Origin of the sequence: Pseudomonas sp. B7(2017) (assembly GCF_002112745.1) — a bacterium.
Taxonomy (GTDB): domain Bacteria; phylum Pseudomonadota; class Gammaproteobacteria; order Pseudomonadales; family Pseudomonadaceae; genus Aquipseudomonas; species Aquipseudomonas ekonensis.
The window spans coordinates 1-54677 of record NZ_NEIP01000014.1 but is presented as its reverse complement, the minus strand read 5'-3'; the positions used below and the strand labels follow the sequence as shown (position 1 = coordinate 54677).

The 54677-nt window shown below is 65.4% G+C and carries 57 protein-coding genes (1 of these 57 running past the window's edge); 25 read left to right on the top strand and 32 right to left on the bottom strand.

From position 1 onward, the window contains the following. Positions 1 to 655, top strand: the 3' end of a protein-coding gene (locus CAG29_RS21930) for a class II 3-deoxy-7-phosphoheptulonate synthase (protein WP_085640470.1). Its footprint begins 692 nt before the window's first position; the window shows 655 of its 1347 coding nt (coding positions 693-1347); its start codon lies off the left edge, out of view; the stop codon is at positions 653 to 655. Between the two features lie 63 nt (positions 656 to 718). Here CAG29_RS21930 and CAG29_RS21925 read toward each other — a convergent pair whose 3' ends face one another. Then, positions 719 to 1981, bottom strand: coding sequence for a winged helix-turn-helix domain-containing protein (locus tag CAG29_RS21925; RefSeq protein ID WP_085656860.1), 1263 nt, complete (start codon positions 1979 to 1981; stop codon positions 719 to 721). A gap of 73 nt (positions 1982 to 2054) precedes the next feature. Further along, positions 2055 to 2270, bottom strand: coding sequence for a DUF1127 domain-containing protein (locus CAG29_RS21920; RefSeq protein ID WP_085577974.1), 216 nt, complete (start codon positions 2268 to 2270; stop codon positions 2055 to 2057). A 96-nt stretch (positions 2271 to 2366) separates the two neighbouring features. Between CAG29_RS21920 and CAG29_RS21915 the strand changes: the two genes are divergently transcribed. Further along, entirely contained in the window at positions 2367 to 3221 is an 855-nt protein-coding gene (locus CAG29_RS21915; RefSeq protein WP_085577975.1) for a LysR substrate-binding domain-containing protein, read from the top strand. Here the strand turns inward: CAG29_RS21915 and CAG29_RS21910 are convergent. Next, positions 3211 to 3960 (bottom strand): sulfite exporter TauE/SafE family protein, encoded by a 750-nt coding sequence (locus tag CAG29_RS21910; protein WP_085577976.1) that lies wholly within the window; start codon positions 3958 to 3960, stop codon positions 3211 to 3213. The genes CAG29_RS21915 and CAG29_RS21910 overlap by 11 nt on opposite strands. A gap of 110 nt (positions 3961 to 4070) precedes the next feature. Between CAG29_RS21910 and CAG29_RS21905 the strand changes: the two genes are divergently transcribed. From CAG29_RS21905 to CAG29_RS21890, 4 genes are all read left to right on the top strand, one after another. Beyond that, on the top strand, positions 4071 to 5027 hold the full coding sequence (locus CAG29_RS21905) for a LysR family transcriptional regulator (RefSeq protein ID WP_085629825.1): 957 nt from the start codon (positions 4071 to 4073) through the stop codon (positions 5025 to 5027). 83 nt (positions 5028 to 5110) lie between these two features. After that, positions 5111 to 5572: a MarR family winged helix-turn-helix transcriptional regulator gene (locus CAG29_RS21900; protein ID WP_085577978.1), complete on the top strand. Its 462-nt coding sequence runs from the start codon at positions 5111 to 5113 to the stop codon at positions 5570 to 5572. Positions 5573 to 5904: 332 nt separating this feature from the next. Further along, positions 5905 to 6324, top strand: a complete 420-nt coding sequence (locus CAG29_RS21895) for an organic hydroperoxide resistance protein (RefSeq protein ID WP_085695135.1) — start codon at positions 5905 to 5907, stop codon at positions 6322 to 6324. A gap of 36 nt (positions 6325 to 6360) precedes the next feature. Beyond that, a complete protein-coding gene (locus tag CAG29_RS21890) occupies positions 6361 to 7371 on the top strand; it encodes an alpha/beta hydrolase (protein WP_085629821.1) in 1011 nt (336 codons plus the stop codon). An 84-nt stretch (positions 7372 to 7455) separates the two neighbouring features. Here CAG29_RS21890 and efp read toward each other — a convergent pair whose 3' ends face one another. Together efp and earP are read right to left on the bottom strand one after the other, a co-directional pair. Further along, positions 7456 to 8025, bottom strand: coding sequence for an elongation factor P (efp, locus tag CAG29_RS21885; RefSeq protein ID WP_085577981.1), 570 nt, complete (start codon positions 8023 to 8025; stop codon positions 7456 to 7458). 48 nt (positions 8026 to 8073) lie between these two features. Then, the gene (gene earP / locus CAG29_RS21880) at positions 8074 to 9216 is read right to left on the bottom strand and encodes an elongation factor P maturation arginine rhamnosyltransferase EarP (protein WP_085695134.1); all 1143 of its coding nucleotides are present in this window, start codon (positions 9214 to 9216) and stop codon (positions 8074 to 8076) included. A 124-nt stretch (positions 9217 to 9340) separates the two neighbouring features. On the opposite strand from earP, the gene CAG29_RS21875 reads away from it, so the two are divergent. Then, positions 9341 to 9748, top strand: coding sequence for a hypothetical protein (locus CAG29_RS21875; protein ID WP_085577983.1), 408 nt, complete (start codon positions 9341 to 9343; stop codon positions 9746 to 9748). Between the two features lie 2 nt (positions 9749 to 9750). Then, positions 9751 to 10233 carry a GreA/GreB family elongation factor gene (locus CAG29_RS21870; protein ID WP_085577984.1) on the top strand — a complete coding sequence of 161 codons (483 nt, stop codon included), beginning with the start codon at positions 9751 to 9753 and terminating at the stop codon, positions 10231 to 10233. 15 nt (positions 10234 to 10248) lie between these two features. Here CAG29_RS21870 and cysB read toward each other — a convergent pair whose 3' ends face one another. From cysB to CAG29_RS21845, 5 genes are all read right to left on the bottom strand, one after another. Then, a complete protein-coding gene (cysB, locus tag CAG29_RS21865; protein ID WP_085577985.1) occupies positions 10249 to 11223 on the bottom strand; it encodes an HTH-type transcriptional regulator CysB in 975 nt (324 codons plus the stop codon). 112 nt (positions 11224 to 11335) lie between these two features. Then, complete coding sequence (locus CAG29_RS21860; RefSeq protein WP_085695133.1) at positions 11336 to 11839, bottom strand: universal stress protein; 504 nt, start codon at positions 11837 to 11839, stop codon at positions 11336 to 11338. Between the two features lie 98 nt (positions 11840 to 11937). Then, positions 11938 to 12843, bottom strand: coding sequence for a 5'-nucleotidase (locus CAG29_RS21855; RefSeq protein ID WP_085695132.1), 906 nt, complete (start codon positions 12841 to 12843; stop codon positions 11938 to 11940). A 30-nt stretch (positions 12844 to 12873) separates the two neighbouring features. After that, a complete protein-coding gene (locus tag CAG29_RS21850; protein ID WP_085695131.1) occupies positions 12874 to 13833 on the bottom strand; it encodes a putative 2-dehydropantoate 2-reductase in 960 nt (319 codons plus the stop codon). Continuing rightward, positions 13830 to 14216: a co-chaperone YbbN gene (locus CAG29_RS21845; RefSeq protein WP_085577989.1), complete on the bottom strand. Its 387-nt coding sequence runs from the start codon at positions 14214 to 14216 to the stop codon at positions 13830 to 13832. The genes CAG29_RS21850 and CAG29_RS21845 overlap by 4 nt, the downstream gene beginning before the upstream one ends. On the opposite strand from CAG29_RS21845, the gene CAG29_RS21840 reads away from it, so the two are divergent. Then, positions 14215 to 14658 (top strand): PilZ domain-containing protein, encoded by a 444-nt coding sequence (locus CAG29_RS21840; protein WP_085577990.1) that lies wholly within the window; start codon positions 14215 to 14217, stop codon positions 14656 to 14658. The genes CAG29_RS21845 and CAG29_RS21840 overlap by 2 nt on opposite strands. Before the next feature lie 174 nt (positions 14659 to 14832). Continuing rightward, a complete protein-coding gene (locus CAG29_RS21835) occupies positions 14833 to 15909 on the top strand; it encodes a 3-deoxy-7-phosphoheptulonate synthase (protein ID WP_085577991.1) in 1077 nt (358 codons plus the stop codon). 63 nt (positions 15910 to 15972) lie between these two features. On the opposite strand, the gene CAG29_RS21830 is transcribed toward CAG29_RS21835, so the two are convergent. Then, positions 15973 to 16254, bottom strand: coding sequence for a GNAT family N-acetyltransferase (locus tag CAG29_RS21830; protein ID WP_085577992.1), 282 nt, complete (start codon positions 16252 to 16254; stop codon positions 15973 to 15975). A gap of 639 nt (positions 16255 to 16893) precedes the next feature. Between CAG29_RS21830 and oprI the strand changes: the two genes are divergently transcribed. Continuing rightward, on the top strand, positions 16894 to 17145 hold the full coding sequence (oprI, locus tag CAG29_RS21825) for an outer membrane lipoprotei OprI (RefSeq protein WP_011335311.1): 252 nt from the start codon (positions 16894 to 16896) through the stop codon (positions 17143 to 17145). A 123-nt stretch (positions 17146 to 17268) separates the two neighbouring features. Here the strand turns inward: oprI and CAG29_RS21820 are convergent, their stop codons facing one another. The 3 genes from CAG29_RS21820 to CAG29_RS21810 form a co-directional block, all read right to left on the bottom strand. Further along, the gene (locus CAG29_RS21820) at positions 17269 to 18240 is read right to left on the bottom strand and encodes a L,D-transpeptidase family protein (RefSeq protein WP_085577993.1); all 972 of its coding nucleotides are present in this window, start codon (positions 18238 to 18240) and stop codon (positions 17269 to 17271) included. Positions 18241 to 18415: 175 nt separating this feature from the next. Then, positions 18416 to 18709, bottom strand: coding sequence for a hypothetical protein (locus tag CAG29_RS21815; protein WP_085577994.1), 294 nt, complete (start codon positions 18707 to 18709; stop codon positions 18416 to 18418). A 57-nt stretch (positions 18710 to 18766) separates the two neighbouring features. After that, on the bottom strand, positions 18767 to 19372 hold the full coding sequence (locus CAG29_RS21810) for an arylesterase (protein WP_085629812.1): 606 nt from the start codon (positions 19370 to 19372) through the stop codon (positions 18767 to 18769). A gap of 10 nt (positions 19373 to 19382) precedes the next feature. Here CAG29_RS21810 and CAG29_RS21805 point away from each other — a divergent pair, with 10 nt between their 5' ends. Genes CAG29_RS21805 through greB form a run of 3 tightly spaced genes read left to right on the top strand, consistent with a single transcriptional unit; the run spans position 19383 to position 23102 of the window. Continuing rightward, positions 19383 to 20066, top strand: coding sequence for an ABC transporter ATP-binding protein (locus tag CAG29_RS21805; protein WP_085577996.1), 684 nt, complete (start codon positions 19383 to 19385; stop codon positions 20064 to 20066). After that, a complete protein-coding gene (locus tag CAG29_RS21800) occupies positions 20066 to 22570 on the top strand; it encodes an ABC transporter permease (protein WP_085629810.1) in 2505 nt (834 codons plus the stop codon). The genes CAG29_RS21805 and CAG29_RS21800 overlap by 1 nt, the downstream gene beginning before the upstream one ends. Before the next feature lie 34 nt (positions 22571 to 22604). Continuing rightward, entirely contained in the window at positions 22605 to 23102 is a 498-nt protein-coding gene (greB, locus tag CAG29_RS21795; RefSeq protein WP_085629808.1) for a transcription elongation factor GreB, read from the top strand. Positions 23103 to 23109: 7 nt separating this feature from the next. Here the strand turns inward: greB and CAG29_RS21790 are convergent, their stop codons facing one another. From CAG29_RS21790 to CAG29_RS21780, 3 genes are all read right to left on the bottom strand, one after another. Continuing rightward, complete coding sequence (locus tag CAG29_RS21790; protein ID WP_085629806.1) at positions 23110 to 23418, bottom strand: hypothetical protein; 309 nt, start codon at positions 23416 to 23418, stop codon at positions 23110 to 23112. Positions 23419 to 23664: 246 nt separating this feature from the next. Continuing rightward, positions 23665 to 24099 carry a DoxX family protein gene (locus tag CAG29_RS21785; RefSeq protein WP_085578000.1) on the bottom strand — a complete coding sequence of 145 codons (435 nt, stop codon included), beginning with the start codon at positions 24097 to 24099 and terminating at the stop codon, positions 23665 to 23667. A 111-nt stretch (positions 24100 to 24210) separates the two neighbouring features. Beyond that, on the bottom strand, positions 24211 to 25632 hold the full coding sequence (locus CAG29_RS21780; protein WP_085578001.1) for a transglycosylase SLT domain-containing protein: 1422 nt from the start codon (positions 25630 to 25632) through the stop codon (positions 24211 to 24213). Positions 25633 to 25866: 234 nt separating this feature from the next. Between CAG29_RS21780 and CAG29_RS21775 the strand changes: the two genes are divergently transcribed. The 3 genes from CAG29_RS21775 (at position 25867) to CAG29_RS21765 (ending at position 28855) form a co-directional block, all read left to right on the top strand. Beyond that, complete coding sequence (locus CAG29_RS21775) at positions 25867 to 26673, top strand: TatD family hydrolase (RefSeq protein WP_085629804.1); 807 nt, start codon at positions 25867 to 25869, stop codon at positions 26671 to 26673. Positions 26674 to 26861: 188 nt separating this feature from the next. Then, on the top strand, positions 26862 to 28343 hold the full coding sequence (locus CAG29_RS21770; protein ID WP_085578003.1) for a methyl-accepting chemotaxis protein: 1482 nt from the start codon (positions 26862 to 26864) through the stop codon (positions 28341 to 28343). Between the two features lie 146 nt (positions 28344 to 28489). Beyond that, positions 28490 to 28855 (top strand): terminase, encoded by a 366-nt coding sequence (locus CAG29_RS21765; protein ID WP_085578004.1) that lies wholly within the window; start codon positions 28490 to 28492, stop codon positions 28853 to 28855. 1 nt (position 28856) lies between these two features. On the opposite strand, the gene CAG29_RS21760 is transcribed toward CAG29_RS21765, so the two are convergent. From CAG29_RS21760 to CAG29_RS21750, 3 genes are all read right to left on the bottom strand, one after another. Further along, positions 28857 to 29651 carry an acyl-CoA thioesterase II gene (locus tag CAG29_RS21760; protein WP_085578005.1) on the bottom strand — a complete coding sequence of 265 codons (795 nt, stop codon included), beginning with the start codon at positions 29649 to 29651 and terminating at the stop codon, positions 28857 to 28859. 134 nt (positions 29652 to 29785) lie between these two features. Next, on the bottom strand, positions 29786 to 30544 hold the full coding sequence (locus tag CAG29_RS21755; protein ID WP_085695130.1) for a CHAD domain-containing protein: 759 nt from the start codon (positions 30542 to 30544) through the stop codon (positions 29786 to 29788). A 91-nt stretch (positions 30545 to 30635) separates the two neighbouring features. Further along, positions 30636 to 30914, bottom strand: a complete 279-nt coding sequence (locus CAG29_RS21750) for a hypothetical protein (protein ID WP_007950948.1) — start codon at positions 30912 to 30914, stop codon at positions 30636 to 30638. Positions 30915 to 31130: 216 nt separating this feature from the next. On the opposite strand from CAG29_RS21750, the gene CAG29_RS21745 reads away from it, so the two are divergent. Beyond that, a complete protein-coding gene (locus CAG29_RS21745; RefSeq protein ID WP_085578007.1) occupies positions 31131 to 32168 on the top strand; it encodes a patatin-like phospholipase family protein in 1038 nt (345 codons plus the stop codon). 224 nt (positions 32169 to 32392) lie between these two features. On the opposite strand, the gene CAG29_RS21740 is transcribed toward CAG29_RS21745, so the two are convergent. From CAG29_RS21740 to kdpF, 6 genes are all read right to left on the bottom strand, one after another. Next, on the bottom strand, positions 32393 to 33091 hold the full coding sequence (locus tag CAG29_RS21740) for a response regulator (protein ID WP_085578008.1): 699 nt from the start codon (positions 33089 to 33091) through the stop codon (positions 32393 to 32395). Between the two features lie 48 nt (positions 33092 to 33139). Beyond that, the gene (locus tag CAG29_RS21735) at positions 33140 to 35791 is read right to left on the bottom strand and encodes a sensor histidine kinase KdpD (RefSeq protein WP_085695129.1); all 2652 of its coding nucleotides are present in this window, start codon (positions 35789 to 35791) and stop codon (positions 33140 to 33142) included. A gap of 126 nt (positions 35792 to 35917) precedes the next feature. Further along, positions 35918 to 36463, bottom strand: a complete 546-nt coding sequence (gene kdpC, locus CAG29_RS21730) for a potassium-transporting ATPase subunit KdpC (RefSeq protein WP_085695128.1) — start codon at positions 36461 to 36463, stop codon at positions 35918 to 35920. A 137-nt stretch (positions 36464 to 36600) separates the two neighbouring features. Further along, positions 36601 to 38658 carry a potassium-transporting ATPase subunit KdpB gene (gene kdpB / locus CAG29_RS21725; protein WP_085695127.1) on the bottom strand — a complete coding sequence of 686 codons (2058 nt, stop codon included), beginning with the start codon at positions 38656 to 38658 and terminating at the stop codon, positions 36601 to 36603. A 10-nt stretch (positions 38659 to 38668) separates the two neighbouring features. Continuing rightward, a complete protein-coding gene (gene kdpA / locus CAG29_RS21720) occupies positions 38669 to 40363 on the bottom strand; it encodes a potassium-transporting ATPase subunit KdpA (RefSeq protein WP_085640488.1) in 1695 nt (564 codons plus the stop codon). 8 nt (positions 40364 to 40371) lie between these two features. After that, positions 40372 to 40461 (bottom strand): K(+)-transporting ATPase subunit F, encoded by a 90-nt coding sequence (kdpF, locus tag CAG29_RS21715; protein WP_007963673.1) that lies wholly within the window; start codon positions 40459 to 40461, stop codon positions 40372 to 40374. Between the two features lie 266 nt (positions 40462 to 40727). Between kdpF and CAG29_RS21710 the strand changes: the two genes are divergently transcribed. Next, positions 40728 to 40895 (top strand): DUF2897 family protein, encoded by a 168-nt coding sequence (locus CAG29_RS21710; RefSeq protein ID WP_085578013.1) that lies wholly within the window; start codon positions 40728 to 40730, stop codon positions 40893 to 40895. Between the two features lie 171 nt (positions 40896 to 41066). Next, positions 41067 to 41624, top strand: coding sequence for a TetR/AcrR family transcriptional regulator (locus CAG29_RS21705; RefSeq protein WP_085578014.1), 558 nt, complete (start codon positions 41067 to 41069; stop codon positions 41622 to 41624). On the opposite strand, the gene fabF is transcribed toward CAG29_RS21705, so the two are convergent. The 6 genes from fabF to CAG29_RS21675 all read right to left on the bottom strand — a co-directional run bounded on the left by fabF (position 41621) and on the right by CAG29_RS21675 (position 48469). Beyond that, a complete protein-coding gene (fabF, locus tag CAG29_RS21700) occupies positions 41621 to 42895 on the bottom strand; it encodes a beta-ketoacyl-ACP synthase II (protein WP_085695126.1) in 1275 nt (424 codons plus the stop codon). The genes CAG29_RS21705 and fabF overlap by 4 nt on opposite strands. A gap of 32 nt (positions 42896 to 42927) precedes the next feature. Further along, positions 42928 to 43722 carry an SDR family oxidoreductase gene (locus CAG29_RS21695; protein WP_085578016.1) on the bottom strand — a complete coding sequence of 265 codons (795 nt, stop codon included), beginning with the start codon at positions 43720 to 43722 and terminating at the stop codon, positions 42928 to 42930. 207 nt (positions 43723 to 43929) lie between these two features. Then, entirely contained in the window at positions 43930 to 44268 is a 339-nt protein-coding gene (locus CAG29_RS21690) for a helix-hairpin-helix domain-containing protein (protein WP_085640492.1), read from the bottom strand. Between the two features lie 111 nt (positions 44269 to 44379). Next, positions 44380 to 46377 (bottom strand): nucleoside-diphosphate sugar epimerase/dehydratase, encoded by a 1998-nt coding sequence (locus tag CAG29_RS21685; protein ID WP_170930055.1) that lies wholly within the window; start codon positions 46375 to 46377, stop codon positions 44380 to 44382. Positions 46378 to 46475: 98 nt separating this feature from the next. Then, positions 46476 to 47504: a glycosyltransferase family 4 protein gene (locus CAG29_RS21680; RefSeq protein ID WP_085695125.1), complete on the bottom strand. Its 1029-nt coding sequence runs from the start codon at positions 47502 to 47504 to the stop codon at positions 46476 to 46478. Then, positions 47501 to 48469: an SDR family oxidoreductase gene (locus CAG29_RS21675; protein WP_085578019.1), complete on the bottom strand. Its 969-nt coding sequence runs from the start codon at positions 48467 to 48469 to the stop codon at positions 47501 to 47503. The genes CAG29_RS21680 and CAG29_RS21675 overlap by 4 nt, the downstream gene beginning before the upstream one ends. A 424-nt stretch (positions 48470 to 48893) precedes the next feature. On the opposite strand from CAG29_RS21675, the gene CAG29_RS21670 reads away from it, so the two are divergent. The 5 genes from CAG29_RS21670 to CAG29_RS21650 are packed head-to-tail and all read left to right on the top strand — an operon-like array spanning position 48894 to position 54490. Then, positions 48894 to 49991 carry a DegT/DnrJ/EryC1/StrS aminotransferase family protein gene (locus CAG29_RS21670; protein WP_085578020.1) on the top strand — a complete coding sequence of 366 codons (1098 nt, stop codon included), beginning with the start codon at positions 48894 to 48896 and terminating at the stop codon, positions 49989 to 49991. Next, the gene (locus tag CAG29_RS21665; protein ID WP_085578021.1) at positions 49988 to 50929 is read left to right on the top strand and encodes a glycosyltransferase family 2 protein; all 942 of its coding nucleotides are present in this window, start codon (positions 49988 to 49990) and stop codon (positions 50927 to 50929) included. Before CAG29_RS21670 ends, CAG29_RS21665 begins: the two co-directional genes overlap by 4 nt. After that, positions 50926 to 51882 (top strand): WxcM-like domain-containing protein, encoded by a 957-nt coding sequence (locus CAG29_RS28920; protein ID WP_085578022.1) that lies wholly within the window; start codon positions 50926 to 50928, stop codon positions 51880 to 51882. Before CAG29_RS21665 ends, CAG29_RS28920 begins: the two co-directional genes overlap by 4 nt. After that, positions 51879 to 52289, top strand: coding sequence for a GtrA family protein (locus tag CAG29_RS21655; protein WP_256575487.1), 411 nt, complete (start codon positions 51879 to 51881; stop codon positions 52287 to 52289). Before CAG29_RS28920 ends, CAG29_RS21655 begins: the two co-directional genes overlap by 4 nt. Before the next feature lie 5 nt (positions 52290 to 52294). Continuing rightward, a complete protein-coding gene (locus CAG29_RS21650; RefSeq protein ID WP_085695124.1) occupies positions 52295 to 54490 on the top strand; it encodes a hypothetical protein in 2196 nt (731 codons plus the stop codon). The last annotated feature ends 187 nt before the right edge of the window (positions 54491 to 54677 follow it).

Here is a 54677-nt window from a genome sequence, read left to right as displayed (position 1 = left end):
CGCCCACGAGGCGCTGCTGCTGAACTACGAAGAAGCCTTCGTGCGCCGCGACAGCCTGACCAACGACTATTACGACTGCTCGGCGCACATGCTGTGGATCGGCGACCGCACCCGTCAGCTCGACGGTGCCCACGTCGAGTTCCTGCGCGGGGTGAACAACCCGATCGGGGTCAAGGTCGGCCCGAGCATGGATCCGAACGACCTGATCCGCCTGATCGACGTGCTCAACCCGGACAACGATCCGGGCCGCCTGAACCTGATCGCCCGCATGGGCGCGAACAAGGTCGGCGACCACCTGCCGGCGCTGATCCGCGCCGTCCAGCGTGAGGGCAAGCAGGTGCTGTGGAGCTCCGACCCGATGCACGGCAACACGATCAAGGCCAGCAGCGGCTACAAGACCCGCGACTTCGCGCAGATCCTCGGCGAGGTGAAACAGTTCTTCCAGGTGCACCAGGCCGAAGGCAGCTACGCCGGCGGCATCCACATCGAGATGACCGGGCAGAACGTGACCGAGTGCATCGGCGGTGCACGGCCGATCACCGAGGACGGGCTGTCGGACCGCTACCACACGCATTGCGATCCGCGGATGAATGCCGACCAGTCGCTGGAGCTGGCGTTCCTGATCGCCGAGACGCTGAAGCAGGTGCGCCGGTAAGGGCGAATCGCTCCGATCGCCAACAAGCTGGCCCCTACAGGGGTTCTGTGTCGCGCGCACACCTCATGTGGGAGCCGGTCTGCTGGCGATGGCGTCGGCTGAAGCACCTTCAACCTGTGCCAATGCCTGCCGCAACCTGCCGGCACTCTCCCGCCGGCAATTGAGCTGCACCCGCTCAAGCCCCAGCCAACCCGCCAGCGCCTTCAGGTTCAGCGCCAAGGCCTGCATCCCCGCCTCATCCAGACCGCTTTCCTCTTCGTGCACCGCATGCACCGCCAACTGCCCCTGCGCCCGCTCCGCCCGCAGGTCCACACGCGCCGCGATCCGCTCATCGTGCAGGAACGGCAACACGTAGTAGCCATAGACCCGCTTGTGCGGCGGCGTGTAGATCTCCAGCCGATAGCGGAAACCGAACAGGCGCTCGGTGCGGCTGCGTTCCCAGATCAACGAATCGAACGGCGACAGCAGCGCGGCGGCGGCGACCTTGCGCGGGATCCTGGGCTCGGGTAGGCAATAGGCGGTTTGCCGCCAGCCCTCGACTGCGCAGGTGAGCAGTTGTCCGGCCTCGACCAGTTCCGCCAGGCGCGGTCGGGCGTCCCCCGGATTCAGACGGAAGTAATCGCGCAAGTCCTTCTCCGTCGCGACCCCCAGCGCCTGGGCGGCGTGCAGCAGCAAGCCCCGTTGCGCCTCGGCTTCATCCGGCAGCGGCTGCTGCAGCACCGACCCCGGAATCACCCGCTCCGGCAAGTCATACAGGCGCTCGAAGCCACGCCGGCCGGCGACGGTGACTTCACCCGCCGCGAACAGCCACTCCAGCGCGTGCTTTTCGGCGCTCCAGTCCCACCAAGGGCCGGCCTTTTCCTGGCGGGTCGACAGGCTGCCCGCCCCCAGGGCGCCCTGCTCTTGAACCGAGGCCAACACCCGTCGGATCGTGTCCTGCTGCTCACGCCCGAAGCGCGCCAACTGCTGATAGATGTCCTCGCCGCGCCGGGCCCGCTGCATACGCCAGCCCATCAACGGGTACATCGACAGCGGCAGCAACGAGGCTTCATGCCCCCAGTATTCGAACAGCGTACGGCGACGCCCCGAACTCCAGGCGGCCTGGTCGAGCAAATCGGCGGAATAGGAACCGAGGCGGGAAAACAGCGGCAAGTAGTGCGAACGCACCACCGCGTTGACGGAATCGATCTGCAGCAGGCCCAGCCGTTCGATCAGCCGGTTGAGGTGCTGCGCCTTGACGGCCGGCGGCTGGCGCCCGTGGAATCCTTGGGCGGCCAGCGCCAAGCGTCGAGCCTGTTTGAGGGAAAAGGACAGTGTCGCGGGCATGAACGTCTCCTTGTCTGCTCGCAACCTACCTCACCTGAAAGTGGTTTGTGTAGCGTCCCCCGAGTCACCGTCATCATTTGTGCATCGGGTCGTCCCAGAACGGCCGCACCGCTTCATGCTCGACATCGGCACGGCTGACGCCGATGTCCTTCAGCGCTTCGTCGCTCAGGCCGGCGAGCAGCTCGCGCTCGCGGTGCAGCTCGTACCAGCGGCTGAACTTGTGCAGCAGATCGGAAACGAGATGGCCGGACACTTTTTCGTCAGTTACATATTCGCTTTGACCTTTCATCGTGTTGCCCTCCTTTAGGGATGGCTTCAGTCTCGCCCCGGGTCTACGATCAATCCAACGAATGTTTCTGATGGCATGCATCTCGGAGATTGATGAATGTCCGCCTACCCCAGTATCGATACCGATGTCCTGCGCACCTTCGTCGCGATTGCCGATCAGGGTGGCTTCACCCGCGCCGGCGAAATGGTCAACCGCACCCAGTCGGCGGTGAGCATGCAGATGAAGCGCCTGGAGGAAGACGTGCTGCAGCGCCAGCTGTTCGAGCGCGACGGCCGCCAGGTGCGCCTGACCGCCGAGGGCCAGGTACTGCTGGGCTACGCCCGGCGCATCCTCAAGCTGCACAGCGAAGTGTTCAACACCCTGCGCGAGCCGCACATGGTCGGCACCGTGCGCATCGGCACTCCGGATGACTACGTGATGCGTTTCCTGCCGGGGATCCTGTCGCGCTTCGCTCAGTTCTATCCGCTGATCCAGATCGAGGTGCACTGCGAATCGACCAAGCAGTTGCTGCAGCGCACCGACCTCGACCTGTCGATCGTCACCCGCGAGCCGGGCAGCGAGATCGGCCAGTTGCTGCGCAAGGAACGCTTCGTCTGGGCCGAAGCGCAGAACTTCAGCGCCCACGAACAGACACCCCTGCCGCTGGCGATGTTCAACAGCGACTGTTTCTGCCGCCTCTGGGCCTGCAACGCGCTGGACGCCATGGGCCGCGAATACCGCATCGCCTACAACAGCACCAGCCTGTCGGCGCTGATGGCGGTGGTGAGCGCGGGGCTGGCCATCACCGCGCAGCTGGAAAGCCTGATCACCCCGGACATGCGCATCCTCGGCGCCGACGAAGACCTGCCGCTGCTGCCGGAGGCCAGCATCATGCTGATCCGCAACCTCAACAACCCGTCGCCGATCACCGAGTGCCTGGCCGAGCACATCGTCGAAGGCTTCAAACTTTAAGGGCGAGCATCACCGCGCTCAGTACCAGGAAACCGCAGAACAGCCCGCGCAGCAGCTTTTCCGGCATCGCGTGGGCGATGCGCACGCCCCAGCTGATGCTCAACAACCCGCCCGCTGCCAGCGGCAGGCCGATCATCCAGTCCACTTCCCGGTGCACCGCGTAGGTCACCAGCGTGACCCCGGTGCTGGGCAGCGCCAACGCCAGTGACAAGCCCTGGGCGACCACCTGGGTGGTGCCGAACAGGCTGGTCAGCACCGGCGTCGCCACCACCGCCCCGCCCACGCCGAACAGGCCGCCCATGGTGCCGGAGGCCGCGCCGAGCACGCCCAGCCATGGCCATGAATAACGCATCTCAGATGTCGTCGCCGCCTTGCCGCCGAACATGCGCAGCACGTTGTAGGCCGACAGCGCCACCAGGAACGCCACAAAACCGATGCGCATGGTCTGCGCGTCGATCCGCACCGCCCAGACCGATCCGATCCAGGCAAAGCAGAATCCCATCACCGCCAGCGGCAGCGCGTGATGCAGTTCGATGCGGTTGCGCTGGTGATAGCGCCACAGCGCCAGCATCACGTTGGGCACCACCATCACCAGGGCCGTGCCTTGGGCCAATTGCTGATCGAGCCCGAACCAGGCGCCGAGCAAAGGAATGGCGATCAGGCCGCCACCGATCCCGAACACGCCGCCCAGTGTGCCGAGGGCGGCGCCAAACAGCAGGTACAGCAGAAACTCGATCACAGCAGTACTCCTCTTACGTCATGGGGGTCATCCTACGCAGTCGGTGCTAGCTCGGAAACGCACAGCAACGCACAATGGCTGTGCCAAATTCGCAAAGGCAACGACCTTTCATGAACCCCAATCAATTGACCGAACAGCTCGGCCTGTTCCTCGACGTGCTGGAAAGCGGCAGCTTTTCGGCAGCGTCCCGGCGTCATCCGCTGACACCTTCGGCCGTGGCGCGGCGCATCGACAGCCTGGAATCGGCGGTGGGCAGCCAACTGTTCATCCGTAGCACCCACGCCGTGCGCGCCACGCCGGCCGGGCTGGCGTTCGCCGAGCGGGCGCGGCGGATCGTCGCCGAACTGCGCCTGGCCCGGGCCGAGGCCGTGTCCCTGAGCAGCGCGCCGGAAGGCCTGATCCGGGTCGATGCCCCGGCGGCGTTCGGCCGCCGGCACCTGGCGCCGGTGATCGCCGATTTCCTGGTGCTGTACCCGGGCCTGGACGTTCAGTTGCACCTGATCGACAGTTTCGTCGACATGCACGGCTCGAACCTGGGCAAGGTCGATCTGGTGCTGCGCGCCGGGCAACTGGCCGACACCCGGCTGGTCGCCACGCCCCTGGCGAGCATGATGCGCATCGCCTGCGCCAGCCCCGACTACCTGAAACGCCGGGGCATGCCGGCCGACCCCGCGCAACTGAGCGACCATGACGGCCTGGACTGGGACGGCCTCGCCCCGCCCTTCGCCTGGCGCTTCGAACACGAGGGGAAAATGCAGCTGCACCGGCCGGGCCGGATCCGCATGAGCGCCAACAACGCCGAGGCACTGGTGTGCGGCGCCCTGGCCGGCCTCGGCATCGCCCACCTGCCGACCTGGCTGGCCAGCGAATACCTGCTGCGCGGCGAGCTGCTGCCGCTGTTCTGCGAACACGGTCTGCCCAAACCGGAACCCGCCGTCATCTACGCCTTGCGTCTGGCACAGCAGGCCAGCTCACGCAGCCGCCTGTTGCTGGAGTACCTCAAGACCCGCTTCAGCCCGGTGCCGCCCTGGGATCTGGCGCTGCAACGGGAGCTGGGCCGGCACTGACCGATGCCGCGCCCGGCCAGAATTGTGTGGCGCATTAAAGGTTCGGGCGCTAGATTCATCCGATCACCGATCAAGGCTTTGACATGAACACCGACCGCAACACCGACCTCTGCGAAGACCTGCTGCTGGACAACCAGGCCTGCTTCGCCCTGCATTCCACTTCGCTGATGATGACCAAGGTCTACAAGCCTTTGCTGCAAGCGCTCGGCCTGACCTACCCGCAATACCTGGCGATGATGGTGCTGTGGGAAAAGGACGGCTTGACCGTCGGGGAAATCAGCGCACGCCTGCTGACCGATCCGGGCTCGCTGACCCCGCTGCTCAAGCGCCTGGAAGGCGAAGGCCTGCTCAGCCGCACCCGCAGCCGGGAAGACGAACGGGTGGTGATCGTCGAACTGACCGAGCAGGGCCGCGCCCTCCACGAGCAGGCCCGCACCATTCCGCAGTGCATCCTCGGCGCCAGCGGCTTTTCGCTGGAGCGCCTGCAGCACCTGCAGGCCGAACTGCAGGCGCTGCGCAGCCACCTGCAAGACAGCCTGAGCTGAATCCCCCCTTCCCCCTGTAGGAGCGAGCCTGCTCGCGATAGCGGTTGGACATTCAGCCTTTGCGTGACTGAACCACCGCCATCGCGAGCAGGCTCGCTCCTACAGGGGCTGCGTGTCACCTGCCTGCGCAAAATATTTTTGCCTCCTGTCTAGCCATAAAAATCCTTTCACATCAAAAACTTACGCCACATAAGCGGTGTATTTCCGTTGCTCGCGTCAGCCTTTTCGAAAAATTTATCTTGCGCACTAAATATTAGAGCGATACATTCACCTCGTACTTACTTAACGCGCAAACAATTAGCGCGACAAACACACCTCAAGAGGCTCACACCATGCAAACTCTCTACACCGCAATCGCAACCTCCACCGGCGGCCGTGACGGTCGTGCGATCTCCAGCGACAACATCCTCGACGTCAGGCTGGCCACCCCGAAAGAACTCGGCGGTGCCGGCGGCGCGGCCACCAACCCTGAGCAACTGTTCGCCGCCGGCTACTCGGCGTGCTTCATCGGCGCCCTGAAATTCGTCGCCGGCCAGACCAAACGCAAGATCCCGGACAACGCCTCGATTACCGCCCATGTCGGCATCGGCCAGATCCCAGGCGGGTTCGGTCTGGACATCGACCTGCACATCAGCCTGCCGGGCCTGGAACAGGCCGACGCGCAAAGCCTGGTCGACGCGGCCCACCAGGTCTGCCCGTACTCCAACGCCACCCGCGGCAACGTCGACGTACGCCTGCACGTCACCGTGTAACCCTCGACACCCAAGGCCCGAACACAGGAAATGAACATGAACGCTTTGAGCAAAGTCTTGACCGGCACCCTTCTCGCCCTGTCCGTCCACAGCGCGTTCGCCGGTGATGTCGAACACAACACCCAGGCGTTCCTCGATGCGCTGAACGCCGGCAACGGCAAGCCGATGGAACAGATGACGCCGAAAGAGGCCCGCGCCGTGCTGGTGGGCGCCCAGGCCGGCGTCAAGCTGACGCTGCCGGCGGCCGATGTCAGCCAGAAGACCATCCAGGTCGACGGCCAGCCGCTGAGCCTGACCATCGTCCGCCCGGCCGGGGTCAAGGGTGAGCTGCCGGTGTTCATGTTCTTCCACGGCGGCGGCTGGGTATTGGGGGACTTCCCGACCCACGAACGCCTGGTGCGCGACCTGGTGGCCGGTTCGGGTGCGGCGGCGGTGTTCGTCAACTACACCCCTTCGCCGGAAGCGCATTACCCGGTGGCGATCAACCAGGCCTACGCCGCCACGAAATGGGTGGCCGAGCACGGGAAAGAGATCAACGTCGACGGCAAGCGCCTGGCCGTGGCCGGCAACAGCGTCGGCGGCAACATGGCGGCCGTGGTCGCGCTGATGGCCAAGGACAAGGGCACTCCGGCCATCCGCTTCCAGGCGCTGCTGTGGCCGGTGACCGACGCCAGCTTCGACACCGGTTCCTACAGCCAGTACGCCGAGGGGCACTTCCTCACCCGCAACATGATGAAGTGGTTCTGGGACAATTACACCACCGACGCCAAGCAGCGCAACGAGATCTACGCCTCGCCGCTGCGGGCCACTACCGCGCAACTCAAAGGCCTGCCGCCTGCGTTGGTGCAGACCGCCAGCGCCGACGTGCTGCGTGACGAAGGCGAGGCCTACGCCCGCAAACTGGACGAGGCCGGTGTGCCGGTGACGGCCGTGCGCTACAACGGCCTGATCCACGACTACGGTTTGCTCAACGTGGTCAGCCAGGTGCCGGCGGTGCGCTCGGCGATGCTTCAGGCTTCGCAGGAACTCAAGCAACACTTGAAGTGAAGCTGTAGGAACAGGCCCGCTCCCGCAGGGCACAAAAAAACCCGACTCGATGGTCGGGTTTTTTTGTGCGACACGACAGCAGAATTACTTCTTGCTGCGACCCTTGAAGGAGTTGTCGCGGGTGTCGATATCGATCCACTCGTCGATTTCGATGAAGTCAGCAACCTGGATCTCGGTGCCGTTCTTCAGTTTGGCAGGCTTCATCACCTTGCCCGAGGTGTCGCCGCGAGCGGCGTTCTCGGTGTAGACGACCTGACGGCTGATGGTGGTCGGCAATTCTACCGATACCAGACGGCCTTCGAAGAACACGGCTTCGCAGACGTCTTCCATGCCTTCTTCGATGTACGGCAGCACGCTTTCGATGTCTTCGGCGTTCAGCTCGTACATGGTGTAGTCGGTGGTGTCCATGAACGTGTAGGAGTCACCGCTGATGAAGGACAGGGTGGCTTCTTTGCGGTCCAGGATCACGTCGTCCAGTTTGTCGTCCGCACCGTAAACGGTTTCGGTCTTGTAACCGGTCAGCAGGTTCTTCAGCTTGGTCTTCATGATCGCGCTGTTACGGCCCGACTTGGTGAATTCAGTTTTCTGAACCAGCCAAGGATCGTTGTCGATACGGAGCACGGTACCGGGTTTGAGTTCTTTACCAGTTTTCATTGCGAATATCCGAATTTGGATGGGATGTACAAAAATCTAGGCCGCGTATCATAGCCAATTTCGGTAAAACTGTACCAGCGCCGTGGCAAGATCGGCCTGCAAGGCCTGTTCCAGAGACCAGGATTGGGCGTGCCGCTGCAGTTCCGTCCAGTGTTTGCGGGCCGCGAGCCAGTGCTGTCCGATGGGGAGTCCGGCGCTCCATGCCCGCCATAGACCGCTTGTCGCCTCGGCCGCAGCCGACGAAAGGCCTTGGGTGTAGAGCGCCAGGAACGCGTCGAGCTTGTCCAGGTGGATGTCTTCTTCCTGCTGGTAAATGTGCCACAGCATCGGCCGCCCCGCCCACTGCGCCCGGACGAACGAGTCCTCCCCGCGCACCGCATTGAAATCGCAGCACCAGAGCAAGCGGTCGTATTGGTCCTGACGCACGAACGGGATGACCTGCACGGTCAGCGACCCACGCACCTGCAAGGCGCCCGCCGTCAGCGCGTCCACCCCGAGCCAGCGGGCGACGTCGCCCAGGATCCGGCCCTCCGGCACCAGCAAGTGGGTCGGCCGGGCATCGGCGGCCAGCACATCGAGCCAACTGGCCAGGCCGGCGTTCTCATAGGCGAACAGTGAAATGAGCTCTGAGCCGGGCGCCGGATCAATCCCCAGTTCCTGCAGGAATGTTCGCTGCGCTGCGGGATCCTGCTGAAACGCCTGACGCCGCTCGATCAGCCCCTGCTCGCGCAACAGCCCGCCGGTGCCTGGCTGGAACCCCGGAAAGAAAAAGAACTTCTGCACCGACCGGTACTTCACCGACGGCAGTCCGTGGCACCCGACCACCCAGTCTTCGGCGCTGAGGTAGTCGAGGTTCATCCACAGCGGCGGTTGTTCCCGTTCGGCCATGGCATCCATGTACGGGCCAGGCAACTGACAGGCGAACGCGGCGATGACCACATCGGCCGCCTCCGCCCCGACCCACGCCTGCGGCCAGTGCAGCACCTCGACCCCCTGCTGCCGCTGCTGCGCGAGGCTTGGGTCGATTTCCGGGCAGAGACGCTCGAACGCCCGCAGGTCATCGACCCACAGGCGCACCGCCACGCCGTGCTCGGCCACCAGTTGCCGGGCCAGGCGCCAGGTCACGCCGATGTCGCCGTAGTTGTCGACCACGGTGCAAAAGATGTCCCAGCGGGTGTTCGTTGCCGCCATCAGAAGCTCCCGTTGGCAAAAGCGCCGATTGTCCGCGCAAACGCGCCCTCGGAGAAGAGCCGACGCCGACGAATCTTCGTGCGACAATCGGTGCTCGCCCGCTCTCGTCCGCCAGGAGGCTGTCATGCCCTACCGTCCCGCCCCGCGTCGCCCTTTGCCCGTTCAGCTTAGTGCGCTGCAATTGACCGGCAGCATCGCCCTCGGCCTGTGGCTGGGTTTTCTTGCCATCGCCCTGACCTGGTGGCTCGCCTCCCGGCTCTTCAGCCATCAGCTGGCCCCGGTGACCGAGGCGGTTCAGCAAATGGGCAAGCCGCCGGCCGTCGCCCAGCCGCAGCCGCAACCGGAGCCGCAGAACCGGATGTTCGAGCAGTACGAAGAGAACCTGCGCAAGAACGAACAGCAAGTGCGCCTGGATCAGGCCCGCAACAGCACCCGCAACCTGTCCAATCCCAAATGCCAGTTCTGGCTGCAGCAGGATCAGACGGCCCCGAGCGAAAAGAGCCGCGCCAACGTGCTGCAGTTCTGCGATTGACCATGAACAAACACACCGTCCACCAACTGATCCTCGACAAGCTGCGCAGCGACCTCGACATCGCCGAGCGCGCGGCGCAAACCGCTTACGAGGCCGCGACCCACGAAGAGAACATCGCCGAGAACAAGTACGACACCCTTGGGCTGGAGGCGTCGTACCTGGCCGCCGGGCAGGCCAGGCGCGTCGAGGAAATCCGCCAGTCGCTGGCGCTGTGCCAGAACCTGATCCTGCGCGCCTACGACGACAGCCGGGGCATCGAGGTGGGTGCGCTGCTCGGCCTTGAGGACGAACGCGGGCGCGAGCAATGGCTGTTCCTGGCGCCGGATGCGGCAGGCCTGAAGGTCGATGTGGTGGGTCAGCCAGTCACCGTCATCAGCCCGCGCTCGCCGCTGGGCAAAGGTCTGCTGGGCAGGTTCGAAGGCGATGAGGTGGAGGTGCTGGTGGCGGGCACCCGGCAACAGTTCGCTGTCACCGAGGTGCTCTAGAAGGGAGACGCTTACTTAATGGACGGGCAGTTCGACGCCGTCGAACAGCTCTTCCAGTTCCTGCTTGTTGTGGCACTGGATGGCCTTGGCCATCACTTCGCGGGTCAGGTGCGGCGCGAATTTTTCGATGAAGTCGCACATGAAGCCGCGCAGGAAGGTGCCGCGGCGGAAACCGATCTTGGTCACGCTGGACTCGAACAGTTCGCTGGCGTCGAGCACCACCAGGTCTTTGTCGAGCGTGGTGTCGACGGCCATTTTCGCCACGATGCCCACGCCCAAACCCAGGCGCACGTAGGTCTTGATCACGTCGGCGTCGGCGGCGGTGAACACCACTTTCGGCGTCAGGCCGCGGTGGCTGAAGGCTTCGTCGAGCTTGGAGCGGCCGGTGAAACCGAACACGTAGGTCACGATCGGGTATTCGGCCAGCGCCTCGAGGGTCAGCTTCGGCAGCTTGGTCAGCGGGTGGCCCTGGGGCACGACCACGCAACGGTTCCAGCGGTAGCACGGCATCATCACCAGATCGCCGAACAGCTCCAGCGCTTCGGTGGCGATGGCGAAGTCCACGGTGCCGTCGGCGGCCATTTCGGCGATCTGCATCGGCGAACCCTGGTGCATGTGCAGCGCCACGTCCGGGTATTGCTTGATGAAATTGCTGATCACCGGCGGCAGCGCATAACGGGCCTGGGTGTGGGTGGTGGCGATCGACAGGGTGCCTTTCTTCTCGTTGGAGAATTCCTGGGCGATCTGCTTGATGCTCTCGACCTTGCGCAGGATCTCGCCGGCGGTGGTGATGATGCGTTCGCCGGCCGGGGTGACGCGGGTCAGGTGCTTGCCGCTGCGGGCGAACACTTCGACGCCGAGTTCGTCTTCCAGCAGTCGGATCTGTTTACTGATGCCCGGTTGCGAGGTGTAGAGGCTTTGGGCGGTAGCGGAAACGTTGAGGTCGTGGTGCGCCACTTCCCAGATGTAGCGCAATTGTTGAAGCTTCATATGAATCCCTCAAAGCAGGTAGACGCCACGGGCATCAGCGACGATATATAACTATATGAATGGTTTGAAGAATAAATCTAGAACTATTTCATCAAAACGCCATTATTCCGCTTCAGCGATCCTCCCGACGCCGACGCTCCACCAGCGGCACCAGATAAACCGGCACCTTGGACAATTGCAGCACCCGGGCCGCCGTGCGCCCCAACGGCGTTTCCGCCCCCACCCCGTGGCTGTGACTTCCTACGATCAGCAAATCGACCGAGAGTTTCTGCACCTGTTCGAGAATCACCTGGGACGGATCCCCTTGCAGCACCCGCACGGCCCGGATCCGCTGCAGGTCTTGCGCCCCTTCGTCCCCAAGCTCTTCGCGGAAACTGTCGAGCACCCGCTGCTCGATGTTGGCGATGACCGTCTTCAGCCCTTGGCTGTGGAATTCGTTCAGCGCCTGCTCGTCGAGATAGCTCTGCAGCACCGATTCGGCGAACAGCCCCATGGGTTCCACCGCGTGCACCACATACAGGTCGGCGTCGAACGTCCGCGCCAGCGCCAAGGCGTGCTGCATCACTAACGGTGCGTACAGACCGAGGTCAGTGGCATACAGCATCGCACGAATCATGTGACCTCCCAGCGTGCCGACATGGCGGAGATTTGATTCAGCTTAGCAGTGCCTTGGCGACAGCGGCGGGCGGTGCAACGTCTTGTGCCACGCGGGCTTCAGAGCGAAGATTCGTTGCTCACGCCATGGGGCACGTGACCGGTGGCGACCACTTCCCGCGCCAGTTCGCAGTGCCCGGCCTGGTCGTCGAAGAACACGTCGGCGGCAAACGCTTCGAGGAACGCCGCCTTGGTCAGACCGCCGAGGAACAGCGACTCGTCCAGGCGGATGTCCCACTCGCGCAGGGTGCGGATCACCCGCTCGTGGGCCGGCGCCGAACGGGCCGTCACCAGCGCGGTGCGGATCGGGCAATCGTCCTCCGGGAACTCACGCTGCAGCACGTTGAGCGCCGCCAGAAACCCCTTGAACGGCCCTCCGCGCAGCGGCTCGCGCGCCGACTCGCGCTCCTTGGCCTGAAACGCCTCCAGCCCGCCGGACTGATAGATGCGCTCCGACTCGTCGGAAAACAGCACCGCGTCACCGTCGAAGGCGATGCGCAGTTCGTCGCTGGCCGCACGGCCGGCGCCGCCGGACAGGATGGTCGCCGCGGCGAACCCTGCGTCCAGCGCGGCCCGCACGTCCTCGGCGTGGGTGGAGAGAAACAGGTCGCAGCCGAACGCCTTCAGGTACGGATAAGGGCTGCGCCCGCCGACGAACGCGGCCCGGGAAATCGCCAGGCCGTAATGGCCGATCGAGTTGAACACCCGAAGGCCGGTGTCGGCGCTGTTGCGCGACACCAGGATCACCTCGACCCGCGCCCGCCCGAGACGGGCGTTGAGGCTCAGCAGCTTTTCGACCAGCGGGAAGGCATCGCCCGGCGCGAGGATCTCGTCCTCATGCTCGATCTGGTATTGCCGGTAGGCTTCGACGCCGCTCGACTCATAGACCTTGTGGCTTTCGCTCAGGTCGAACAGGGCGCGGGACGAAATCGCCAGCACCAGTTTGTCATCGATGTTCTTTGCCATGCCTTCCCTCGCCCTGCATGAAAAACGCTCTCACCTGTTGCGTCGGTCGATGAACCCCAAGGTTCGGTGCAACGCCTCGATCCGCGGCAGCCCGCACCCCGCCGCCTTGGCCGCCGCCAATGGCCGGGCGTAGATCGCCTCCAGTTCCAGCGGCCGCTTGTGCAGGAAATCATGATGCATGCTCGGCCAATAGTCCGGCATTTTCTCGGTCATCATGAACAGATAGTCGGCATAGCCCGGCGGCATGTCATGGCCGCAGGCCTTGGCGCCCTGCACCACTTCGGCCATCAGCGCCTGGATCAGCGCGCGGCTGTCGGCGTCGGCCATCAATGGGGTGGTGCTCGCCCCCAGCAGCACGGACAGACCGTTGTAGGGAATGTTCCAGACCAGCTTCTGCCAGCGTGCCTGCTGCAGGTCGGGCATCGCCTGGGAGTCGATGCCGGCGGCGCGGAACAGCCCGGCGCCCTCCTCGACGATCGCCATCCGCGCCGCGCCGTCCGGCGCCGGGCCGCTGTGGTAGCCGACGTTCACCGCCCCCAGCGCCTGATGGTTGATCTGCCCCGGCCCCTCGCGGTGGACGCAGATCAGGCACAGGCCGCCGAGCAGGTGCAGCGAATCGGGCAGCAACGCCCGCAGGCTGTCCTCGACGTCCAGGCCGTTCTGCAGCAACAGCACCTTGGCGCCGGGCTTCGCCGCCCGCACGATCGCCGGCGCCAGGTCGGCGGTGCCGGTGGTCTTGGCCCCGACCAGCAGCCAGTCGCACGGCGGCATGTCGTCGGCTTTTGCGTAGGCCTGCACCGGGTCGAGCGTCAGCGCGCCGTGCACCGCACTGTCCACCCGCAAGCCGCGCTCGGCCACGGCGCTGAACTCGCTGCGCAACAGAAAGTGCACATCGAACCCGGCCCTCGCCAGCATCAATCCGTAGAACCCGCCGATCGCGCCGGTACCGATGATCCCCACCGCCGGCCTGTTGTTCACTGTCCCCGTCATGGCAACTCCTCTGCAATTCGCTCCAGCGCCCCGGCCACGGCGGCATTCAGCTCGCCGGCGCTCAGGCGCGTGTGCACAGCACCAAAGAACTCGCCGTCGCGCACCACAAACAGCGCCGGCAAATGAAAGACCTGATAACGCTCGACGAGCCCGCCGTTGTCGCCGGCGTCGATCCAGCACAAGCGATCGACCGCAAGCTTCAGCGTCGGCAGCGTCTGGCGGGCATACCGGCACGAGGCACAGCCCGCGCTGGTGAAGATCACCAGGGAAACGCCGCTCATCGCCAGCAGCCGTTGGTCGGCGTCGAAATCGGTCAGTTGCGATTCGACCACTATACTGGGGGAAACAATGTCAAATGGCCGACACAGGGAGTCTGTGCTCATGGGACGTTTCATTCCTCATCCGGACGATGTGCCCGTTGAACTGACGTTGCTCACACCTGAATGCATTTCGCGGCAACGGCTGAACACTATCAGCCTCGGCGGCATCGCTTGCAATTACCATCGTGCATGGCGCCACGGCACGGCGCTGCAGGTGCGCATGCCGACCCTCAACGCCGACATCTGCTATCCGGGCTACGTCGCCTGGTGCCTGCGGCGCAAGAAGGGCTATCTGGTGGGCATCGCCTTCACGGACGAACAGACGCTGTTCAGCGCGCGGATGGGCGAGCAAGTGTGCCAGATCGAACGCTACTGCCGCCTCAACGAGGCCCACGACGACCTGCAGGACATCCAGGCGCTGGCGCTGCAATGGGTCGCGCAGCACGCCGACGAGTTCTCCCACGACACCGTCCGCAAGGCCTTTGCCCACCCCGTTCTGGATTGAACGGCTTCCGGGGCCCCGTCGCCCCGGCGCGAAAGCCCCCCTGAACAGTTACTTTCCCATTGTCGAGCAGGCGCCTAACGCGCTAAGGTTCCGCTCCCCGACGCGCTCAATTCCGCTGTGCTCCGCCGCGCGGGGATCGCTGGCGGACGGCACCCGTGACCTGACGAGTAAACGATGGCTGATTTACCGATCAACGACCTTAACGTCGCCTCCAACGAGACCCTGATCACTCCCGATCAGCTCAAGCGCGATATCCCCCTGAGCGACGCTGCCCTGCGCACCGTCACCAAGGGTCGCGAAGTCATCCGCAACATCCTGGACGGCACCGACCACCGCCTGTTCGTCGTGATCGGCCCGTGCTCGATCCATGACGTCAAGGCCGCCCACGAATACGCCGAGCGCCTGAAGGTGCTGGCGGCGGAAGTCTCCGACACGCTGTACCTGGTCATGCGCGTGTACTTCGAGAAGCCACGCACCACCGTCGGCTGGAAAGGCCTGATCAACGACCCTTACCTGGACGACTCGTTCAAGATCCAGGACGGCCTGCACATCGGTCGCCAACTGCTGCTGGACCTGGCCGAGAAAGGCCTGCCGACCGCCACCGAAGCCCTCGACCCGATCTCCCCGCAGTACCTGCAGGACCTGATCAGCTGGTCGGCCATCGGCGCGCGCACCACCGAATCCCAGACCCACCGCGAAATGGCTTCCGGCCTGTCCTCGGCCGTCGGCTTCAAGAACGGCACCGACGGCGGCCTGACCGTGGCGATCAACGCCTTGCAGTCGGTCTCCAGCCCGCACCGTTTCCTGGGCATCAACCAGGAAGGCGGCGTGTCGATCGTCACCACCAAGGGCAACGCCTACGGTCACGTGGTGCTGCGCGGCGGCAACGGCAAGCCGAACTACGATTCGGTCAGCGTCGCACTGTGCGAACAGGCGCTGACCAAGGCGAAGATCAAGCCGAACATCATGGTCGACTGCAGCCACGCCAACTCCAACAAGGATCCGGCGCTGCAACCGCTGGTGATGGAGAACGTCGCCAACCAGATCCTGGAAGGCAACCAGTCGATCATCGGCCTGATGGTCGAAAGCCACCTGAACTGGGGTTGCCAGGCGATTCCGAAAGACCTCGCCGACCTGCAGTACGGCGTGTCGATCACCGACGCCTGCATCGACTGGACCGCCACCGAAAACACCCTGCGCAGCATGCACGCCAAACTCAAGGACGTGCTGCCCAAGCGTCAGCGCACCTGACAGCTTTATCGCGGGCATAAAAAAACGCCGGGCTGAGCCCGGCGTTTTTTTTATGGATGACGTTCAGATCTTGGCGGTGCGCTTCTGATGGCGCTCCATGTAGCGCTCGACGTAGGAGCACGAAGGAATCACCGTGTAGCCCATTTCGTCGGCGTACTGCAGCGCCCGTTCGGTCAGTGCCGCCGCGATGCCTCGGCCACGCAAGGCGTTGGGCACGAAGGTGCGGTAGATGTCCAGGGTCTGTTTCCCCAGATCCATATAGGTCAGGTAGGCACGATGACCGTCCACATTGGTCTCGAACTGATGACCAGCCTGGTCATGGTGGATGGACAACGCCTCGCTCATCACTACTCCTCGCGGGTCTTTGAATATGACCCCTACCTTACCGATGTTTTCCCGGCGAAGGAACATCTACGCCACCCCGTGCCTGATGGACACCGAGAAGAGCCGCACCGATCTCGCGCAACCTGGCACGTGACGAATAGTAGGCACCAATGGGCCAAATGCTCAAGGCACACTCGTCAACATGCACGCCGGCGACGGCGGCTCCGGTGGACGCCGGGCGCGGTGCGGGCGACGCTTGCCCCCGCTCCGCACGCCTGAACATTGCCGGATGTTGAGACGTAAGACGAGCCCCGTCTTTTTAAGTCACCTCTACACGGCCAAAGATAGGCGAAGCACCGCACAAAATCGCAATGAAAGTGTGGACGAATCCATATAGACGGACATTGGCCAACGACGGCAAAACAGCATTGCCTAACGGGAACTTTTTCTCATTGACTCGCTCATCACGGGGCTTACAGCTGGACATTTTTTATACAGGCCAGTTAAAAGTTGCTCGAAAAAGAATCAGCGCCTACAATTTTTTTTGCTTCTTGCACTACGTCAGTTTACTTACTACAAGTAACGGGTAGTATGTACGCCGGCTATTTCCTCAATCGGAGGAGACAGCCACTTAATTGAAAGTCCTTGAAGGGGAACACGATGAACAACGTTCTGAAATTCTCTGCTCTGGCTCTGGCCGCAGTTCTGGCTACCGGTTGCAGCAGCGCATCGAAAGAAACCGAAGCACGTCTGACCGCTACTGAAGACGCAGCTGCTCGCGCCCAAGCTCGTGCAGACGAAGCTTACCGCAAAGCTGATGAAGCTCTGGCTGCTGCTCAAAAAGCACAACAGACTGCTGACGAAGCTAACGAGCGTGCTCTGCGCATGCTGGAAAAAGCTAGCCGCAAGTAATAGTCCTTCGGGATTGTTATCAAGCCGACCCATTTTTGGGTCGGCTTTTTTGTGCCCGCCGCTTTCTGCAGGCAACAAAAAACCCGCCGGCGCGTCACGCGCCGGCGGGTTTCGTCATCAAGCCTACTGCTGAAGGTCGATCGGGGCGCTGGAGACCATCGGCGCCGAGGTGTTCGGCACGGCAATCTCGACTGGCAGGCCGTCTTCGGCCGCCACCACGTCACGCACCACGTCCCAGTTCATGCGCAGGTTGTTGGTGATGTCCTCACGCTTGAGCATCGCGTTGATCACCGCCGTGTGCTTGTCGACCACCGACGGGTTGCCCTTGTCGTCCAGCGGCGTGTGCGCCTCGAGGTAGACCTTGCCGCCGCTGCGGCCGAACTTGTACGGGTCGTTGATGATCCGCACGGACGTGCCGACCGGCACCATGCCGGCCATTTCCAGCACGTTGTTGTTGAACATGCGGAAGCAGCCGTGGCTGGTGCGCATGCCGATGCCGAACTTCTTGTTCGAACCGTGGATCAGGTAGCCCGGTGTGCCGAGGGTGAACTTGAACGGGCCCAACGGGTTGTCGGGGCCTGCCGGCACCACGTTCGGCAGCGGATCGCCGTCGGCGGCGTGTTCGGCCTTGATCGAGGCCGGCGGCGTCCAGGTCGGGTTCGGCGTCTTGGCGGTGATGGTGGTATGGGCGATCGGCGATCCCCAGCCCTCGCGGCCGATGCCCAACGGGAAGGTGTACACCACGTTGCGGCCTTTCGGGTAGTAGTAGAGGCGGTACTCGGCCAGGTTGATGACGATGCCTTCGCGCGGGCCCGGCGGCAGGATGAAGCGGGTCGGCAGGATCACCTCGGTGCCGGCGCCCGGTAGCCAGGCGTCGATGCCCGGGTTGGCCGCGACCATTTCCGAGTAGCCCAGGTCGTAGGTGGTGCCCAGGTCGGCGAAGGTGTCCTCGTACTTGGCCTTGATCACCTGCACCTGGCCGATGATGTCCTCACCGGGCGGTGGCAGGGGAAATTCCAGTGCGGCAACGGGGCCAGCCGCGCACAGGGCGGCAAGAGACAGGCAGCGGGTGACGGCAGGAAGACGCGGCAACATCCGGAGAATCCTTCGCATGATCGACAAGGGTACAAGAGCGCGATTGTACACCGCGCCCGCGGAATACGGGGAGATGCTAGACCTGCGGCGGCCGGCGCGACCATGAAATCGCGTTCACGTGGACTTGCGCAGGTTTCGTCGCCGAGCGGGAGCCAGCGCCCTCGCCGCAGGCGACCTAGAGTTCGAAGCGCAGTTCGGGCCAGATCGGCGAGGTGCCGCGCTTCTGAGACTCCAGGATCGCCCGGCACAGGGAACACAGGCGCTGGTCCTGAAACACCCGGCGATCCACGCTCGACCAGCGCGGCTGCGCCGGCAACAGGCCGCCGCAGAGCGTCCGGTCCACCGAGCCGCCGAGTTCCAGCTGACGGGCCACCAGATGCACCCGCACTTCCTGGCAGGCGAACAGATCCAGCTGTTCGTCAGGCTCGATCAGTTGGTAGGCAAACAGGGACCAGGCAGGGCGCGGCATCGGGGGCTCCAATTAGGGGGGCGCCACATTAGCCGAAAGCCTGCCGCTAGAAAAGCCTCACAACAGCGGTTTCAGCGCCGGCCACACATTTTCCAGCAACCGCCCCTGGGCCCCGGCGGCCGGGTGCAGACCGTCGGCCTGCATCAGGTCAGGATGCCCGCCCACCCCGTCGAGGAAGAACGGCACCAGCGGGATGCTTTTTTCCGCGGCCAGGTTGCCGTACACCTTTGCGAAGGCATCGGTGTAGCGCTTGCCGTAATTGGGCGGCAGTTGCATGCCGAGCAACAGCACCTTCGCACCGCTCTGGCGGGCGCTGTCGATCATCGAAGCAAGATTTTGTTGCAATTGCGCCGGAGGCATTCCGCGCAGGCCGTCGTTGCCCCCGAGCTCAAGGATCACCAGATCCGGCTTGTGCTCCGAAAGCAGCGCCGGCAGGCGCGCCTGGCCACCTGCGCTGGTGTCGCCGCTGATGGAGGCGTTGATCACTTTATCGTCAAAACCCTCGTGCCTGAGGCGCTGCTCAAGCAACGACACCCACCCCGACCGGGTATCCAGCCCGAAAGCGGCGCTGATACTATCGCCGACGATCAGGACGGTGCCCGCCACGGCGTTCTGGGCCATGCACATCACGGCCAGGCCGGCACTCAAAAACCAAACACGCATCGGATTCTCCATGGGCGCAAGCATTCTCACCGCGAAGAACCTTAGCAAAGTGGTTTCCGGGGCGGAAGGCGAACTGACCATCCTGCACCCGCTCAGCCTGGAACTGGCCAAGGGCGACAGCCTGGCCATCGTCGGCGCGTCCGGCTCCGGCAAGTCCACCCTGCTCGGCCTGCTCGCCGGGCTCGACCTGCCCAGCAGCGGCGAAGTCACCCTCGCCGGCCAGGGCCTGAGCAACCTGGACGAAGACCAGCGCGCGCGCATCCGCGCCGAGCACGTGGGGTTCGTCTTTCAGTCGTTCCAACTGCTCGACAGCCTCAACGCCGTGGAGAACGTCATGCTGCCGCTGGAGCTTGACGGCCGCAAGGACGCCCGCAGCCGGGCCACCGAACTGCTGCAGCGGGTCGGCCTCGGCCAGCGCCTGACCCACTCGCCGCGCCAGCTCTCCGGCGGCGAACAACAGCGTGTGGCGATCGCCCGGGCCTTCGCCGCCGAGCCGGATGTGCTGTTCGCCGACGAACCCACCGGCAACCTCGACAGTCACACCGGCCAACGCATCAGCGACCTGCTGTTCGAACTGAATCAGGAGCGCGGCACCACCCTGGTGCTGGTGACCCACGACGAACGCCTGGCCCACCGCTGCCGGCGCCTGATCCGCCTTGAAGCCGGCGAACTGGTCGCCCCCCTGGAGCCTTGATGGCACACCTGCCGCTGCTGCGCCTGTTCAGCCTTGCCCTGCGTCAATTGCTGCGCGATGCCCGCGCAGGCGAACTGCGGGTACTGTTCTTCGCCTTGCTGGTGGCGGTGGCGGCCAGCACCGCCATCGGCTATTTCGGTGCGCGCCTCAACGGCGCGATGATGCTGCGCGCCACCGAGTTCCTCGGCGCGGACCTCGTGCTCGAAGGCAGCTCGCCGGCTCGCCCGGAACAGATCCGCAGCGGCGCCGAACTGCACCTGGACCACGCGCAAGCGGTGGAGTTCTCCAGCGTCATCGCCACCGACAACGGCATTCAACTGTCGAGCATCAAGGCCGTCGACCGCGCCTACCCCCTGCGGGGCGAACTGAAGAGCGCAGCCGCCCCTTTCGCTGCCGAAGAAGCGGGCGGCGAGCCGCTGCCCGGCGAGGCCTGGGTCGAGGCGCGCCTGCTGACGGCACTTGACCTGAAGATCGGCGACAGCATCGATGTCGGCCAAAAGACCCTGAAGCTGACCCGGGTGCTGACCTACGAGCCCGACCGCGCCGGCAATTTCTACAGCCTGACGCCGCGGGTGCTGATCAACCTCGAGGACCTGGCCGCCACCGGCGTGGTGCAGCCCGGCAGCCGGGTGAGCTACCGCGAACTGTGGCGCGGCCAGCCCCAGGCGCTGGAGACTTACCGGCAACTGATCAAACCCGGACTGGCCGCCAACCAGCGCATCCAGGACGCCCGCGACGGCAACCGGCAGATCGGCGGCGCGCTGGGCAAGGCCGAGCGCTACCTGAACATGGCCAGCCTGGTGGCGGTGCTGCTGGCGGGCGTCGCGGTGGCGCTGTCGGCGAACCGCTTCGCCAGCCGCCGCTTCGACGCCAGCGCCCTGCTGCGCTGCCTCGGCCTGTCGCGCCGGGAAACCCTGGTGCTGTTCAGCCTGCAGCTGCTGGTGCTTGGCCTGCTCGCCAGCCTCGGCGGCGCGTTGCTCGGCTGGCTGGCGCAGTTGGGCCTGTTCGCGTTGCTGCACGACCTGCTGCCGGCCGACGTGCCGGCGGGCACCTTACTGCCGGCCCTGGCCGGGATCGGCACCGGGCTGGTGGCGCTGGCCGGTTTCGCCTTGCCGCCGCTCGCCGCGCTGGGCCGCGTGCCGCCGCTGCGGGTGCTGCGCCGGGACATGCTGCCGATCCCGTCGAGCGCCTGGATGGTCTACGGTGCGGCGCTGGGTGCGCTCGGCCTGATCATGTGGCGCCTGAGCCTGGATCTGCTCCTGACCTTCGCCCTGCTGGGCGGGGGCGTGGTCGCCGCCTTGGTGCTGGGCGGCCTGCTGCTGTCGCTGCTGCAGAGCCTGCGTCGACTGCTGGCCCGCGCACCGCTGCCGTGGCGCCTGGGGCTGGGCCAGTTGCTGCGCCATCCGCTGGCGGCCGCCGGCCAGGCGCTGGCCTTCGGCCTGATCCTGCTGTCCATGGCGCTGATTGCCTTGCTGCGCGGCGAACTGCTCGACACCTGGCAGAACCAGTTGCCGAAGAACGCACCCAACTACTTCGCCCTGAACATCCTGCCGGCGGACAAGCAAGCCTTCGCCGATCACCTGATCAACGTATCGGCCCAAGCGGCGCCCCTGTATCCGGTGGTGCCGGGGCGGCTGATCAGCATCAACGGCGAACCGGTGCAGCAGATCGTCAGCAAGGACTCGGCCGGCGACCGCGCCGTCCAGCGCGACCTGAGCCTGACCTGGGCCGCCGACCTACCGGCGGGCAACCGGATCACCGCCGGCGCCTGGTGGAGCGGGCAGCCTGCGGACGGCGTCCCGGGTGTCTCGGTGGAGGGCAAGGTCGCCGAAAGCCTGAAGCTCAAGCTCGGCGACCTCATGGCGTTCAGCGTCGGCGGGGTCAACCGCGAGGCCAGGGTCACCAGCCTGCGGGAGATCAACTGGGACAACTTCCAGCCGAACTTCTTCATGATCTTCCAGCCCGGCACCCTGAAGGATCTGCCGGCGACCTACCTGACCAGCTTCTATCTGGCGCCCGGCCACGACCTGCAGATCGTCGAACTGTCGCGGGCCTTCCCGGCGGTGACCATCCTGCAGGTCGAAGCCCTGCTCGAACAGCTGCGCAGCATCCTCGCCCAGGTCACCCTGGCGGTGGAGTATGTGCTGTTGTTCGTGCTGGCCGCCGGGATGGCCGTGCTGTTTTCCGGTTTGCAGGCCACCCTGGACGAGCGCATCCGCCAGGGCGCGCTGCTGCGTGCGCTCGGTGCGCAGCGGCAGGTGCTGGTCAAGGCGCGGCGGATCGAGTTCGGCCTGCTCGGCGCGGTCAGCGGCCTGTTGGCGGCCATCGGTTCGGAGGTGGTGAGCCTGGTGCTGTACCGCTACGCCTTCGACCTGCCGTGGCACCCGCACCCCTGGCTGCTGGTGCTGCCGCTGATCGGCGCGGCGTTGATCGGCGCCGCCGGTGTGTTCGGCACGCGCAGGGCCCTCAACTCAAGCCCGCTGACAGTGCTGCGCGAGGGTTGATAGACTCCAGCCCTCTTCACCACAAGACATCGACATGAGCCGTTACCGCCCTCCCCGCACCGCCGGCACCGCCCTGATCACCCCCGAAGGCGAAGCGCGGATGCGCGCCGAATTCCATGAGCTGTGGCACGTGCGCCGCCCGCAGGTGACGCAGGCGGTGAGCGAAGCGGCAGCCCAGGGCGACCGCTCGGAAAACGCCGAGTACACCTACGGCAAAAAGATGCTGCGCGAAATCGACAGCCGGGTGCGGTTCCTGACAAAGCGCCTGGAGGCGCTGAAGGTCGTCAGCGAAAAGCCCAGCGACCCGAACAAGGTCTACTTCGGCGCCTGGGTCACCATCGAGGACGAAGACGGCAAGCAGTCGCGCTACCGCATCGTCGGGCCCGATGAACTGGACCTGAAGCTGGGCCTGATCAGCATCGACTCGCCCCTGGCCCGAGCCCTCGTCGGCAAGGCGCTGGACGCGGAAGTGCGGGTGCAGACGCCGACCGGCGAGCAGTTCGTGTACATCGTCGCCATCGAGTATCCCTGAAGGGGGCTCAACGTCGGGCGATCAGCCCTTGCCGTGCCACGCGGGTCAGGTGCCGGATCATCTCCGGCGCCTCGTCGCGGCCCGGCGCCTGAATCACCGCCAGATCGAAACTGTCGTCGGCAAAACGCGCCAGCGACTCGCCGTCTTCGACAAACTGGATGAGGAACGCGGCAGGGCCGCCGCTGCGGCGTGGCCAGCCATCGAGGTAGCGCAGCAGCGTCGGCTGATGCTTGCCGCCAAGCAGGATCTTTGGATTGCGCTGGGTGATGTGTGCCGTGATCGGCGCAGGACGTGCTGGAGGGCGAAGTGCATTCATGTGTCGTGTCTCTGCCTCAAAAGTCTGCATGGCAGGTGAGAGGCAACACCGAACCAGCGCTTTAGCGGTATTTCGAAGCCGGACCGGCTTCTGACGGCGACTGGATGAGTCACCTGGCGCCCCGCAAGTAGCTGTTTAAATCGGCGCATGAGCGGCATCCTAGAGAACGCGGCTGTCGAGTGTCAAGAATCGGCCGCAACAAAAAAGGCCCGCGCAATGCGGGCCTTTTGCCGTGTTCCAGAGCGGTCAACCGGCGATGGCGCGATCCACCGACAGTTTTCCGGCCCCTTCGATCAGGACCGCGATGCTGCCGCCGAGCAGAGCCAGGGCGAACTCGTAGCCGTTGTTGGCCATGAACAGGCCGTTGCCGATGTGCACGGTGAAGATCGCCACCAGCGACAGGAAGGTCAGGCCCAGCGCCGCCGGACGCACCAGCAGGCCGATGATCAGGGCCAGGCCGGCGAAGAACTCGGTGCCGCCGGCCAGCGTCGCCATCAGGTAGCCCGGCGTCAGGCCGATGCTTTCCATGTACTGTGCGGTGCCGGCCAGGCCGTAGCCGCCGAACAGGCCGAAGAGTTTCTGTGCGCCGTGGGCGGCGAAGATCACGCCGACGGCGATGCGCAGAACGGTCAGGCCGTAGCCGGCGCGGGTGAACAGTACTTTGTTGATCAGAGAGCTCATGTTTGCGTTCCTTAACTTCTTGGGGAAAGTGTGTGTGGTTGGCCGCTATATTAATCAGAAAAATTTATGTTAAAAGCGCAAAAATTCCGCCATAACAATCAATTTATTAGATCATTTGCGTGAGACGACTTTCTGTCCCCGGGGCTCCAGCGACTCGCGCTCCCGGTCGAACGCCAAGTAGTACTTGTTCACGCTATTAACATAGCTGACGGCCCCCATTCCCACCTGCTCCATGGCGATGCGCTCGACCTGGAAGAACCACTGGTTGGGGTTCAGGCCCCGTCGCCGCGCCTCGGCCCGCATGCCCTGCACGCGCTCGGGGCCGATGTTGTAGGCGGCCAGGGTGAACGCCATGCGCTCGCGCTCGTTGAGCTTGGGGCTGTTGAAGAACTTGCGGCGGATCATCGCCAGGTACTTGGCCCCGGCCTGCACATTCCCATCGAGATTCTGGATATTGCCCACGCCGACCCGCTGCGCGGCCGACGGTGTGATCTGCATCAGACCGGTGGGCCCGCCGCCGCCCCGCGCGCCGGGTTGCAGCGCCGACTCCTTGAACGCCAGCGCCGCCAGGTTCAGCCAGTCCATGTTCTGCGCTTCGGCGTGCTTCTGCAGGGTCGGGCGCAGGCTTTCCAGGCGCTGGCGATCGGCCTTGGCCAAGGGATAGTGGACTTGATAGAGACGGCGGTAGATGCGCAGGAACGCTGCGTCTTCGTTGGCCGGCTTCTTGTAGCCGGTCAGGAATCGGTCGATGCTCGCCCGCAGCATCGACGCGTCGCGGCGCACGAACCAGTATTCCTCACCCGGTTCGCTGATCATCAACTGCTTGTCGAAACGCAGCTTGGGCAGGATCTTGCCCCAGCGCTCGGCGATGGGCTGCTCGACGATGGTCAGGTGGAAGATGCCGCCCTGCACCATTTCCAGCACATCCTCGACCGCCAGGGTCGGGTCGACCCATTCGATCTTGATCGGCGCCAGCTTGTGCAGCGCCAGTTTCTGGTTGAGCCGGTCGACCGCCTCCCCCGCCGCGCTGCCGGTGGGCAGGGCCAGGGTCTTGCCGGCCAGTTGCTCGACCTTGGTGTAGCGCCGCTCGCCCTTGATGCCCACCAGCACCAGCGGCACGTTGCTGGCGATCGGCTCGCTGCTGGCGACCGCGTGGCCGGGCTGCAGGTCCAGCAGTTCCCCCGGTGCCACCAGGTCGCCCTCGCCCCGCTGCAACGCGCCGAGCAATTGATCCTTGGCCTTGGGAATGATCTTGAGGCTGATCTCCTGACCGTCACGGGCGTGGCCGTTGAGGTACTGCTCGAAGGCGCGCAGGCGGTGATACTCGACGCCGATGGCCTGGCCCTGCACTTCGCCGGAGCTGTTGCGGCTCTGGTTGACCAGCACCCGCAGCACGCGGCTGCCGCGGATCTCGGCCAGGTCGCGCACCTTGGCGGCCGGCACGGCCTGCAACGGGCCGGGCAGGCGCGCGGCAGCCGTCATCGGCAGCAGCAACGATCCGCACAGCAGGAGCAACACCGAGGGACGAACCATCCACTCTCCGGAAAGAACAGGGCGCCTTCACCCGGAAACGAGCAAAGAACACCGACGAAAACAGAGCGCCTGAAGCGCTGGCAAAGTGCGAAAGACTGGCACAGCGATGGCATTGCTGCCAGCCCAACCTGTCCCGCGGCCTCAACAGACAGCCATAACGTGTTGTAGTTCTTGGCTTTTCTTATAAATCTACGGCTCTGATATGCTTTCCGGCCTTCGGCCCGAGGAAGCACCATGCAACTCATCGACATCGGCGTCAACCTGACCAACCCCAGTTTCGCCGACAAACACCAGGCCGTGCTCGACCGCGCCTACGCCGCCGGCGTCTGCCAACTGGTGCTGACCGGCACCAGCGTCGAGGGCAGCGAACAGGCGCTGGAACTGTGCCGGCAACTGGACGAGAGCGGACAACGGCTGTTCGCCACCGCCGGCATCCACCCGCACTCGGCGAGCGACTGGAACGCCGACAGCGCCAGACGCCTGCAAGCCCTGCTGAAGGAGCCGGGCGTGGTGGCCGTAGGCGAATGCGGGCTGGACTTCAACCGCGACTTTTCCCCGCGCCCGCAGCAGGAAAAGGTGCTCGAAGAGCATCTGGCCCTGGCCGCCGAGCTGCAATTGCCGGTGTTCCTCCACGAGCGGGACGCCAGCCAACGCCTGCTGGACATCCTGCGCGACTTCCGCGACCGCTTGCCCGCCGCCGTGGTGCATTGCTTCACCGGGGAGCAGAAGGCGCTGTTTGGCTACCTCGACCTGGATCTGCACATCGGCATCACCGGCTGGATCTGCGACGAACGCCGCGGCACCCACCTGCACCCGCTGGTGAAGGAGATCAAGCGCGGTCGCCTGATGCTCGAAAGCGATGCGCCGTACCTGCTGCCGCGCAGCCTGCGGCCCAAGCCCAAGAACGGGCGCAACGAACCGGCCTACCTCACCGAAGTGCTGCGCGAAGTCGCCCTGCACCGCGGCGAAACCGAGGCTGACCTGGCGGCCCACACCACCGCCTGCGCCCGGGCGTTCTACGGCCTGCCCACCCTGCCCTGACACCCCTGTAGGCGCCAGCCTGCCCCGGCGATCGCCCTTGACCCTGCCCCGCCGCCATCGCCAGCAGGCGGGTGCCTACAGCGCTCGAACAGCATCAGGCCTTGATGCACATCAAGATTCCGCGCCCACGATACCGGCACAATGCTGGCACCTTGCCAAAACTGTTTCCGCTATCAGAGAAGACCTCCATGGGTGCCTGGCTTAGCAATATCTCGCTGAAATACAAATTCTGGGCGGTCAACGCGGTCGCCTTCGTCACCACCCTGCTGCTGGTGCTGTACGCCGTGCAGTTGGAACAGCAGTCCCGCAGCCATGCTGCCCAGGCCTCCGCGCAGGCTCAGGCGCAATTGCTCAAGGCCTGGCCGGCCGGGCAAGCGCTGCCCAAGACCGATCAGGTGCTGACGTTCAAACGCGGCGAAGCCCCTCGCCTCAACGATCAACCGTTACTGGAGATCAGCGACGGCAACGGCTGGGTCGAGATCAACCATCTGCCGCTGTTCGGCGAAAACCCGCTGATGGGCGCCGAAGTGTTCGGCCGCCCCGATGGCCAGCAGGTCGCGGTCATCGCCTACGGCCCGAGCATGAGCCAGGTGTTCAGCGAGCGGTTCGCCAACTATGCGGTGGCGGTGTTCATCCTGATGCTGGCGATGCTCGGCGCTTCGCAACTGCTGATCCGCTTCCTGCTGAGCCAACTCAACACGCTGAAGGACGTGATGCTGCACGTCGAAAAGACCGGCGACTTGAGCGCCCGGGTGCCGCTGGCGTGCAAGGATGAGGTCGGCCAAATGGCCAACGCCTTCAACGCCATGCAGGCCGGCTACCAGCGGGTGGTGACCACGGTCGCCAACACCGCGCGGCAACTGGACGTCGGCGCGGCGCGCCTGGCGTCGAGCATGAACGAGGTGCGCCACGGCATGCTCGGCCAGCAGAGCGAAACCGACCAGGCCGCCACGGCCATCAATGAGATGACCGCCACCGTCCACCACATCGCCCAGCACGCCGGCGCCACCCGCGATCTGTCGCAGACCGCCGACGGCCTGGCCGGCAGCGGCCAGCAGGTGGTGAGCCGGGTGCAGCAGTCGATCGCCGGGCTGTCCAGCGGCGTGCAGCAGACCGCGGAAATGATCCAGCGCCTGGCCGAGGACAGCCAGAAGATCAACGGCGTGGTCAGCGTGATCCACAGCATCGCCGAACAGACCAACCTGCTGGCCCTCAACGCCGCCATCGAAGCGGCCCGGGCCGGCGAGATGGGGCGCGGGTTCGCGGTGGTCGCCGACGAGGTGCGCAACCTGGCCAAGCGCGTGCAGACCTCCACCGACGAGATCACCACCATGGTCTCGGCGCTGCAGGCCGGCACCCGCGATGCGGTGGACTTCATGCAGGAGAGTTCGTACAAGGCCGACGACTGCGTGCAGCAGGCCCAGGAAGCCGGCGAAGCGCTGGCGGAAATCACCGGCGCCGTGGCGCAGATGCGCGAGAGCAACACGCAGATCGCAGTGGCGGCGGAACAGCAGAGCCAGGTGGCCGAAGAGATGAACCGTGCGGTGGTGAGCATCCGCGACGTGACCGAAGACACCGTGCAGCAGACCGTGGATTCGGCGACCACCAGCAACGAGCTGGCGACCCTGGCCGGCGAACTCAGCAAGGCCATCGGGCAACTGAAGCTGTAGGGGAATCATCGCGAAGGCGTCAGTCCGGGCGACATCGAATCCGGCCATGACGCCTATCGCTTCAATAGCCAACCTTGATTCGCCGCCCTCCCGGCCCGGGCCTATCCTTCAGCCATGCACCGAACATGGCACAAGGAGCCGCAGACATGGGCAAACGTCACCCCAACCTTCCCGCCTGGCAATGGCGCGCGTACCCGCACAACCATCAGCACCCGACCAACCTGGTGCTGCACCTGATCGCCGTGCCGCTGTTCATCGTCGCGTTTCTGCTCATCGTGTCGGGGGTGTTCAGCCTGAGCCTGGCGAGCGTCGCCATCGGCGTGATCGGCATCGTGGCGGCGCTGGCCCTGCAGCGCCACGGCCACAGCCTGGAGGCGCAAGCGTCCGAGCCGTTCAGTGACCGCAAGGATGCCGTATCGCGCCTGTTGGTCGAGCAGTTCCTGACCTTCCCGCGCTTCTTCCTCAGCGGCGGCTGGTGGCGCGCCTGGCGTGAGCGCCACCGCCGGCATTGAGTCAGGCGAAGATCGTCACCGTCTGGCGGCTCATCGCAATCAATTCCCCTTCGGCGCTCCACAGCTTGGCCGCCACATGGCCGTAACCGTCGGCGGCGTACTCGATCTGGGCCAGGTACTTGCACCAGTCCAGCGTGGTCAAATCCCGCAGCGGCTGCACGAACTCCACCGTCCAGGTCAGGGTGCTGCCCGGCGCCGGCTTGCTCAGGAACGGCAGCAGCGCAGGCGGCCAGGCATCGACCAGCGCCAGCAGGTGCGATTCGTTGACCGGCTCTTCAGGGACATCGCCGCGCAAGCGCACCCAGCCGCCCATGTCGCGGGACTTGTTGCCGGTGAACGGCATGCCGCCCACGCTCCAGCGCATCGCCAGATGGCGCATGAACTCCGGCGTGACGCCTTTGATGTAGGGCAGTTCCTGGCAGTCGTCCCAGTGCTTCATCTGCGGCGCCGGCTGAGCGTCGACCGCCACTTCCGACGTGCGCGAGCCGCCGAAGCTGCCCTGCATCAGGGTCACCACCTGGCCGTTCTGCGTCGCGCGGCCCAGCACTTGGCTGACCGCCTTGCCCTCGCGCAGCACCTCGACCTCGAAGCTCACCGGCACTTCAGGCTCCACCGGACCGACAAAGGTGATCGCCAACGAGCGCACGGGACGCTCCACCGGCACCTCGGCGCGCATCACTTCATATTGCAGCGCCGCCACCAGGCCGCCGAAGCTGGCCCGGCCCTGCCCCCATTCGGCCGGAACCGACAGCTCCGGTTGACGGCGGACAGCATCGAGCAGATCGCAAAAGCGCATGGGAACCTCAGGTACGAAAGAGTCAAAGCCGGGATCTTAACCAGCCAAGCAGAGCGCCGCAGCGTCTATTCCGGTCAAATCGACTGACAGAAAGGCCGTACGGGGCTGCAGGGCTGGCTCCTGCAGGGGAACGTTCAGGGCTTGAAGCAGGCTTCGCTGAGCTTGTGGAGGACACGGTCGGCCTTAACCTCGGCCTCGGCCATGGTCGCCTGCCAGGTCGGGACGCAGGGCAGCAGATCCGCTTCCTGCTCGGCCCTGGCCAGCCATTGCCAGCAATCGTGCCAGTCGCCCAAAGCGCCCTGCGCGGATTTCAGATGCTTCATCGCCGATGCGGGCAGGCGATCCAGCTCGGGGTAGGCCTCGATGCCGTAGCGCACGCGCTTGATCAACAGGCGCAGGCGATGGCGGTCGTGGGCCGGGTCGTGCAGCGCCTCGTCAAGGTTCTTCCACTGCTTGCGCAGGCGCTTGCCGATGCGCGTGTCCAGGCCCTTGAGCAAGCCTTGACGCTGGGAGGCGCGCAGGAAACGGGGAAAGGCGTCGAGGATCATCAGCAGCGACGCCAGCTCCGCACTCGCCGCCAGCGCCGGATACGCTTCGGCCATCTGCGCCAGGCGCCGATGGGCCGCCTCCGGCCGGCCATGCTTGAGCAAATAGGCCGCCAACACCTCGCGGTCACGCCATGGCGTGGTCAACTGCCCGACGGCGGCGGCCGCCCCTTCCAGTTGCTCGACACCCGGCAGCCCGCGCAACGGCCTCAACAGGCTGCGCAAGCGGCGCACGGTGGTGCGCAGGTCGTGCAGCGCCTCCGGGTCGGTACGCGCCGCCAGGCGTGCCTGACAAGCCAGCAGCCGCACTTCCAGACCCAGGACATGGGCCACCAACCGGTCAATCATGGGGATCACTCCGTAAACAGCGCCAAGTGGGAAGCCTCAAGCGACAAGCCGTACAAGCTTGCCGCTTGAAGCTTAGCGCTGATGGCCGCTTCTATCGCCCCGCACGGGACTCGCGAATGTAGAAACGCGCCTTCTCGGCTTTCTTCGTGCAGCCCTCGAACCCTTCGAACTGCTGCTGGGTCTTGGCGGCGGTCAGCAGCGACAGGGCCTTGGAATAGCTCACCGTCCCGGCGAACCCTTCGGCCTTGGCCAGGTCCAGCTCGTGCCACGCCGCGTCGAGCTGGCTGCCGCAGCTGTCGCGGTAGGCCGTCTTGCCCGCGCAGCCGGCCAACGCCAGCGCCATCAGGGGTACACAGATCCAGGCTTTCATCACTCACACCTCAGAGATAGGTCAACAGTCGTGCAGGTAAGACGGTTCGACGGCGCAAAAGTGCCTTGGGCCACCGGTGAAGGGCAATACTTTAAAGATAGCCGCGAAGGGTCATCCGGCATCGAAAAAACGACACCCCCGCGCCCCGCGCGACCCGACCGATTGAAGCCCGCCCCCGGATGGGTGCATTGTGCAGGCGTGAGGGGAGGAAGTCCGATGAAAAAGCGTGTCGCACTGGTGCTGGGCTCCGGGGGCGCCCGGGGGTATGCCCATATCGGCGTCATCGAGGAAATCGAACGGCGCGGCTACGAGATCGCCTGCGTCGCCGGGTGTTCGATGGGGGCGGTGGTCGGCGGGATCTACGCGTCCGGCAAGCTGGACGAGTACCGCAACTGGATCGAGAGCCTGGACTACCTGGACGTGCTGCGGCTGGTGGACGTCAGTTTCCGCCTCGGCGCGATCCGCGGCGAAAAGGTCTTCGGCCAGATCCGCAAGATCGTCGGCGAAATCAACATCGAAGACCTGCGCATCCCCTACACGGCGGTGGCCGCCGACCTCACCAACCAGCAGGAGATCTGGTTCCAGGAAGGCTGCCTGCATCAGGCGATGCGCGCCTCGGCGGCGATCCCGAGCCTGTTCACCCCGGTGATGCAGGGCAACCGGATGCTGGTGGACGGCGGCATCCTCAACCCGTTGCCGATCGTGCCGGTGGTGTCCAGCCACTGCGACCTGATTATCGCCGTCAACCTCAACGCCACCAACCAACGCCACTACAAGCTTCCGGTGATCCAGCGTCCCGCCGCGTTCCGCACCCGCTTCGACAGCCTGATCAGCTCGCTGGGCTCGAAGATGCCGTTCCGGCGCAAGCAGGCCGAACAGCTGTTGCTGTTGGAGCAGGAAGCGCTGCGGGCCGAGGCGGCGGAGATCAACCCGTGGGTCGAAGGCGCCGAACCCGAGACCCAGCAACCGGCCGCCGCCCCCGAGCGCGACGGCGCGCCGAAGTCGGCCACCGGCTCGTTCATCATCGATAACGTGGGGCCGGCGTCGTTGCTGGATCTGATCAACCAGAGCTTCGAAGTGATGCAGACCTCGTTGGCCCAGTACAAGATCGCCGGGTATCCGCCGGACGTGCTGATCAACGTGCCGAAGCGGGTGTGCCGGTTCTTCGAGTTCTACAAGGCGCCGGAACTGATCGCGCTGGGGCAGGAGATCGCGCGGGATACGCTGGACCGGTACGAAAGCGAGCTGCCTTGAGGGACACATGGCCTGACAGGGCCTCACCGCGGGCAAGCCTGCTCCCACAGGGGCTGCGGTCGCTCACCACCACTGCGCTTCGGTCGAAGCCTGTGAGAACAACAGTACTTGCCCTGGCTCTGGCGCCCGGGTTGACGCCATCGCCAGCAGGCTGGCTCCCACAAGGGACTGGCGCCACAAACGAATCCTCTGTGGGAGCCAGAGCCGGCCCATTCGGCACAGGCCTACAGGCTGGTCTCGCCCAACAACCGATACCCCACCCCCGCCTCGGTGACGATGAACCGCGGCCGGGTCGGGTCGTCCGCCAGTTTCTGGCGCAGGTGCCCGACCACGATGCGCAGGTAGTGGCTGTCTTCGGTGTGGGTCGGGCCCCAGATGTCCTTGAGCAACTGCTGCTGGGTGATCACCCGTCCCGGATGCCGCGCCAGTTGCGCCAGCACCGCGTACTCCTTGCGGGTCAGGGCCACTTCGGCGCCGTCGAGCGTGACCCGGCGGTACGCCAGGTCCACGGTCAGCGGGCCGAAGTTCAGCGCGGCCTGCTGCGCCTCCCCCGCCGGCGCCTGACGCAGCAGCGCCCGCACCCGGGCGAGGAACTCCTGGATGCCGAACGGCTTGGTCACGTAATCGTTGGCGCCGCCGTCCAGGGCCTGCACCTTCTGCCCTTCGCTGGCGCGCACCGACAGCACCAGCACCGGCGCCGTGGCCCATTCGCGGAACTCGCGCAGCACTTGCTGGCCGTCCATGTCCGGCAGGCCGAGGTCGAGCACCAAGAGGTCGGGCTTGTTCAGCGCCGCCTGCGCGAGGCCTTCGGTGCCGGTGCCGGCCTCCAGCACCTTGTAGCCCTGTGAAGCGAGGCTGATGCGCAGGAACTTGCGGATCTGCGGTTCGTCGTCGATGACCAAAATGGTCGCGGTCTGGCTCATGGATTCACGTCAACACAAAAGTTGGGCAAGAGAGTAGCGCAGCGGGGATCAGCCTTCACCGTCCATCCCCGGCTGCGTCTGCAACGGCAGGTGCAGCGTGATGCAGGTGCCGCGGCCGTCGATGCCGTCGCCCACGCTGATCCGGCCGCCGTGGGCGCCGACCATGCCCTGACAGATCGCCAGCCCCAGGCCCGTGCCCTGCCCGCCCCGGTCACCGCGCGCAGCGGTGTAGAACATGTCGAAAATCTTCGCCCGCTCCTCGACGGGAATGCCCGGCCCTTCGTCGCTGACCGAGAAGAACAGTTCGTCGCCGTCCGCTCCGGCACGCAGTTGCAGGCGGCCATGGGACGGCGAGAACCGTGCGGCGTTCTCCAGCACGTTCACCAGCGCCTGCTCGATCAGCGCCGCGTGCACGAACAGCAGCGGCAGTTCGGCCGGCACCTCGGTGCTCACCTGCAACGACGACAGCACCGCCCGCAAGCGATTGAGCGCGCTGCCGACAATGTCCGCCGGCGCCACCCAGTCCCGCGCCAGCTTCAGTGCGCCGTGGCCGAGACGGGTCATGTCCAGCAGGTTCTGGATGTAGCGATCCAGGCGCTCGGCCTCGTCGCGGGTGCCCTCCAGCAGTTCCCGGCGGTCCTCCAGCGGGATCGCCTCGCCCAGGGCCAGCAGGCTGTCGATGCTGCCGCGCATTGAGGTCAACGGCGTGCGCAGGTCGTGGGACACCGAGGCGAGCAAGGCGCTGCGCAGCTGTTCGGTCTCGCCGTGCAGCCGCGCCGCCTCCAGGTCGTCGGCCAGTTGCGCCCGCGCCAACGCCTGGGCCAGCGGCTGGCTCAACGCGGTGAGCAAACGGCGGCGCTGGCCGCTCAAGGTCTGGCCCTCTTTGGCGCACACGCCCAGCAACGCCAGCGGCCCCTCTTCCGCCGACAGCGGCCACCACCACCAGCGTCCGAACGGCAGCGTGCCGGTGCCCATGCCCGCCGGTTGGTCGTGCTGCCAGGCCCAATCGGCGGCGGCGCGTTCGGCCTCGGAGAACTGCAGCGGCCCGCCGGTCTCGACCTTCCAGCCGCCCTGGCCGTCGCGGTTGAGCAGGCACACCTGCAGGTCGCTCCAGCCGTTGAGGTGCTGGGCGGCGGCGCTGACCACGGCCTGGCGGTCGGTGGCGGCGGTGAGCCGGCGCGACAGGTCGAGCAGTTCGGTGGTCTCTTCCTGGGTGTCGCGCAGGGCCTGCAACTGCCGGCGCTGACGGGCCGCGAGATTGCCGGTGAGCGCCGCCATCAGCAGGAAGAACAGCAAGGTCAGCACGTCTTCCTCCCGCTGGATGGCGAAGGAGAAGTTCGGCGGAATGAACAGAAAGTCATAGGTCAGGAACGACAGCGCCGCACAGGCCAGCGCCGGTCCCAGGCTGCTGCGCACCGCCACCAGCAGCACCGCCGCTAGGAACACCAGGGAGATGTTCGGCAACGGCAACACGCTGGACACCGCCCATGCCAGCGCACTGGCCGACACCGTCGCCACCAGGGCCAGCGCGTAGTCGAACCACACCAGCGCCGCGGCGCTCCGCAGGCGCGGTTGATGCGGCTGGTGCTCGCTGTCCAGCACGTTGATCTCCAGGCCCTGGGCCTGACGCAGCAGACGCGCCGCCAGACCGCCGCCGAACAGGCGACGGCGCAGACGCGGCCGGGACTGGCCGACCAGCACCAGGCTCGCCCGACGTTCGGCGGCGTGCTGGATCAGGGTCTTGGCCACCTCGCCGGCCCGCAGCAGCACCACTTCGCCGCCCAGGCGCTCGGCCAGTTGCTGGGCGCTTTGCAGGCGCAGGCGCGATTGCTCGTCGCGCACCCGGCCGTTGTCGACATGCACCAGGCTCCACGGCAGATGCCGGCGCTGGGCGACTCGGCTGGCGTGGCGCACCAGCCGTTCGGCCTGGGCATCGCCGTCCACGCCCACCAGCAGGCGCCCGCGCACCGCCGGCGCCGACTGGCCGAGCTGGCGGTAGCCCTGGGCCAGGTCGTTGTCCACCTGCGCGGCGGCGGTCTGCATCGCCAGTTCGCGCAGCGCGGTGAGGTTGGTCTGGGTGAAGAACGCATCGATGGCCGCCCGGGCCTGCTCCGGCACGTAGACCTTGCCTTCGCGCAGGCGCTCCAGCAATTCCCGCGGCGGCAGGTCGATCAGCAGCAGTTCGTAGGCTTCCTGCAGCACCCAGTCGGGCAAGGTTTCGCGCACCTGCACGCCGGTGATGCCGCGCACTTGGTCGTTGAGGCTTTCCAGGTGCTGGACGTTGACCGTGGTGAACACGTCGATGCCGGCGGCGAGCAGTTCCTGGATGTCCTGCCAGCGCTTGGCGTGACGGCTGCCGGGGGCGTTGGTGTGGGCCAGTTCGTCCACCAGCACCAGCTTGGGCTTGGCCGCGAGCAGGCCGTCCAGGTCCATTTCTTCGAGGGTGACGCCGCGGTACTCCGAACGCACCAGCGGCTGCTGCGGCAGGCCGCCGAGCAGCGCTTCGGTCTCCGCCCGGCCGTGGGTCTCGACGACGCCGGCGATGACCTTCACGCCTTGGCGCAATTGGGTGTGGGCGGCCTGGAGCATGGCGTAGGTCTTGCCCACGCCCGGCGCGGCGCCGAGGAACACCTTCAGCCGGCCGCGGCCGTCCCGGGGCAGGTTGGCTAACAGCGCATCGGCGCGGCCGGAATCACTCATGCTTGATGTTCTCTTCCTGATGTTTGTGTATCGCAGCGACTGCCGTCATCGCCAGCAGGCTGGCTCCCACAACGAAATGCGCGTTCCTGTGGGGGCCCGCCTGCTGGCGATTGGCGGTGCAACGGCTCAGAGCTTTTCCAGCGCCAGGTTCAGCTCCAACACGTTGACCACCGGCGGCCCCACCAGCGGCTGTTCGATGTGCGCGTCGAGCAGTTGCTGCAGGGTCGCCACCGGCAGGTTGCGCGCCTGTGCGACACGCGCCAGTTGATAGGCAATCGCCGCCGGTGGCAAGTGCGGATCTAGGCCGCTGCCGGAGGTGGTGAGCAGCGCCAGGGGCACCGGCCCCTGACCTGGCACCTGCAACTTGCCGGCATCGTCGATCACACGGGTGGCCAGGGCGGGGTTGCTCGGCGCCAGGTTGCTCGCGCTGCTCGACACGGTGGCGAACGCACCGGCCGAGGGGCGTGGGTGGAACCAGGCATCGCCGACGAAATCCTGGGCGATCAGGGACGAGCCGCGCACCTTGCCTTCGGCATTGCGCACCAGGCTGCCGTTGGCCTGTTCCGGGAAGGCGACCTGGGCGATGCCGGTGACCGCCAAGGGATAGGCGACGCCGGTGACCAGGGTCATCAGCACCAGCAGGCTCAGGGCGGGACGTATCAGTGTGGACATTTCAGAATCCTCGAATTCAAGCAGCGGATGCCGCGTTAGGTCAGGTGCGTCCAGGCGAGTCCATCGCCAGCAGGCTGGCTCCCACAAGGCAATGCCTTTCAAGGGCGGGAGCCGGGTGCCTGGCGCACCTTGCAGAATCAAACCAGGTGCAACGCCGTCAGCAGCATGTCGATGGCCTTGATCCCCACGAACGGCACCAGGATCCCGCCCAGGCCGTAGATCAGCAGGTTGCGCCGCAGCAGCGCCGCCGCGCTCGCCGCCTGCACCCGCACGCCGCGCAGGGCCAGCGGGATCAGCACGACGATGATCAGGGCGTTGAACACGATGGCCGACAGGATCGCGCTCTGCGGGCTGCTCAGGTGCATGATGTTCAGCACGCCCAGTTGCGGGTAGATCGCGGCGAACAGCGCCGGCAGGATCGCGAAATACTTGGCCACGTCGTTGGCGATGGAAAAGGTCGTCAGCGCGCCGCGGGTCACCAGCAGTTCCTTGCCGATCTGCACCACGTCCAGGAGCTTGGTCGGGTCGCTGTCGAGGTCGACCATGTTGGCCGCCTCGCGCGCGGCCTGGGTGCCGTCGTTCATCGCCATGCCGACGTCGGCCTGGGCCAGCGCCGGGGCGTCGTTGGCGCCGTCGCCGCACATCGCGACCAGGCGGCCGTCGTTCTGCTCGTGGCGGATGCGCGCCAGTTTCTTCTCCGGCGTGGCTTCGGCCAGCACGTCATCGACGCCCGCTTCGGCGGCTATCGCGGCGGCGGTCAGCGGGTTGTCGCCGGTCACCATCACCGTGCGGATCCCCAGCTTGCGCAGTTCGGCGAAACGCTCGCGGATCCCCGGCTTGACCACGTCCTTGAGGTGGATCACACCCAGCAGCTTGCCGTCGGCGCAGACCAGCAACGGCGTGCCGCCGCTCTGGGCGATCTTGTCGATCTCCCGGGACAGGGCCGGGGCCAGGTCGCCGCGCTGCTGGCCGAGGAAGGCGAGCAGCGAATCCACCGCGCCCTTGCGGTAGGCGCGGCCCTGATAGTCCACGCCGGAGAGCCGGGTCTCGGCGCTGAACGGCACGGCGGTCAGGGTGTCCATCGACGGCTCCGGCTGCGGGTTGGCGCCGCGCAGGTACTCGACGATGGATTTGCCTTCGGCGGTGTCGTCGGCCAGCGAGGCGAACAGCGCGCCCTCGGCCAGTTCACGGGCGCTCACGCCCGGCGCGGCATGCACCGCGCTGCAGCGGCGGTTGCCGAAGGTGATGGTGCCGGTCTTGTCCAGCATCAGCACGTGCACGTCGCCCGCCGCCTCCACCGCACGCCCGGACTTGGCGATCACGTTCAGGCGCACCAGGCGGTCCATCCCGGCGATGCCGATGGGCGACAGCAGGCCGCCGATGGTGGTCGGGATCAGCGTCACCAGAAGCGCCACCAGAAACACCAGCGGCAGGCTGCCGTTGGCGAAGTGAGCGAACGGCTGCAGAGTCACCACCACCAGCAGGAAGATCAGGGTCAGACCGATCAGCAGGATGTCCAGCGCCACTTCGTTCGGGGTCTTCTGGCGCTTGGCGCCTTCGACCAGCGCGATCATGCGGTCGAGGGTCGACTCGCCAGGGTTGGCGGTGATCTTCACCAGCAGCCAGTCGGACACCAGACGGGTGTTGCCGGTGACGGCGGAACGGTCGCCGCCGGACTCGCGGATCACCGGTGCCGATTCACCGGTGATGGCCGCTTCGTTCACCGCCGCGATGCCTTCGATGACTTCGCCGTCGCCGGGGATCATTTCCCCGGCCTCGACGCGCACCACGTCACCTTTGCGCAGGCTCGCGGCCGGCACCACCTGGAAGCTGCCGTTGGCCAGCTTGCGCCGGGCGCTCAGGCCTTCGCTGCCGGCCTTGAGGCTGTCGGCCCGGGCCTTGCCGCGCCCTTCGGCCAAGGCTTCGGCGAAGTTGGCGAAGAGCACCGTGAACCACAGCCACAGGGCGATCTGCGCGGCGACGAAGGACGGCACGACGCTGTCCGGGATGAAGCACAGCACGGTGGTCAGGACGGCGGTCAGTTCCACCACCAACATCACCGGCGAGCGCTGCAGCTGGCGCGGGTCGAGCTTGACGAAGGCTTGCACCAGCGCCGGACGCCACAAGGCGCTGATCGCGGTTTTCGCATGTTCCGGCGCCTTGGCGGCGACGGGTTTGATTGCAGGCATATTCATGATGGATTCCTTAGAAGCCCATGCTCAGGTGTTCAGCGATAGGGCCCAGCGCCAGGGTCGGCAGGAAGGTCAGGCCGCCCACCAGCAAAATGGTCACGGTCAGCAGGGTCACGAACAGCGGGCCGTGGGTCGGGAAGCTGTTCTGGCCGATCGGCGCGGTCTTCTTCATCGCCAGGCTGCCGGCCAGGGCCATGACCGGGAGGATGTAGCCGAAGCGGCCGATCAGCATGCCCAGGCCCAGCATCAGGTTGTGGAACGGGGTGTTGGCGCTCAGGCCGCCGAACGCCGAGCCGTTGTTGGCGCTGGCCGAGGTGTAGGCGTACAGCAACTGGCTGAAACCGTGGGGGCCGGGGTTGCTGATGGTCGCGGCAGGGCCTGGCAGGCTCGCGGCGATCGCGCCGAGCACCAGCACGCCCACCGGCATCACCAGCAGCGTGACCACCAGCAGTTGCACCTCCCGCGCCTGAAGTTTCTTGCCCAGGTATTCCGGCGTGCGCCCGATCATCAGGCCGGCGAGGAACACCGCGATCAGCACGTTGAGCAGCATGCCGTAGAGCCCGGCGCCGACGCCGCCGAAGATCACTTCGCCGACCATCATGTTGACCAGCGCCACCATGCCGCTGAGCGGGTTGAGGCTGTCGTGCATGCCGTTCACCGAACCGTTCGAGGCGGCGGTGGTGGTCACCGACCACAGCACGGTGGCGGTGGTGCCGAAGCGCGCTTCCTTGCCTTCCAGCGGTGCGGTCTGCTCGACGGCCGGGCTGCTCAGCGCCGGGTTCGGCTGGTACTCGGCCCACAGCGACGTGGCGCCGCCGATGATGAACAGCGCCAGCATGCAGCCGATGATCGCGCGGCTCTGACGCAGGTCCTTCACGTAATGCCCGAAGGTGAACACCAGCGCCACCGGGATCAGGATGATCGACGCCACTTCGAACAGGTTGCTCCACGCCGTCGGGTTCTCGAACGGATGCGCCGAGTTGACGCCGAAGAAGCCGCCGCCGTTGGTGCCCAGTTGCTTGATCGCGATCTGGCTGGCCGCAGGGCCGAGCGGGATCACCTGATCGACGCCCTGCACCGTCACGGCGTTCACGTATTGGGCGAAGGTCTGCGGCACGCCCTGCCACACCAGGTACAGCGCCAGCAGCAGGCACAGCGGCAGCAGGCCGTAGAGAGTGGCGCGGGTCATGTCGGCCCAGAAGTTGCCCAGGGTCTTGGCGGATTTGCGACCGATGCCGCGGCACAGCGCAACCAGCACGGCCAGGCCGGTGGCGGCGCTGACGAAATTCTGCACGGTGAGGCCGGCCATCTGGCTCAGGTAGCTGAGGGTCGCCTCACCGCTGTAGGACTGCCAGTTGGTGTTGGTCATGAAACTGACCGCGGTGTTGAACGCCTGGGTCCATTCCTGGCCCGGCAGGTTCTGCGGGTTGAGCGGCAGGTGATCCTGGAACACCAGGATCGCGAACAGCAGCAGGAACCCGGCGAGGTTGAACGCCAGCAACGCCAGCGTGTACTTCTGCCAGCTCTGCTCGCTCTGCGGATCGACCCCGGCGAGGCGGTAGCAGCCGCGCTCCAGCGGGCCGAGCACCGGCGTCAGCCAGGTGCGTTGGCCTTCCATCACCTTGTAGTAGAAGCGCCCCAGCAACGGCGCCGGCAGCAGGACCACCGCGAAGAACGCGAGGATCAGCCCATAGTCATAACTGTGCATAGCCGCTCCTAGTTCCGATCCGCGCGCAGCAGCGCAACCAACAGATAAATGAACAGCCCTGCCGCCAGCAGCAGGGACACCCCGTCCAGAACGCTCATGGAAGATCTCCGTTTTACGGCGTATTGCCGCGTGTGGAGGCATTGTCGGAAAGGCGGCCGTAAAGGAACGAGACCGAGGGGCTCGCGAGGGCATAAAGAAAGCGTAAAGAGTGGGTTTACGCGGCGATTACGGCGCAGGTCCCTGAACCGCTGAGGGCGTAACCGGCCTAGAATGGAACCAGTGCGAAATCCCTTCGCTCAAACAGGGTATGCAGCGGCGTACGGCGAAACCCTCGCCCGCCGGCCTGCCCTTGAGGAGTGCCGTTATGCCTTGGTATGCCTGGTTGATCCTGGTCGTGGCCATCGGCTCGATCGTTGGCGGCTTGATGATGCTGCGCGACACCGCCAACAAGGTCGAGCTGACCGAAGAGCAACGCAGACGCGTCGCTGAACGCAATGCGGAAATGGACGCCAAGGAGGCACAAGACCGCTGAATGGGAAACCCGCCGATGCCGGCGGGTTTTTCTTTGCGTCGCTGGCCGGCCGGCCGGCAGGGGCACGGCTGAGATCACGCCGGACTCAACCGCACGCTTTTTAGAAGTAGAAGTACAGTCACCATGCAATTTTCATTGGTTAAGATGGGGACCTAGTTGCGGAGAGTTTAAATGCGTTATTCGCAGGATCACAAAGCCCAGACCCACCAGCGCATCATCAAGGAGGCCTCCGAACGGTTCCGCAAGGACGGCATCGGCGCGACCGGCCTGCAGCCCTTGATGAAAGCCCTGGGCCTGACCCACGGCGGCTTCTATTCGCACTTCAAGTCCAAGGATGAACTGGTGGAAAAGGCCTTGCGGGCGGCCGGCGACCAAGTGGCCGGCCTGTGCGCCGACATCTTCGCCCAGGCCAATCCGCTGGATCTGTTCATCGACACCTACCTCTCCGAATGGCACCAGACCAGCCCGCACGAAGGCTGCCCGTTGCTGACCATCTCCTCGGAACTGGGGCTGCGCGGCCAGCCCAGCCCCACCAGCGACGAGGTGCTCAAGGCCCGCCTCGACCAGATCGAAGGCACCCTCGACGGCGACGACGCGGCCGAGCGCAGCATCGTCATCATGGCGACCCTGGCGGGCGCGCTGCTGCTGTCGCGCAGCGTCGCGGACGGCGATTTCGCCCAGCGCATCCTTGACGTCACCCGCGACCACCTCAAGCGTTCGAAAGACTAGCCCGCCCAGCGCTTGAACAGCACGCTGGCGTTCACCCCCCCGAACCCGAAACCGTTGGACAGCGCATATTCGATCGGCATCGACCGCGCCTGGCCGTGGACGATGTCCACGCCTTCGCTGGCCGGGTCGGGATCGTCGAAGTTGAGGGTGGGCGGGACGACCTGGTCGCGGATCGCCAGCACCGTGAAGATCGCTTCGAGCCCGCCGGCCGCGCCCAACAGATGCCCGGTGGCGGATTTGGTCGAGGTCACGGCGATGCTGCGTCCGGCACCGAACAACGACTTGATGGCCGCCAACTCACCCAGATCCCCGACCGGCGTGGAGGTTGCGTGGGCATTGAGGTGCTGCACCTGGTCCGGCGTCACGCCCGCCTGGGCCAATGCCAACCCCATCGCGCGCTGCGCCCCGTTGCCGTCCTCGGGACCGGCGGTCAGGTGGTAGGCATCGGCGCTGGTGCCGTATCCGACCAGTTCGGCCAAGGGCCGGGCGCCCCGCGCCAGCGCATGCTCCAGGGACTCGATCACCAACAGGCCCGCCCCCTCGCCCATGACGAAGCCGTCCCGTCCGCTGTCGAACGGGCGCGAGGCGCGTTCGGGCGTGTCGTTGTAGGCGCTGGACAAAGCGCGGGCCGCCGCGAAGCCGGCCAGGCTGACCCGGTCGATGGCCGCCTCGGCGCCGCCGCACACCGCGATGTCGGCTTCGCCCGCACGGATCATCCGCGCCGCGTCGCCGATCGCCTGCACCCCGGCCGCGCATGCCGTCACCGGCGCGCCCAGCGGCCCCTTGAGGCCGTGGGCGATCGAGACATGGCCGGCGGCAAGGTTGACCAGGAACGAAGGGATGGTGAACGGCGACAGACGGCGCGGGCCACGGCTGTCGGTGGTGCGCACGGCATCGGCGATGGCGCCGAAGCCGCCCACGCCGGAACCGATGACGGTCGCCGTGCGTTCCTTGGCCCGGGCTTCGGCAGGTTGCCAGCCCGCCTGCTCCAACGCCTGGCGGGCCGCCTCCATGGCGAACAGGATGAAGCGGTCCATCTTCTTCTGTTCCTTGGGCGGCGTCGCACGGTCAGGGTCGAAGCCGGCTTCGGCATCCTCCTCCACCGTCGGCACCACCCCGCCGACACGGGTCGGCAGATCCGCGACCACCGCTTCCGGCAACGGACGCAACCCCGAGCGGCCAGCCAACAGACGCTGCCAGGCCGCTTCGACGCCGCTGCCCAGCGGAGACACCAGGCCCATTCCCGTGACCACTATCCGACGCTGATCCATATCAGGTTTCCTCTTGCCGATTCAGAAAGGTCTTACTTGTAGCGCCCGGCCGCCGAACGGTGGGAAAGGTTGGGCGCCATCACCAGACGCGCGGCGACGAAGGCCTGCCACTCACCGGCGTCCGGCAGGGACGGAATGGTCACCAGTTCACCTTGCTCAAGCCCCGCCAGAGACGCATCCACCATCTCGCCGGCCTCCATGATCATTTCATCCGGAATGCCGCTGGCGTCGATCCCGGAGCGCTCCCAGATTTCGGTGCGGGTGACGCCGGGCAGCACCGCCTGCACCTTGACGCCGGTGCCGTCGAGCTCCGCGTTCAGCGATTGGGTCAGGCTCAGCACGTAAGCCTTGCTGGCGCTGTAGGTGGCGTTGAAACGCTCGGGAAACAGCGCCACCACGGAGGCGATGTTGACGATCGTGCCACGGCCGGCGTTGAGGAACGCCGCAGCGGCGGCGCAGGCCAGCCGGGTGACGGCGGTGATGTTCAGCTGGATCAGCCGTTCCAACTGCTCGGGATCGGCGTCGGCCAGCGAACCGTTGGCGCCGACGCCCGCGTTGTTGACCAGCAGGCTGATGCCGGCGTCGCTGCGCAGACGCTGCTCGACCTTCTGCACATCGGCCTTCTGCGTCAGGTCGGCCTTCAGCACTTCGACCTGGACGCCATGGGCGCCGCGCAACCTGACGGCGGCGCTTTCCAGCCGCTCCTGGTCACGGGCCACCAGCAACAGATCGAACCCCCGCGCCGCCAACCGCTCGGCGTATACCGCACCGATGCCGGAAGACGCGCCAGTGACGAGGGCCGTACCTTGAGACTTTGGAGAATTCATGACCGTACTCCTGCTGAACCTTGGGGGAATGAACGCCTCCGGAGACCGGACGGCTTCGGATGGCGAAAATATTATAGGCATAATCAAAGAGCAATATGATAGCCGTAATTTCAATCCGTCCGACGAACACCCGCCCGTGTCATCCGCCCGGTGCCGGAATGCAAAAAGGCCGGTCAATGACCGGCCTCTTGGCGATGAGCGTTCAGCTTAGTTCACTTCCAGCCTGTCGCGGTTGCGATCCAGGATCGCCTTGCCGATGCCCTTCACTTCCAGCAGTTCATCCACTGACGCGAACGGCCCGTTTGTTTCCCTGTACGCAACAATGGCCTTGGCCTTCGCTTCGCCCACTCCTGCCAGTTCCTTTTGCAGGGTGGCGGCATCGGCGTCGTTGAGGTCGACCTTGGCGGAGGTGGCAGGCGCCTGTGCCGCCACGGCCGCGGAAGGTGGCTTCTGTGCTTCGGGCCCCGCCGAAGGCGCAGCGATCGCGGCGATCGAGGCGCTGGTGAGCAGGGCAAAAACCAGGGAAGAGAAAAAACCGGTACGCATAAGTGACGCTCCATCATCGTTTGGGAAAGCAGCTTCTCCGAAGCTGCTCACCAAAACTTAGACAATGGAGCGGGCCTGTCAAAAACCCGTGCGTTACAGGATATGAAACAATCAGGGCTCGAGCCGGCGCTGCTGATAGATCCAGTCGACGATCTCACCGTCCGGCGAATACCCGCTGACCGTTTCGCGCAGCAGTTGCCGCACCCGCGAGTAGTCGTCCTGCTCGACCGCCGCCAGCAGGTCGCTCAGGCGGTTCTTCAGCACATCCCAGGCCAGGTGGTCCTCGTTGGCCGTCATGATCATCGGGTGCGGCGTGGCCGCGACGTTGTCCCCGATCAGCAGCTCCTCGTACAGCTTCTCGCCAGGGCGCAGCCCGGTGAACTCGATGGAGATGTCGCCCTGGGGATTGCGCTCGGAGCGGATGCTCAAGCCGGACAGGTGGATCATCTTTTCCGCCAGCTCGACGATGCGGACCGGCTCGCCCATGTCCAGCACGAACACGTCGCCGCCCTGCCCCATGGAACCCGCCTGGATGACCAGCTGGGCCGCCTCGGGAATGGTCATGAAGTAGCGGGTGATCTTCGGATGGGTCACGGTCAGCGGCCCGCCGGACTTGATCTGGCTGTGGAACAGCGGGATCACCGAGCCGGACGAGCCCAGGACATTGCCGAAACGCACCATGGTGAAGCGGGTCTTGTTGACCCGCGAGACGTTCGCCTTGTCGCCGAACAGCACCGGCGCCACTTCCTGGCTCAGGGCCTGGAGGGTCAGTTCGGCCAGGCGCTTGGTGCTGCCCATCACATTCGTGGGGCGCACGGCCTTGTCGGTGGAGATCAGCACGAAATTGGCCACACCCGACTGCAGTGCGGCCTGGGCCGTGTTCAACGTGCCGATGACGTTGTTGAGCACGCCCTCGGCGATGTTGTGCTCGACCATCGGCACATGCTTGTAGGCGGCGGCGTGGTACACGGTCTCCACTTTCCAGGTCTTCATCACATCCAGCAGTTTGTGCGGATGGCGGATGGAGCCGAGGATCGGCAGCAGGTGCACCGGCACCGACTCCCGGGCGCCGCGCTTCTCCAGCTCCGACAGGATGCTGTAGAGGTTGAACTCGCTGTGGTCGAACAGGATCAGCGCGGTCGGGCCGAGCGCGAAGATCTGCCGGCACAGTTCCGAACCGATGGAGCCGCCGGCCCCGGTCACCATGACGGTCTTGCCCTTGATGCAGCGTTCGAGCAGGTCGGGCTGGGCCGGCACCGAATCCCGTCCGAGCAGGTCCGCGATGTCCACTTCCTGGATGTCTTCGACCTTGACGCGGCCGCTGGCCAGGTCCGAGAAGTTGGGCACGCTGCGCACGTGCAGCGGGAAGCCTTCCAGCAGGTTGAGGATCTCCCGGCGACGGGAACGGGTGGAGGACGGCAGCGCCAGCAGGATCTCCTGCGCGCCGGTCACGTCGATCATCTGCTGGATGTGCTTGGGCTTGTAGACCACCAGGCCGGAAATGGAGCGGTCGGCGATGCTCGGGTCATCGTCGATGAACGCCACGGGACGCATCACCTTGCCCATGCGCAAGGCGGCCACCAGTTGGTTGCCGGCGACGCCTGCGCCATACACGGCGACCTTGGTCAGCCCGTTGTCGCGGCTGGTGAACGGGACGTGCTGGGCGGCGGTGAACCAGTCGCCCATGAAGTATTGGCGCATGCACAGGCGCAGGCCGCCGATGATGACCAGGCTCAGCCACCAGTAGTTGAAGATGACCGAACGGGGCACGACCGCTTCGTGGTTGCTGTACCAGTACACCACCACCGCCAGGATCAGCGAGGACAGGCTCACGGCCTTGATGATTGCGATCAGCGCATCGTTGCCGAAATAGCGCATGACCGCCCGGTACATGCCGAAGCGGATGAAGAGCGGGATGGCGACCACCGGGGCGCAGACAAACAGCCAGAAGTGCACCCTGAAGGGGTTGTACATGTCATCGATCCCCAGGCGGACGATGAAGGCCAGCCACAGGGCGACCCAGACCAGGACGATGTCCGTGCTGACCTGGATCAGACGCTTGCGACGCCGGGGAAGCCCCAGAAGGCGCGCTCTGACGTTTTCCATCATCTCCTCAAACACCTCAGCCCTCCTTTGATCGGTTGCGTTGGCGCGGCGGCCCGGATCCGAGTCTCTCGCACTTTAATCCCTTATGACAGAACTGTTGCTTAGTCCTTCGCCGGCGCTTTTTCAAGTTCTCCGGCTCGAAACCTGATCGCCAGCACCAGCAAGGGAGCATAGGCCAGGATCAAGCCCAAGCCGCCGTCCAGCCCGAAATGGGCGACGCCCACCGCAATAGGCAACAGCCAGAGCAGATTGATCGCCCCGACGGTCGCCGTGACCGCCAAATGGCTGCCGAACCGACGAGAGGCAAACTGATAGGCATGGCTGCGGTGCGCCTCATACACCTTGTCGCCCCGCAACAGTCGGCGAAACAGGGTGAACGTCGCATCGACGATGAAGACGCCCAGCAGTATCAGCCAACTCCACAGCAGATTGGCGTCGAACGTTGCGGCCAGAAGCGACAAACCGCCCAGCACAATGCCCAGGAACCCGCTTCCGGCATCGCCCATGAAGATCCGCGCGGGCGGAAAATTCCAGAACAAGAACCCAGCCACGCTGGCCACCAGCAAGGCCGACACCCAGGCCAGCTGCGGCAGGCCGCTCCACCAGCCCAGCAGGCCGGCGCCGATGCAGACGCAGATGGCCTCGACGCTGGCGATCCCGTCGATGCCGTCCATGAAGTTATAGAGATTGAGCAGCCAGACCAGATAGAACGCCGCCAGCACGTGACCGACCACCCCCAGGTCGACGGTGACGCCCGCCAACTGCACCGGCGGCAGGCCGCCGATCCACCACAGCAGCCAGGCGGCCGCCAGGAAATGCCCCAGCAGACGCCAGCGGGCGGCGATGTGGCCGTGGTCGTCCATGAAACCGATGACCGCCACCAGGGCCCCTGCCCCCGCGATCGCCGCGAACTGCGCCGCACTGATCAGCCCGCCCCACAGCAGCAGGCCCAGCGCCAGCAGGAATGCCAGCACGATCGCCACGCCGCCGCCCCGGGGGGTCGGCACCGAGTGGGAACTGCGGGCATTGGGAATGTCGATCAGGCTGCGGGCCAGCGCGTACCGGCGCAGCGCCCAAGTCAGCAGGAATGAAACCAGCGCGACGGCAGGAATGAACCATCCGTAATTCATGATTGGCGAGCGTCCAGAAAATGTTGCGCCGTAGCGCCCAAGGCGTGATCAAGGCTGACCGGAGGCGTCCAGCCCAGCAGTCGCCGGTTTTTGCCGATGTCGACCTGCAGGGAACCGAAAACCCTTTGCGACAGGTCGCGCCGCCCCAACGCGGTGGCCGCTGCGCGCATGAGGGCGACCGGCACCGGCAGCAACCGCGCGCGCACCCGGAGCGCGGCGGCCAGCCTGCGCAGCAACTGCGTGGTCGAGAGGTCCTCGCCATCGCTGACCAGGAACACTTGACCGGCCGCCGCCGGGTGCTCCAGGCACACGGCGATGAAGTCCACCAGGTTTTCGATGGCCACCAGGCTGCGCCGGTTGTCCACGGCGCCGAACGGCAACGGCACGCCCCGCGCGAGCCAGCGCATCATGCTGAGGAAATTGGCCTTCACGCCCGGCCCGTAAACAAGCACCGGGCGGACGATGACGACCTCCATGCCCGTGGCGTGCGCCAGGGCCAGCAATGCCGTTTCGGCTTCGAGCTTGGAAATGCCGTAAGGATCGACCGGGGCCGGCGCATCATCGGCGGTGTAGGCCTTGCCCGGCGGCGTGCCCTCGCCGTTGACCTTGACCGAACTGACGAAGACGAAGCGCTTGACCCCGGCCGCAGCCGCCTGGCGCGCCAGGTTGACCGTGCCCTCGACATTGACCTGGCGGAAGGCGGCCAGGGGATCGGCGTCCGTGTCGTGCATGACATGCACCCGCGCGGCCGCATGGACGATGCAGTCGACCCCCTCTAAAGACGCGGCCCAGTCCTGCCCGGGGCCCAGGTCGCCGGCCTGAACCTTGCGCACGCCGGCCGGGAAGACCGTAGCCATGTCCCGCACCGGCGCGATGACCGAACACGGCAGGGCCGCCAGCCGCGCGATCAGCGCACGCCCCACGAAGCCGCTGCCGCCGGTGACCAGGAATGTTTTGGATCGCATGGACGCCCCTTGGGAAACATGGAAATCAGTGAAGAGACGGCGGCGAACGCATTGGCTGAACGGCGATCATCCCGCCGCCATCACCGAAACCCGAAGCATTGAACCGGAAACGGCCGAAGGGCGGCAGTTTATTGAATCGATGCACGGTTAGCCACTTTGTCGCAGGGCAGAGGCTCGCCGCCCCGCCGATGCGGTCATTTTCGCCCTTGCGTCGGCGGATTCACCGATGCGGCTCAACCGCCCGTCGATCCAAATTGCGGTTTGCCGGTTGGAGCCGGCTCAGGGTACGGATAGAATCCGTGCGGAAATAGGGATCGTACGCCCGCCGCTGGATGGCCGACGCGCTCCTGCACAACATAATTTCGGCCAACGCCGTCAAAAAACCAGATATCGCACGCTTTTTGCTTCGAAATGGAGAGCACCCATGCAGCAAATCAACAACCTCGCAGCGAAGATTGAAAAGTTTCAATCGCAAATCAATTCTTCGGTGCAGCGGGTGGTCGCCAGCGGCTGGGTGGTTCTGGGGCCGGAAGTGAAACGTTTCGAAGCGTCGTTCGCCCAGTACCTGAACGCAGCGCATTGCATCACCGTCGCCAACGGCACCGACGCCATCGAGCTGGCCCTCAAGGCGCTCGGCGTGGTCAAGGGCGACAAAGTGGCGACGGTCGCCAACGCCGGCATGTACACCACCACCTCGGTCCTGGCCGTCGGCGCGACGCCAGTCTTCATGGACGTCGACCCGGACACCCACGTCGTCACCCTGGACAGCGTCAAGCAAGCCGTCGAGGCCGGCGCCAAGGCCGTGGTCGTCACCCACCTGTACGGCCTGGCCATCCCTGAGATCAAGGCCATCGCCCAATACTGCGCCGCACAGCGGATCCCGCTGCTGGAAGACTGCGCCCAGGCCCACGGCGCCGAACGCGACGACCAGCGCGTAGGCACCTTCGGCGATGCGTCGAGCTTCAGCTTCTACCCGACCAAGAACCTCGGCGCCCTGGGCGACGGCGGCGCGGTCGTGACCAATTCCGACAGCATCGCCCAACGTGTGGCCCAACTGCGTCAGTACGGCTGGTCCTCGAAGTACTGCGTCGAGCTGGAAGGCGCCCGCAACAGCCGCCTCGACGAGATGCAGGCAGCGATCCTGTCGGAACTCCTGCCCCATCTCGATGAAGGCAACGCCCGCCGCCGCGACATCGCCGCCCGCTACCGCAGCGAAATCCGCCACAGCGACGTGACCCACGGCGCCGACGCAGGCAAGGCCTCGGTCGCCCACCTGTACGTCATCAAATCGTCCAAGCGCACCGCGCTGCAGACGCACCTGCGCGAGGCGCAGATCGCCTCCGACGTCCACTACCCGATCCCGGACTACCGCCAGCCAGTGTTCGGCCAGCAGTTCGCCGGTGTATCGCTGGAGAACACCGAGTGGCTGGCCTCGCAGATCCTCACGCTGCCGTGCTACCCGGAAATGACCGATGACGAAGTCAGCAAGGTCATCGCCGCCGTCAACGGATGGGCGGCATGAAGTATTCGGTAATCGTCCCGGTCTACAAGAACGAAGAATCGATCCCTCGGCTGATCCAGGCCCTGGAGGACATGAACGACTCGCTCGAGAAGCAGCTTGAAGTCGTGTTCGTGGTCGACGGCAGCCCGGACCAATCGTTCGCGATGCTGAAGAACGCACTGGGCGACATGAAGTTCTCCGCCCAGTTGCTCGCCCATTCGCGCAACTTCGGCTCGTTCCCGGCGATCCGCACCGGCCTGATGGCCGCCAAGGGCGACTATTTCGGCGTGATGGCGGCGGACCTGCAGGAGCCGCCGGAGCTTTTGATCAGCTTCTTCAAGGCGCTGTCCAACGACGAGTGCGACGTGGCCATCGGCACCCGCAACGCGCGGCAGGATCCCTTCTCCAGCCGCATGGCCTCCTCGATCTTCTGGGGCCTGTACCGGCGCCTGGTGGTGCACGACATGCCCAAGGGCGGGGTCGACATCTTCGGCTGCAACAAGGCGTTCCGTGAACAGCTCCTGCAGTTGAACGAGTCGCGCTCGTCGCTGATCGCCCTGATCTTCTGGCTGGGCTTTCGCCGCAAGTTCGTCGAGTACGAGCGCCAGACCCGCCTCGAAGGCAAGTCGGCCTGGACGTTCAAGAAAAAGCTCGACTACATGATGGACAGCATCTTCGCCTTCACCGACTACCCGATCCGGCTGCTGACCCGGATGGGCGCGGTGGGCTCGATGATTTCGCTGGTCATCGGCCTGATGGTCATCGTCGCCCGCCTGTCCGGCGCCATCGAAGTGCCGGGCTACGCCGCGACCATGCTGGTCGTGCTGCTGCTGGGAACCTTGAACCTGCTGGGGGTCGGCCTGGTCGGCACCTATGCGTGGCGCGCCTATGAAAACAGCAAACAACGGCCGCTGGCGATCGTTTGCATGCAACTCGACAACAAGGAACCCCTGAAGTGACTGAGCCCTTCATCCACGCCAGCGCCGACGTCAAAAGCAAGAAGATCGGCAAGAACACGCGCATCTGGCAATACGTGGTGGTCTTCGAGAACGCGGTCATCGGCGACGACGTGAACGTCTGCTCGCATTCCTTGATCGAGAACGACGTGATCATCGGCGACCGCACCACCATCAAGTCCGGCGTGTACGTCTGGGACGGCCTGCGGATCGGCTCCGACGTCTTCATCGGGCCCAACGCCACGTTCACCAACGACAAGTTCCCGCGCTCGAAGGTCTATCCGGAGTCGTTTTCGCAGACCGTGATCCAGGACGGCGCGTCCATCGGCGGCGGCGCAGTGATCCTGCCGGGCATCACCATCGGCACCGGCGCGATGGTCGGCGCAGGCGCGGTGGTCACCAAATCCGTTCCGCCGTACGCCATCGTCACCGGCTCGCCGGCGCGCATCACCGGCTACGTCGAGAACTCCGCCTCCAGCGACGCCGCCAAGAGCCCCGCCGCCAAGGCCCAGGAACAAGACGATGCGGTGGTGCGGATCGGCGTGGGCGACGTCACCACCCACCGTTTCAAGTACATCACCGACATGCGCGGCGATCTCTCGGTCGGCGAGTTCCACAAGGAAATCCCGTTCCTGCCCAAGCGCTACTTCCTAGTCTTCAACGTCCCGAGCCAGAAGACCCGCGGCGAACATGCCCACCACAAATGCCACCAGTTCCTGATCTGCGTCAAAGGCAGCTGCGCGGTGGTGGTCGACGACGGCACCAACCGGGCCGAAGTCCTGCTCGATGCGCCCAACAAGGGCATCTACCTGCCGCCGATGACTTGGGGCATCCAGTACAAGTACTCGGATGACGCCGTGCTGCTGGTGTTCACGTCCGACTACTACGAAGCGGACGACTACATCCGGGACTACTCGGAGTTCACCCGGCTCACCGCGAAAAAAACCGTCTCGTGATCGCGCTGAAAGACAACCCGCAGGTTCGCCGCTGGATCAGCTTCCTGATCGGCGGCGGCCTGAACACCGGGCTCACCTATGGCCTGTACCTGCTGCTGAGCGTCTGGATCGACTACCAGATCGCCTATGCGATCGCTTACGCGGCAGGGATAGTCTTCGCCTACTTCTTCAATGCGAAGGTCGTGTTCAAGGTGCAGCAGTCGTGGAGCGGCATGCTCGTCTACCCGACCATCTACCTTGTGCAGTACCTTCTCGGCGCGCTGCTGCTCAACCTCTTGGTTGAACACCTGCACCTGCACAAGGCGATCGCTCCGATACTGGTGATCGCGCTGCTGCTTCCCTGCAGCTACCTGTTGAACAAGTTCGTCCTCAAGGCCACCCACAAAACAACACCCTCGAAGGACTGACACCCATGACCGCCTCCCTCCCGCAGTCGTCGATGCTGACGCCGGCATCGCTGCACGGCAAAAAAGCCGCCTGGCTCGCCCATGCCGGCCCGGCATTGCTGACGGTCCTTTTCATATGGCTGCCGTTCGGTTTCAGCCTGACCGGCCTGCTGGAGGAATGGGGCGTCATCGGGCTGTTCAGCCGGATCGGGGTGTTTTTCCTGACCGACGCCACGAGCGCCATGCCGGCCCACGCGCTGCGCCCGCTCACCATTTTGCCCCACGCCATCGCGTACGCCCTGGATCCGGACACCTTCAACTATTGGCACGTTCTGCTGATCATCGCCCTGGTGATCAAGGGCTGCTGCATGAGCCTGATCACCACCCGGATCACCGGCTCCCTGAAGTGGGGCATGCTGGCCAGTGTGCTGGTGATCCTGTTTCCGGCCGACACCATGCAACTGTCGTTCAGATCGATCCACATCAACTGGGCCCTCAGCCTGACATTGATGGCCTGTGTCCTGCTGCTCCAGGCATTGGAGCAAAGAGGCAAGGCCCGCGCCTTCGCGCTCAGCGCGCTCGCCAGCCTCCTGCTGGCGGCGGGATGCGCCATGTACGAGGTCGCGTTGCTGCTGGCGGCCATCCCGGCGTTCGCGGTCTTCATCCAGGTCGGCTTCAAAGGCCTCGTCCCGCACATCAAACGGCATTACCCGCAGCACCTGATCTGGGCTGCCGGCCCGGTCGCCTACATCGCCTATGTGATCCATACCCTGCCCCTGGTGCACAGCTACCAAAGCGCCGTGGTGGGCGACAGCGCCTTCGCCTCCCTGAAACAGTACTTTCCCAAGCTCTGGCGCCTGGGAATCGGACGAAGCCTGTTCGGCGGCTGGATCGACGCCCTGCAGATCACCGTCCTCGAAATCGGCAGCCATTGGTACATCGCCCTCGCCTCGGCGGCGATCCTCGGGTTCATTGCGCTGCTGTCGGCAACGTCGGCGCAGACGGCCGGCGCAGGGCTGCGGCAACCGGCAAAGCCCATGCTGGCGGGCAGGATGATCCTGGCCGGATGCCTTCTCATTTGCCTGGGGTACTTGCCGTTCATCTTCAACCCCGCGCACATGGGCGTCAGCCAGAGGACATTCCTGTACGCGGCACCGGGCGCGGTGCTGGTGTTCATCGCCGTGCTGCTGATCGTCCGTCGCCATTCCCGGGCCGTCACCGCTGCGCTCGCGGCACTGATGGTCTTCACCGGGCTCGGCGCGCAACTCTTTCAGTTCCAGCACTACATCGACATCTCAAAACGGCAGCAATCGGTACTGAGCGACATCGTCCACAACTTTGACGGCAATGCGCTCAACAAGACCCTGATCATTCTCGACCACTCCAACGTACTCAATCACGACTGGATGTTCTTGAATGCCGACTTGAGCGCAGTGCTGTTCCACCTCTACGGCAAGCCGGTGGACGCCATTGAAGTCTGCTACATGCCTGGCCACGAATGGCAGCAGTCCGACCCGCTGCAACGCAAGGGCCGCTGCGAAGAGACCGAAGAAGGCTGGACCCTGCATTATCCGGTACCGCTCGACGCCGACGGGCAATCCGCCGCGCAAGTCCGCAAACTGCCGCGGTCGCAGGTCGTCACGGTCGACGTCGGCAACGGGGCGACGGCGTCCGCCTCCCCTGAACTTCAGGCCTGGCGCCAGACGCTGGAATCCGGCTCGTCGCCGACCGCCACCCGTCTGCAAGGCATCGCCGAAACCGGCGCCGCCCCTCGATTCGGCCTCATCACATTCCGCCACCGCGCCCATGACGAGTACCTCTGGGACTTCGGCAAATGGTGGAGCCTGGCGCCACCGATGGCGGGTTCCGGCTGGCGGGAGACCGAGTGGGAGACCCGGCGTTTTCGCCATAACGCTTCGGCATGGATAAACGCGCCGCGCGCATCGCTTGTCTTTGACCTGACCCCCGCCTCAACCCCCTACGTGATCAGCGGAGCGTTCAACAGCTTCGCCAACGACCAGATCCGCACGCAGATGCAGATACGGGTCAACGGCCACCCGGTGGCGGTCCGCTGGGGCGCCAACGGTGAATTCAGCGGTGATTTGCCGCCGCAGACACTGGAAGCCGGGCACAACACCCTCGAATTTCTCTCAAGCGTGGATGCCGCCCTCGGCGGAATCTCCGCCCGGCTGGACTGGGTGAAAATCGCGAAAGCACAGTAAAGGCAAGACAAAGACCGCAGTCGTTCCGCCACCGCCCCCCGCCAGCGGGATGATGGAAACCACCAAGACTTTTCCGGGAGCGCCCCTGTTCAGGCTCCCGGAACCTCAAATCTGCAAGAACGCCATGGAACCATCAATGAGCATCAGGCCGTCAATGAACCCCACCCACCCCCCTGCCCCTCTCACC

Excerpts from the sequence above, each read along its gene's own strand:
- CAG29_RS21710 (WP_085578013.1), top strand. The coding sequence starts at position 40,728 with ATGCCTTGGTATGCCTGGTTGATCCTGGTCGTGGCCATCGGCTCGATC.
- CAG29_RS21905 (WP_085629825.1), top strand. The coding sequence starts at position 4,071 with ATGAACCCCAATCAATTGACCGAACAGCTCGGCCTGTTCCTCGACGTG.
- CAG29_RS21790 (WP_085629806.1), bottom strand. The coding sequence starts at position 23,418 with ATGAATGCACTTCGCCCTCCAGCACGTCCTGCGCCGATCACGGCACAC.
- CAG29_RS21845 (WP_085577989.1), bottom strand. The coding sequence starts at position 14,216 with ATGAGCACAGACTCCCTGTGTCGGCCATTTGACATTGTTTCCCCCAGT.
- CAG29_RS21855 (WP_085695132.1), bottom strand. The coding sequence starts at position 12,843 with ATGGCAAAGAACATCGATGACAAACTGGTGCTGGCGATTTCGTCCCGC.
- CAG29_RS21695 (WP_085578016.1), bottom strand. The coding sequence starts at position 43,722 with ATGAATTCTCCAAAGTCTCAAGGTACGGCCCTCGTCACTGGCGCGTCT.
- kdpC (WP_085695128.1), bottom strand. The coding sequence starts at position 36,463 with ATGTCCACACTGATACGTCCCGCCCTGAGCCTGCTGGTGCTGATGACC.
- CAG29_RS21925 (WP_085656860.1), bottom strand. The coding sequence starts at position 1,981 with ATGCCCGCGACACTGTCCTTTTCCCTCAAACAGGCTCGACGCTTGGCG.
- CAG29_RS21870 (WP_085577984.1), top strand. The coding sequence starts at position 9,751 with ATGAACAAACACACCGTCCACCAACTGATCCTCGACAAGCTGCGCAGC.
- CAG29_RS21815 (WP_085577994.1), bottom strand. The coding sequence starts at position 18,709 with ATGCCGCGCCCTGCCTGGTCCCTGTTTGCCTACCAACTGATCGAGCCT.
- CAG29_RS21835 (WP_085577991.1), top strand. The coding sequence starts at position 14,833 with ATGGCTGATTTACCGATCAACGACCTTAACGTCGCCTCCAACGAGACC.
- earP (WP_085695134.1), bottom strand. The coding sequence starts at position 9,216 with ATGGCGGCAACGAACACCCGCTGGGACATCTTTTGCACCGTGGTCGAC.
- CAG29_RS21890 (WP_085629821.1), top strand. The coding sequence starts at position 6,361 with ATGAACGCTTTGAGCAAAGTCTTGACCGGCACCCTTCTCGCCCTGTCC.
- kdpF (WP_007963673.1), bottom strand. The coding sequence starts at position 40,461 with ATGAGCGTTCTGGACGGGGTGTCCCTGCTGCTGGCGGCAGGGCTGTTC.
- CAG29_RS21770 (WP_085578003.1), top strand. The coding sequence starts at position 26,862 with ATGGGTGCCTGGCTTAGCAATATCTCGCTGAAATACAAATTCTGGGCG.
- CAG29_RS21755 (WP_085695130.1), bottom strand. The coding sequence starts at position 30,544 with ATGATTGACCGGTTGGTGGCCCATGTCCTGGGTCTGGAAGTGCGGCTG.
- CAG29_RS21900 (WP_085577978.1), top strand. The coding sequence starts at position 5,111 with ATGAACACCGACCGCAACACCGACCTCTGCGAAGACCTGCTGCTGGAC.
- CAG29_RS21735 (WP_085695129.1), bottom strand. The coding sequence starts at position 35,791 with ATGAGTGATTCCGGCCGCGCCGATGCGCTGTTAGCCAACCTGCCCCGG.
- oprI (WP_011335311.1), top strand. The coding sequence starts at position 16,894 with ATGAACAACGTTCTGAAATTCTCTGCTCTGGCTCTGGCCGCAGTTCTG.
- CAG29_RS21775 (WP_085629804.1), top strand. The coding sequence starts at position 25,867 with ATGCAACTCATCGACATCGGCGTCAACCTGACCAACCCCAGTTTCGCC.
- greB (WP_085629808.1), top strand. The coding sequence starts at position 22,605 with ATGAGCCGTTACCGCCCTCCCCGCACCGCCGGCACCGCCCTGATCACC.
- CAG29_RS21920 (WP_085577974.1), bottom strand. The coding sequence starts at position 2,270 with ATGAAAGGTCAAAGCGAATATGTAACTGACGAAAAAGTGTCCGGCCAT.
- fabF (WP_085695126.1), bottom strand. The coding sequence starts at position 42,895 with ATGGATCAGCGTCGGATAGTGGTCACGGGAATGGGCCTGGTGTCTCCG.
- CAG29_RS21680 (WP_085695125.1), bottom strand. The coding sequence starts at position 47,504 with ATGAATTACGGATGGTTCATTCCTGCCGTCGCGCTGGTTTCATTCCTG.
- CAG29_RS21765 (WP_085578004.1), top strand. The coding sequence starts at position 28,490 with ATGGGCAAACGTCACCCCAACCTTCCCGCCTGGCAATGGCGCGCGTAC.
- CAG29_RS21745 (WP_085578007.1), top strand. The coding sequence starts at position 31,131 with ATGAAAAAGCGTGTCGCACTGGTGCTGGGCTCCGGGGGCGCCCGGGGG.
- CAG29_RS21800 (WP_085629810.1), top strand. The coding sequence starts at position 20,066 with ATGGCACACCTGCCGCTGCTGCGCCTGTTCAGCCTTGCCCTGCGTCAA.
- CAG29_RS21740 (WP_085578008.1), bottom strand. The coding sequence starts at position 33,091 with ATGAGCCAGACCGCGACCATTTTGGTCATCGACGACGAACCGCAGATC.
- efp (WP_085577981.1), bottom strand. The coding sequence starts at position 8,025 with ATGAAAACTGGTAAAGAACTCAAACCCGGTACCGTGCTCCGTATCGAC.
- CAG29_RS21840 (WP_085577990.1), top strand. The coding sequence starts at position 14,215 with ATGGGACGTTTCATTCCTCATCCGGACGATGTGCCCGTTGAACTGACG.
- kdpB (WP_085695127.1), bottom strand. The coding sequence starts at position 38,658 with ATGAATATGCCTGCAATCAAACCCGTCGCCGCCAAGGCGCCGGAACAT.
- CAG29_RS21860 (WP_085695133.1), bottom strand. The coding sequence starts at position 11,839 with ATGATTCGTGCGATGCTGTATGCCACTGACCTCGGTCTGTACGCACCG.
- CAG29_RS21685 (WP_170930055.1), bottom strand. The coding sequence starts at position 46,377 with ATGATGGAAAACGTCAGAGCGCGCCTTCTGGGGCTTCCCCGGCGTCGC.
- CAG29_RS21785 (WP_085578000.1), bottom strand. The coding sequence starts at position 24,099 with ATGAGCTCTCTGATCAACAAAGTACTGTTCACCCGCGCCGGCTACGGC.
- CAG29_RS21675 (WP_085578019.1), bottom strand. The coding sequence starts at position 48,469 with ATGCGATCCAAAACATTCCTGGTCACCGGCGGCAGCGGCTTCGTGGGG.
- CAG29_RS21705 (WP_085578014.1), top strand. The coding sequence starts at position 41,067 with ATGCGTTATTCGCAGGATCACAAAGCCCAGACCCACCAGCGCATCATC.
- cysB (WP_085577985.1), bottom strand. The coding sequence starts at position 11,223 with ATGAAGCTTCAACAATTGCGCTACATCTGGGAAGTGGCGCACCACGAC.
- CAG29_RS21820 (WP_085577993.1), bottom strand. The coding sequence starts at position 18,240 with ATGTTGCCGCGTCTTCCTGCCGTCACCCGCTGCCTGTCTCTTGCCGCC.
- CAG29_RS21750 (WP_007950948.1), bottom strand. The coding sequence starts at position 30,914 with ATGAAAGCCTGGATCTGTGTACCCCTGATGGCGCTGGCGTTGGCCGGC.
- CAG29_RS21665 (WP_085578021.1), top strand. The coding sequence starts at position 49,988 with ATGAAGTATTCGGTAATCGTCCCGGTCTACAAGAACGAAGAATCGATC.
- CAG29_RS21805 (WP_085577996.1), top strand. The coding sequence starts at position 19,383 with ATGGGCGCAAGCATTCTCACCGCGAAGAACCTTAGCAAAGTGGTTTCC.
- CAG29_RS21850 (WP_085695131.1), bottom strand. The coding sequence starts at position 13,833 with ATGACGGGGACAGTGAACAACAGGCCGGCGGTGGGGATCATCGGTACC.
- CAG29_RS21875 (WP_085577983.1), top strand. The coding sequence starts at position 9,341 with ATGCCCTACCGTCCCGCCCCGCGTCGCCCTTTGCCCGTTCAGCTTAGT.
- CAG29_RS21650 (WP_085695124.1), top strand. The coding sequence starts at position 52,295 with ATGACCGCCTCCCTCCCGCAGTCGTCGATGCTGACGCCGGCATCGCTG.
- CAG29_RS21690 (WP_085640492.1), bottom strand. The coding sequence starts at position 44,268 with ATGCGTACCGGTTTTTTCTCTTCCCTGGTTTTTGCCCTGCTCACCAGC.
- CAG29_RS21760 (WP_085578005.1), bottom strand. The coding sequence starts at position 29,651 with ATGCGCTTTTGCGATCTGCTCGATGCTGTCCGCCGTCAACCGGAGCTG.
- CAG29_RS21780 (WP_085578001.1), bottom strand. The coding sequence starts at position 25,632 with ATGGTTCGTCCCTCGGTGTTGCTCCTGCTGTGCGGATCGTTGCTGCTG.
- CAG29_RS21670 (WP_085578020.1), top strand. The coding sequence starts at position 48,894 with ATGCAGCAAATCAACAACCTCGCAGCGAAGATTGAAAAGTTTCAATCG.
- CAG29_RS21810 (WP_085629812.1), bottom strand. The coding sequence starts at position 19,372 with ATGCGTGTTTGGTTTTTGAGTGCCGGCCTGGCCGTGATGTGCATGGCC.
- kdpA (WP_085640488.1), bottom strand. The coding sequence starts at position 40,363 with ATGCACAGTTATGACTATGGGCTGATCCTCGCGTTCTTCGCGGTGGTC.
- CAG29_RS21915 (WP_085577975.1), top strand. The coding sequence starts at position 2,367 with ATGTCCGCCTACCCCAGTATCGATACCGATGTCCTGCGCACCTTCGTC.
- CAG29_RS21830 (WP_085577992.1), bottom strand. The coding sequence starts at position 16,254 with ATGAGCGAGGCGTTGTCCATCCACCATGACCAGGCTGGTCATCAGTTC.
- CAG29_RS21895 (WP_085695135.1), top strand. The coding sequence starts at position 5,905 with ATGCAAACTCTCTACACCGCAATCGCAACCTCCACCGGCGGCCGTGAC.